46 protein-coding genes and 1 pseudogene (1 of these 47 running past the window's edge) are annotated in these 57,671 nt (G+C 66.0%); 24 read left to right on the plus strand and 23 right to left on the minus strand.

The features are described 5' to 3' along the window. Nucleotides 1–341 (plus strand): annotated as a pseudogene (locus EYW47_RS00005) (hypothetical protein); the annotation flags it as partial. A 430-nt stretch (nt 342–771) separates the two neighbouring features. Continuing rightward, on the plus strand, nt 772–1,200 hold the full coding sequence (locus EYW47_RS00010; RefSeq protein ID WP_133192845.1) for a DUF3293 domain-containing protein: 429 nt from the start codon (nt 772–774) through the stop codon (nt 1,198–1,200). Nucleotides 1,201–1,249: 49 nt separating this feature from the next. On the opposite strand, the gene otnI is transcribed toward EYW47_RS00010, so the two are convergent. From otnI to EYW47_RS40655, 3 genes are all read right to left on the minus strand, one after another. Beyond that, nucleotides 1,250–2,044, minus strand: a complete 795-nt coding sequence (otnI, locus tag EYW47_RS00015; protein WP_133192846.1) for a 2-oxo-tetronate isomerase — start codon at nt 2,042–2,044, stop codon at nt 1,250–1,252. A 90-nt stretch (nt 2,045–2,134) separates the two neighbouring features. Beyond that, nucleotides 2,135–3,016, minus strand: coding sequence for a LysR family transcriptional regulator (locus EYW47_RS00020; RefSeq protein ID WP_133192847.1), 882 nt, complete (start codon nt 3,014–3,016; stop codon nt 2,135–2,137). 37 nt (nt 3,017–3,053) lie between these two features. After that, the gene (locus EYW47_RS40655) at nt 3,054–3,401 is read right to left on the minus strand and encodes a hypothetical protein (RefSeq protein WP_165976452.1); all 348 of its coding nucleotides are present in this window, start codon (nt 3,399–3,401) and stop codon (nt 3,054–3,056) included. A gap of 105 nt (nt 3,402–3,506) precedes the next feature. Between EYW47_RS40655 and EYW47_RS00030 the strand changes: the two genes are divergently transcribed. Both EYW47_RS00030 and EYW47_RS00035 read left to right on the plus strand, forming a co-directional pair. After that, nucleotides 3,507–4,724 (plus strand): amidohydrolase family protein, encoded by a 1,218-nt coding sequence (locus EYW47_RS00030; protein ID WP_133192848.1) that lies wholly within the window; start codon nt 3,507–3,509, stop codon nt 4,722–4,724. A gap of 43 nt (nt 4,725–4,767) precedes the next feature. Continuing rightward, on the plus strand, nt 4,768–6,219 hold the full coding sequence (locus EYW47_RS00035) for an amidohydrolase family protein (protein ID WP_133192849.1): 1,452 nt from the start codon (nt 4,768–4,770) through the stop codon (nt 6,217–6,219). Here EYW47_RS00035 and EYW47_RS00040 read toward each other — a convergent pair. Together EYW47_RS00040 and EYW47_RS00045 are read right to left on the minus strand one after the other, a co-directional pair. Further along, complete coding sequence (locus EYW47_RS00040) at nt 6,216–7,064, minus strand: bifunctional allantoicase/(S)-ureidoglycine aminohydrolase (RefSeq protein ID WP_133192850.1); 849 nt, start codon at nt 7,062–7,064, stop codon at nt 6,216–6,218. The genes EYW47_RS00035 and EYW47_RS00040 overlap by 4 nt on opposite strands. An 87-nt stretch (nt 7,065–7,151) precedes the next feature. After that, nucleotides 7,152–8,369: an amidohydrolase family protein gene (locus EYW47_RS00045; protein WP_133192851.1), complete on the minus strand. Its 1,218-nt coding sequence runs from the start codon at nt 8,367–8,369 to the stop codon at nt 7,152–7,154. Between the two features lie 381 nt (nt 8,370–8,750). On the opposite strand from EYW47_RS00045, the gene EYW47_RS00050 reads away from it, so the two are divergent. After that, nucleotides 8,751–9,290: a helix-turn-helix domain-containing protein gene (locus EYW47_RS00050; protein WP_133192852.1), complete on the plus strand. Its 540-nt coding sequence runs from the start codon at nt 8,751–8,753 to the stop codon at nt 9,288–9,290. Continuing rightward, nucleotides 9,287–10,621, plus strand: coding sequence for a type II toxin-antitoxin system HipA family toxin (locus tag EYW47_RS00055; protein WP_377785219.1), 1,335 nt, complete (start codon nt 9,287–9,289; stop codon nt 10,619–10,621). Before EYW47_RS00050 ends, EYW47_RS00055 begins: the two co-directional genes overlap by 4 nt. Nucleotides 10,622–10,725: 104 nt before the next feature. Here EYW47_RS00055 and cyoD read toward each other — a convergent pair whose 3' ends face one another. Genes cyoD through cyoA form a run of 4 tightly spaced genes read right to left on the minus strand, consistent with a single transcriptional unit; the run spans nt 10,726 to nt 14,719 of the window. After that, the gene (gene cyoD / locus EYW47_RS00060) at nt 10,726–11,112 is read right to left on the minus strand and encodes a cytochrome o ubiquinol oxidase subunit IV (protein WP_276322919.1); all 387 of its coding nucleotides are present in this window, start codon (nt 11,110–11,112) and stop codon (nt 10,726–10,728) included. Continuing rightward, a complete protein-coding gene (gene cyoC / locus EYW47_RS00065; protein WP_133192854.1) occupies nt 11,109–11,720 on the minus strand; it encodes a cytochrome o ubiquinol oxidase subunit III in 612 nt (203 codons plus the stop codon). Before cyoC ends, cyoD begins: the two co-directional genes overlap by 4 nt. A 2-nt stretch (nt 11,721–11,722) precedes the next feature. Continuing rightward, a complete protein-coding gene (cyoB, locus tag EYW47_RS00070; RefSeq protein WP_133192855.1) occupies nt 11,723–13,741 on the minus strand; it encodes a cytochrome o ubiquinol oxidase subunit I in 2,019 nt (672 codons plus the stop codon). 6 nt (nt 13,742–13,747) lie between these two features. Further along, nucleotides 13,748–14,719 carry a ubiquinol oxidase subunit II gene (cyoA, locus tag EYW47_RS00075; RefSeq protein ID WP_240763468.1) on the minus strand — a complete coding sequence of 324 codons (972 nt, stop codon included), beginning with the start codon at nt 14,717–14,719 and terminating at the stop codon, nt 13,748–13,750. A 282-nt stretch (nt 14,720–15,001) separates the two neighbouring features. On the opposite strand from cyoA, the gene EYW47_RS00080 reads away from it, so the two are divergent. From EYW47_RS00080 to EYW47_RS00090, 3 genes are all read left to right on the plus strand, one after another. Then, nucleotides 15,002–16,426, plus strand: a complete 1,425-nt coding sequence (locus EYW47_RS00080; RefSeq protein ID WP_133192857.1) for an aminotransferase-like domain-containing protein — start codon at nt 15,002–15,004, stop codon at nt 16,424–16,426. A gap of 269 nt (nt 16,427–16,695) precedes the next feature. Further along, a complete protein-coding gene (locus EYW47_RS00085) occupies nt 16,696–17,592 on the plus strand; it encodes a fructose bisphosphate aldolase (RefSeq protein WP_133192858.1) in 897 nt (298 codons plus the stop codon). A 126-nt stretch (nt 17,593–17,718) separates the two neighbouring features. After that, nucleotides 17,719–18,489, plus strand: coding sequence for a transglycosylase SLT domain-containing protein (locus EYW47_RS00090; RefSeq protein WP_133192859.1), 771 nt, complete (start codon nt 17,719–17,721; stop codon nt 18,487–18,489). Nucleotides 18,490–18,600: 111 nt separating this feature from the next. Here the strand turns inward: EYW47_RS00090 and EYW47_RS00095 are convergent, their stop codons facing one another. After that, complete coding sequence (locus EYW47_RS00095) at nt 18,601–19,617, minus strand: ProQ/FINO family protein (protein WP_133192860.1); 1,017 nt, start codon at nt 19,615–19,617, stop codon at nt 18,601–18,603. Between the two features lie 298 nt (nt 19,618–19,915). On the opposite strand from EYW47_RS00095, the gene EYW47_RS00100 reads away from it, so the two are divergent. Then, nucleotides 19,916–20,701, plus strand: a complete 786-nt coding sequence (locus EYW47_RS00100) for an SDR family oxidoreductase (protein ID WP_133193579.1) — start codon at nt 19,916–19,918, stop codon at nt 20,699–20,701. Between the two features lie 54 nt (nt 20,702–20,755). On the opposite strand, the gene EYW47_RS00105 is transcribed toward EYW47_RS00100, so the two are convergent. Beyond that, a complete protein-coding gene (locus tag EYW47_RS00105) occupies nt 20,756–21,844 on the minus strand; it encodes an OpgC domain-containing protein (protein WP_133192861.1) in 1,089 nt (362 codons plus the stop codon). A gap of 474 nt (nt 21,845–22,318) precedes the next feature. Here EYW47_RS00105 and EYW47_RS00110 point away from each other — a divergent pair, with 474 nt between their 5' ends. From EYW47_RS00110 to EYW47_RS00140, 7 genes are all read left to right on the plus strand, one after another. Then, nucleotides 22,319–24,709: a bifunctional salicylyl-CoA 5-hydroxylase/oxidoreductase gene (locus EYW47_RS00110; protein WP_133192862.1), complete on the plus strand. Its 2,391-nt coding sequence runs from the start codon at nt 22,319–22,321 to the stop codon at nt 24,707–24,709. Further along, nucleotides 24,706–25,491, plus strand: coding sequence for an SDR family NAD(P)-dependent oxidoreductase (locus tag EYW47_RS00115; RefSeq protein WP_205709998.1), 786 nt, complete (start codon nt 24,706–24,708; stop codon nt 25,489–25,491). Before EYW47_RS00110 ends, EYW47_RS00115 begins: the two co-directional genes overlap by 4 nt. After that, the gene (locus EYW47_RS00120; RefSeq protein ID WP_133192864.1) at nt 25,488–26,048 is read left to right on the plus strand and encodes a MarR family winged helix-turn-helix transcriptional regulator; all 561 of its coding nucleotides are present in this window, start codon (nt 25,488–25,490) and stop codon (nt 26,046–26,048) included. The genes EYW47_RS00115 and EYW47_RS00120 overlap by 4 nt, the downstream gene beginning before the upstream one ends. 56 nt (nt 26,049–26,104) lie before the next feature. Then, nucleotides 26,105–26,962, plus strand: a complete 858-nt coding sequence (locus EYW47_RS00125) for an enoyl-CoA hydratase family protein (RefSeq protein ID WP_133192865.1) — start codon at nt 26,105–26,107, stop codon at nt 26,960–26,962. 16 nt (nt 26,963–26,978) lie between these two features. Beyond that, the gene (locus EYW47_RS00130) at nt 26,979–28,178 is read left to right on the plus strand and encodes an acyl-CoA dehydrogenase family protein (protein WP_240763516.1); all 1,200 of its coding nucleotides are present in this window, start codon (nt 26,979–26,981) and stop codon (nt 28,176–28,178) included. Nucleotides 28,179–28,242: 64 nt separating this feature from the next. Further along, nucleotides 28,243–28,659, plus strand: a complete 417-nt coding sequence (locus EYW47_RS00135; RefSeq protein ID WP_133192867.1) for a RidA family protein — start codon at nt 28,243–28,245, stop codon at nt 28,657–28,659. Between the two features lie 94 nt (nt 28,660–28,753). Next, the gene (locus EYW47_RS00140) at nt 28,754–30,391 is read left to right on the plus strand and encodes an AMP-binding protein (RefSeq protein WP_133192868.1); all 1,638 of its coding nucleotides are present in this window, start codon (nt 28,754–28,756) and stop codon (nt 30,389–30,391) included. 13 nt (nt 30,392–30,404) lie between these two features. On the opposite strand, the gene EYW47_RS00145 is transcribed toward EYW47_RS00140, so the two are convergent. The 5 genes from EYW47_RS00145 to EYW47_RS00165 form a co-directional block, all read right to left on the minus strand. Next, on the minus strand, nt 30,405–30,704 hold the full coding sequence (locus tag EYW47_RS00145; protein ID WP_133192869.1) for a type II toxin-antitoxin system RelE/ParE family toxin: 300 nt from the start codon (nt 30,702–30,704) through the stop codon (nt 30,405–30,407). Further along, nucleotides 30,694–30,939 (minus strand): type II toxin-antitoxin system ParD family antitoxin, encoded by a 246-nt coding sequence (locus tag EYW47_RS00150; protein WP_133192870.1) that lies wholly within the window; start codon nt 30,937–30,939, stop codon nt 30,694–30,696. Before EYW47_RS00150 ends, EYW47_RS00145 begins: the two co-directional genes overlap by 11 nt. 328 nt (nt 30,940–31,267) lie before the next feature. Next, the gene (locus tag EYW47_RS00155) at nt 31,268–31,585 is read right to left on the minus strand and encodes a hypothetical protein (protein WP_133192871.1); all 318 of its coding nucleotides are present in this window, start codon (nt 31,583–31,585) and stop codon (nt 31,268–31,270) included. 174 nt (nt 31,586–31,759) lie between these two features. Further along, nucleotides 31,760–33,625 carry a putative bifunctional diguanylate cyclase/phosphodiesterase gene (locus EYW47_RS00160; RefSeq protein ID WP_240763469.1) on the minus strand — a complete coding sequence of 622 codons (1,866 nt, stop codon included), beginning with the start codon at nt 33,623–33,625 and terminating at the stop codon, nt 31,760–31,762. 232 nt (nt 33,626–33,857) lie between these two features. Beyond that, on the minus strand, nt 33,858–35,261 hold the full coding sequence (locus EYW47_RS00165; protein ID WP_133192873.1) for a GGDEF domain-containing protein: 1,404 nt from the start codon (nt 35,259–35,261) through the stop codon (nt 33,858–33,860). A 237-nt stretch (nt 35,262–35,498) separates the two neighbouring features. On the opposite strand from EYW47_RS00165, the gene EYW47_RS00170 reads away from it, so the two are divergent. Together EYW47_RS00170 and EYW47_RS00175 are read left to right on the plus strand one after the other, a co-directional pair. Further along, entirely contained in the window at nt 35,499–37,316 is a 1,818-nt protein-coding gene (locus tag EYW47_RS00170; RefSeq protein ID WP_240763470.1) for a tetratricopeptide repeat protein, read from the plus strand. 92 nt (nt 37,317–37,408) lie between these two features. Then, a complete protein-coding gene (locus EYW47_RS00175) occupies nt 37,409–38,041 on the plus strand; it encodes a 2OG-Fe(II) oxygenase family protein (protein WP_133192874.1) in 633 nt (210 codons plus the stop codon). Nucleotides 38,042–38,287: 246 nt separating this feature from the next. On the opposite strand, the gene EYW47_RS00180 is transcribed toward EYW47_RS00175, so the two are convergent. Beyond that, the gene (locus EYW47_RS00180) at nt 38,288–43,480 is read right to left on the minus strand and encodes an ESPR-type extended signal peptide-containing protein (protein WP_133192875.1); all 5,193 of its coding nucleotides are present in this window, start codon (nt 43,478–43,480) and stop codon (nt 38,288–38,290) included. A gap of 468 nt (nt 43,481–43,948) precedes the next feature. On the opposite strand from EYW47_RS00180, the gene EYW47_RS00185 reads away from it, so the two are divergent. The 3 genes from EYW47_RS00185 to EYW47_RS00195 are packed head-to-tail and all read left to right on the plus strand — an operon-like array spanning nt 43,949 to nt 47,471. Beyond that, complete coding sequence (locus tag EYW47_RS00185; RefSeq protein ID WP_133192876.1) at nt 43,949–45,106, plus strand: DUF2827 domain-containing protein; 1,158 nt, start codon at nt 43,949–43,951, stop codon at nt 45,104–45,106. Continuing rightward, entirely contained in the window at nt 45,103–46,305 is a 1,203-nt protein-coding gene (locus EYW47_RS00190; protein WP_133192877.1) for a DUF2827 domain-containing protein, read from the plus strand. Before EYW47_RS00185 ends, EYW47_RS00190 begins: the two co-directional genes overlap by 4 nt. Then, the gene (locus EYW47_RS00195; protein WP_133192878.1) at nt 46,302–47,471 is read left to right on the plus strand and encodes a DUF2827 domain-containing protein; all 1,170 of its coding nucleotides are present in this window, start codon (nt 46,302–46,304) and stop codon (nt 47,469–47,471) included. The genes EYW47_RS00190 and EYW47_RS00195 overlap by 4 nt, the downstream gene beginning before the upstream one ends. A gap of 82 nt (nt 47,472–47,553) precedes the next feature. On the opposite strand, the gene EYW47_RS00200 is transcribed toward EYW47_RS00195, so the two are convergent. Together EYW47_RS00200 and ydiK are read right to left on the minus strand one after the other, a co-directional pair. Then, nucleotides 47,554–50,226: an ATP-dependent Clp protease ATP-binding subunit gene (locus EYW47_RS00200; protein ID WP_133192879.1), complete on the minus strand. Its 2,673-nt coding sequence runs from the start codon at nt 50,224–50,226 to the stop codon at nt 47,554–47,556. A 383-nt stretch (nt 50,227–50,609) separates the two neighbouring features. Continuing rightward, complete coding sequence (gene ydiK, locus EYW47_RS00205) at nt 50,610–51,674, minus strand: AI-2E family transporter YdiK (RefSeq protein ID WP_240763471.1); 1,065 nt, start codon at nt 51,672–51,674, stop codon at nt 50,610–50,612. A 234-nt stretch (nt 51,675–51,908) separates the two neighbouring features. Between ydiK and surE the strand changes: the two genes are divergently transcribed. Then, nucleotides 51,909–52,697, plus strand: a complete 789-nt coding sequence (gene surE, locus EYW47_RS00210) for a 5'/3'-nucleotidase SurE (RefSeq protein WP_133192881.1) — start codon at nt 51,909–51,911, stop codon at nt 52,695–52,697. A 53-nt stretch (nt 52,698–52,750) separates the two neighbouring features. On the opposite strand, the gene EYW47_RS00215 is transcribed toward surE, so the two are convergent. Continuing rightward, nucleotides 52,751–53,530 carry a cyclase family protein gene (locus tag EYW47_RS00215; RefSeq protein WP_133192882.1) on the minus strand — a complete coding sequence of 260 codons (780 nt, stop codon included), beginning with the start codon at nt 53,528–53,530 and terminating at the stop codon, nt 52,751–52,753. A gap of 208 nt (nt 53,531–53,738) precedes the next feature. Here EYW47_RS00215 and EYW47_RS00220 point away from each other — a divergent pair, with 208 nt between their 5' ends. Beyond that, complete coding sequence (locus EYW47_RS00220; RefSeq protein WP_133192883.1) at nt 53,739–54,188, plus strand: MarR family winged helix-turn-helix transcriptional regulator; 450 nt, start codon at nt 53,739–53,741, stop codon at nt 54,186–54,188. 40 nt (nt 54,189–54,228) lie between these two features. Here the strand turns inward: EYW47_RS00220 and EYW47_RS00225 are convergent, their stop codons facing one another. The 3 genes in view from EYW47_RS00225 to EYW47_RS00235 are tightly spaced (at most 31 nt apart) and all read right to left on the minus strand, a layout consistent with a single transcriptional unit that may run on beyond the window. Further along, a complete protein-coding gene (locus tag EYW47_RS00225) occupies nt 54,229–54,681 on the minus strand; it encodes an acyl-CoA thioesterase (protein ID WP_133192884.1) in 453 nt (150 codons plus the stop codon). A 31-nt stretch (nt 54,682–54,712) separates the two neighbouring features. Continuing rightward, nucleotides 54,713–56,224, minus strand: a complete 1,512-nt coding sequence (locus tag EYW47_RS00230; RefSeq protein WP_133192885.1) for an indolepyruvate oxidoreductase subunit beta family protein — start codon at nt 56,222–56,224, stop codon at nt 54,713–54,715. 31 nt (nt 56,225–56,255) lie between these two features. Continuing rightward, nucleotides 56,256–57,671, minus strand: partial view of a thiamine pyrophosphate-dependent enzyme gene (locus EYW47_RS00235; RefSeq protein WP_133192886.1) — the 3' portion only. Its footprint extends 843 nt past the window's final position; only the last 1,416 of its 2,259 coding nucleotides appear in the window; its start codon lies off the right edge, out of view; its stop codon occupies nt 56,256–56,258.

Below are 57,671 nucleotides of genomic sequence, written 5' to 3' on the forward strand. Positions count from 1 at the left end.
TGCTGGCACCGGGCTGGATACACGGATGTCTCGGTCTGTGGTTCCGGTTGCGCCACTATGCGTGGGCACGCCGCATGAAGCCGGCACTGCTGGCGTTCATGGTCCTGCTGCCGCTGCTGTCCGCTGCGGGCTTTATCCGGATGATGCGAGCGGTCGAGGGGAGGGGCCTTGTGCTTCGACACGTCGATCCCGTGCTCATGGCCCATCAACCTGCGCTCGACGCCTGGCGCCACAATCTCCTCACCCTGTATTTCGCCCTGGTTGCCAGTGCGTGGATGCTGGGCCAGTTGCGCAACGGCCTTGAACGTCGAAGGCTGCGAAGAAGCTCACTGAGTTCCTGAGGAGTTGGAATTGCACGCGAGAGCCCCCGCTCGGGGCACCTTTCCAAAAAAGCGTCTATGGTTGAGTGATTATTCGGTCAATATGGATGCAGAAGCTACGGCGCGCCCTTTGAGCGAGTATGTGCACAAACATTTGCCAGGCGAACAGGATCATGTCCAGACGTGAATACCTTCGAGGCCAGCGATGCCGTGTTTGCCAACGTTGATTTGACATAATGTAAATTATCAACCGATAATTTGTTACGGCTTTTTTGAAATGTCCGATTCTGGCTCATTAGAGATGTCCGATTCCTGCCCTGGTTGAGGCGCACGCTCGCGTGAGGCGTCGACCAGGGGCGAACCATGAACGGACGTGAGCTGATCACGGCACCCGGCGCGCATTCTTGAGCGCCTTCCCAGGCAAGGTGGATCGCAAAAGACGGAGGTTTTTTTGTTTTCAGACTCGAACATTGCGCGCGACACGATCCAGGCGTACCTCGAGACACACTACGAGGTACTGGGCGAGATGCCGGCAACGCTGCAGATCGGTCAATTCAATCCGGCGCTTGCCACGCTGCATGACGCCCGCCACGTTGCCTGTAGCGCGTTCGTCACCGCCTGCAATCCGCTCAGCCGGCGCCTCGACCCTCAAGCCAATGCCGCCCGGCAAGAAGCGCTCGCGCACGAACTCGCGGCGCTCGGCCTCACCTGCATCGAGGGCGTCGGAAAACATCCGTCGAATCAGTGGCCCGGCGAAGCCAGCTTTCTCGTGTTGGGCGTGACGCTCGACGCCGCCAGGGCGTTAGGTGAAAAGCACGGGCAGAACGCGATCGTCTGGTGCGGCGCCGATGCCGTGCCGCACCTGATTCTCTTGCGTTAATCCGCGCGTTAATCCACGCGCTTTGCATGCCGTCTCGAGGGAAAGTCGATCACTGCGCCTGCGGCGTTTGCAGATACGGACGCAGCCAGCCCAGCCCGTCGGAAGTGGCCGCCTTCGGGCGGTATTCGCAGCCGATCCAGCCGTCATAGCCAAGCGAATCGATCAGCGCGAACAGGTACGGATAGTTGAGTTCGCCCAGATCCGGCTCGTGCCGCTCCGGCACGCCGGCAATCTGGATATGGCCAATGCCGGCGATGTCGCGTTTGAGCTTCATTGCGAGGTCGCCTTCGACAATCTGGCAGTGGTAGCAGTCGAACTGCACGCGCAGGTTCGGCGCGCCCACCTCGCGGCAGATGGCCTGGGCGTCGTCCTGGCGGCTGAGGAAGTAGCCGGGCATGTCGCGCTGATTGATCGGCTCGATCAGGATCTGGATGCCGTCGCCGCGCGCGGCTTCGGCCGCCCACGCGAGATTGCGTAAATAAGTCTCGCGGTGCCTCGCGCGATCGCCACCGGCGCCGATCAGGCCCGCCATCACGTGCAGCTTGTCGTTGCCGATCGTGCGCGCGTAGTCGAGCGCGGTCTCGATCGAGCGGCGGAACTCGTCCTCGCGCCCAGGCAGCGAAGCCATGCCGCGTTCGCCCGCGGCCCAGTCGCCGGGCGGCGCATTGAAGAGTGCCTGCACGAGGCCGTTGCCGTCCAGGCGCGAGCGAATCTCGGCGGCCGGGTGCTCATAGGGAAAGAGGTACTCGACTGCGCGAAAGCCGTCACGAGCGGCAGCAGCGAAGCGGTCGAGGAACGGGTGCTCGTTGTACATCATGCTGAGATTCGCAGCGAAGCGCGGCATGGCATCAGCTCCGGTTAGAGATCAAAAACTGCGCGGCGCGGCACATGCGTGCGCGGCGCAGGCAACCGTGAAAGGGCAAACGTCAGGCCATCAGCGCCGCGGCTTGCCGATCATCCGCGACATCGCCCGTGCCAGTTCCTTCACGACCGTGTCGGCGGTCGGCCGGTGCAGCAGCGCGATATCCATGGTCTCGACCGAAGGCAGCCCGCTCTTTTGCGTGAGCACGACGTGGTCGGCCGTGACCGAGCGCGCCGGCAGCAGGCTGATGCCGAGCCCGTCGGCCACGGCTGCCTGGATGCCGCTCAGGCTCGAGCTGATAAAGCTCAGGCGCCAGCGGCGCCCTAGCCCTTCGATCGCGTTCGTCATGTCGTCGCGATACAACCCGCGCGGCGGGAACGCGACCAGCGGTATCGGGTCGAGCTGAAACGAGGGATTCTTCGCGCTGTCGATCCAGCGCAGTTGCTCCGGCCAGCTGGCCACCGCCTCGCGGCTGTTGCGCCGGTGCTTCACGAGTGCGAGGTCGAGGTCGCCGCGGTCGTAGCTGCTGGCGATGTCGCGGCTCAGGCCACTTGTGACTTCGAGCTTCACCTGCGGATGCTTGCGATTGAACGCCGCGAGCATATGGGTCGTCGGCCCGCCGACGAAGTCCTCCGGCACGCCCAGGCGCACCGTCAAGCCCACTGCCGCCCCCGCCAACGATTCGATCATTTCGTCGTTGAGCGCCAGCATCCGCCGCGCGTAGGCCAGCAGCGTCTCGCCCGCATCGGTCGGACGCACGTCGCGGGCGCCGCGCTCGAGCAGCTTGTGCCCCGCCATGTCCTCCAGACGCTTCACTTTCTGGCTCACCGTCGATTGCGTCGAATGCAGCCGCGACGACGCCGCCGTGAACGTGCCGCAATCCGCCACCATGACGATCGCTTTGAGCAGGTCCAGATCGAACAGCGGTCGATGCCCTCTTATGGTGTTTTTCATCGGACCATTTGATTTTCGAATGAGATACCGCCTTCTATCACGCGGCACCGTGGCTGGCAATCGCGTGCCGCCCTGCCTCGCATTCGCAGCGCACCGCCGCCGCCGCGCAACGCCTGCAGGGCATCCCGGTCGCATTCGATTTTTCACTGAATTGCATTCGAACATTTAATTTTCGAATGGCGAGCGCAATCGCTAATATTGAAACGTTTCGATCCGGCCGAACGCCGGGATCAGTACAGACATATTTCCTGAAGCGCCCGTTCGGCACGCGTGAAGCCGCGTTCGGCGGCATCTTCGCGGGCGCGATCGTGCTCGCGCTGGCAAACTGGCGAGGCATGACGCCCGCCTCGGTTTTCCCGGGCGCGCCGCTCGCTTTCACTTCCATTAACACGGGCCTCGTTGCGCTGTTCGCCAATGCGCTGGTGTTCGTCCTCATCAGCGCCGCGCAACGCGCACTGCGAGGCTCCATGGCCACTACCGTGGAATCGGCATGACTTCTGCTAACCGCCCTCTCCTGCTTTCCAATGTTCGCTTGGCCGATGCTCATCATGGCCACGATCGCCAGCTGGTGTCCGTCTCGGTCGTCGGCGCACGCATCGAGGCGATCGGCCCGAACGTAGCGGCGCCGCCCGATGCCATCGTTGAAGACGGCGGCGGCGCGCTGCTGCTGCCCGGCTTCGTCGAAGGGCACACGCACCTCGACAAGACGCTCTGGGGCCGCGACTGGTACGTGAACGAAGTCGGCCCGAATCTCACCGACCGCATTGCGAACGAACGCGAATTTCGCAAAAGCACGGGGTACGATGCGGGCGAGCAATCGCTTGCGCTCTCTCGCGCGTTCCTGGCAGCCGGCACGACGCGCTTGCGCACGCACGTCGACGTCGACACCGATGCGGGCCTGCGCTACCTCGAAGGCGTGCTCGACACGCGCGACACGCTGGCCGACGTGCTCGACATGCAGATCGTCGCCTTTCCGCAGTCGGGCATGCTGATCCGTCCCGGCACCGACGAGCTGCTCGGCAACGCGCTCGCCGCCGGCGCCGACGTGCTCGGCGCGCTCGATCCCGCCTTGATCGACGGCGATCCGGTGGGGTCGCTCGACGCCACCTTCGCGCTGGCCGAGCGTTACGGCAAACCCATCGACATCCACCTGCACGAGCCGGGCGAGATTGGTGCGTTCACGCTGAAGCTGCTGCTCGATCGCGTCGAGGCTCTGGGCATGCAGGGACGTGTCGTGGTGAGCCACGCTTTCTGCCTTGGTGCGCTGCCTGAACCCACGGCGCTGCTCGAACGCGTTGCGCGCCTGCGCGTGGCGCTGCTGACGAGCGCACCGCCCTCGCGCCCCGTGCCGCCGCTCAAGCGCTGCCGCGAGCTGGGCATCACGATCCTCGGCGGCAACGACGGCATACGCGATACGTGGACGCCCTACGGCGTGCCGGACATGCTCGAGCGCGCGATGCTGATCGGCATGCGCTACGACCTGCGGCGCGACGACGATCTGGCGGTCGCGTTCGATTGCGTGAGCGCGGCGGCCGCGAGCGGCTGCGGCTTCGCCGATTACGGCCTGCAGCCCGGCGCGCGCGCCGACCTCGTGCTGGTGGACGCCCAGACGGTCGCGCACGCGGTGGTCGCGCGGCCGGCGCGCAAGCTGGTGATGGCGAACGGGCGCATCGTCGCGCGTGACGGCGTGCTCACTAACGGCGTGTAATGTGCCGGCTGACTCATGAAAAAGCCCACGAACGAGAGTTGACATGGACAATCGGGAACGCGTAGATGTGCTGATCGCGCACGGCTGCGTGATAACGCTCGACCCGGCGCGCCGCGTGATCGACGACGGCGCGGTGGCGGTCAAGGGTGATCGCATCGTCGCGGTCGGCGCGACCGCCGAGCTCAGCGCAAAGTATTCTGCAGAACGCACGATCGACGCGCGCCGCAAGGCCGTGCTGCCGGGCTTCATCGACGCGCACGCGCACGCGGGCCACGCGATGCTGCGCACCATCGGCGGCGCGGACGGCGACGCGTGGACGGATGCCTGCGAGGCCATCTACACGCAGGCATCGGACGAGGAATTCTGGGAGGTGGAATCGCATCTCGCGGCGCTCGAACGCCTGAAGGCCGGCGTGACGACGGGCGTCTCGCTGCTCGGCGGCGGCGATTCGATCATGCGCGTGGACGATCCCGTCTACGCGCGGCGCCATTGCGATGCCGTGGTGAAGACAGGCACGCGCTCGATGGTTGCGGTCGGCCCTTCGCGGCCACCCTCGCCGCGCGCCTATACCCGGCACGGCTCAAACGGCAGCACGACGCGCGAAGTCGATTTCGATCAGATGTACGAAGTGTGCAAAGCGATCGTCGACACTTGCCACGGCGATGCAAACGGGCGCATCCACATCGCGCTGACCCTACCCGTCTTTGCGCCTCAGCATTACCCGGCGCAGGCGCAATGGGAAGACGTGGCGCGCAACGAGGCGGCACGCTACATGGCGCTGGCGCAGGCACACGCTCTGAGCTTCACGCAGGACGGCCATCGCGCCGGCACGCTGGCGTTCGCGCACCGCGAGCTGGGGCTCATGAATGCGAAGTCGTTCATGTCCCACGCCATCGACCTTACCGAAGCGGACATTGCCGCGTGCGTGGAATCGGGAGCCTCGATCGTGCATAACCCGAGCGCGATCATGTCGATCATCGGACGCTGCCCCGTGCCGGAGCTGATCGATGCGGGCGTCACGGTGGCGATTGGCTCGGACGCCGCCGCGCCCGACCGCGGCTACGACATGTTCCGCCACATGTGGCAGTGCATGCACTACCACCGCCGGCACTTCCGCGATCCGGACGTGCTGCCGCATGGCAAGGTGCTGGAGATGATCACGATCGACGCCGCGAAGGCGTTGTCGCTCGATGAGGAAATCGGTTCGCTCGAGGTGGGCAAGCTGGCCGACATCATTCTCGTCGACCTTTTCAAGCCGCATCTGATGCCGATGAACATGCCTGTCTATCGCGTCACGTGCTTCGCGAATGCCGCGGACGTGTGCATGACGATGGTGGGCGGCCGGATCCTGATGGAGGATTACCGCGTGCTGTCGGTGGACGAAGGGGAGATTCTGGAACGGGTAGAGGCCGCTGCGGAGCGCATGCTCGAGCGCAGCGGCCTGCGTCACCTGCTGGAAATGCCGGCGACGCTGTGGCGGGGCAGCCGCTATTAAGCCTTGCGCGTCGGCTGCTGGCCGAGCGTGAGCTTCACCGTGCGGTTCACGTCCTTGTACAGCAGGTAGCGGAAGCGCGACGGGCCGCCCGCATAGCAGGCTTGCGGGCAGAACGCGCGCAGCCACATGAAGTCGCCGGCTTCGACTTCCACCCAGTCCTGGTTCAGGCGGTAGACGGCCTTGCCTTCGAGCACATAGAGGCCGTGCTCCATCACGTGCGTTTCCGCGAACGGGATCACGCCGCCCGGCTCGAACGTGACGATGTTCACGTGCATGTCGTGGCGCATGTCGCTCATGTCGACGAAGCGCGTCGTCACCCAGCGGCCTTCGGTGCCGGGCATCGGGATCGGCTCGATGTCGCGCTCGTTCGTGACGAAGGCTTCGGGCATCGGCACGCCGTCGACGGCTTCGTAGTGCTTGCGCAGCCAGTGGAAGCTTGCGACGTTGCCGCTGCGGTTGTGCAGCGTCCAGTTCGTGCGCGGCGGAATGAATGCGTAGCCGCCCGGCACGAGCTTGTGCTCGACGCCGTTGAGCTTGAGCTCGAGCTCGCCGTCGACCACGAAGATCACGCCTTCAGCGAGATCGTCGAGTTCGGGACGATCGCTGCCGCCGCCAGGGCTCACTTCCATGATGTACTGCGAGAACGTCTCGGCGAAACCGGTCAGCGGACGTGCGAGCACCCACAGGCGGGTCTTGTCCCAGAACGGCAGGTAGCTCGTGACGATGTCGCGAATCACGCCCTTCGGAATGACCGCGTACGCTTCGGTGAACATCGCGCGATCGGTCAGCAACTCGGTCTGGGCCGGATGGCCGCCTTTCGGCGCATAGTAAGGACTGGATGACATGCTTGACGCTCCGTGAGGATTTGATGTCACAACTTCAAAGGCGAGGCCGCGCGCGGACAAACGCGCGCGCGAAGGCGCTCGGGATAGTTAGCCGCGCTGGCCGGATGCGGCCTGCGTGGGTTCGAAGCTCATGCGGGCGATGTCACCCCAGAATTGCCCGCGCCGGACGATGACACGTTCGGCGGGCGCGGCCGCAACCGCAGCCGCTGCGTTCGGCGCCTTGAGGATCACGAACGACGCCTCGTTGCCCGGCTTCAGGCCGTAGTCGCGCTTGCCGATCACGGCCGCGCCGGCTTCGGTCGCCATGTCCAGCGCGACCAGCAACTCCTCGTCGGTATAGAAGCCGGAGCGGTAGCCGAGCAGCATGGCGCGCTGCAGCATGTCGCCGTTGCCGTACGGCCACCAGGCGTCCTGAATGTTGTCGTTGCCGCTGAACACGCGCACGCCGGCCGCGCGCAGCTGGAGAATCGGCGGAAAGGCGCGGTCGCCGGGGGCATTCGTCATGATCGACACGCCGGCCGCGGCAAGCGCGTCGGCGATGCGCGCCACCGCGTCCGGACCGACGTCGCCGAGCGCATAGGCATGGCTCACCGACACCCTGCCCTGCAGGCCGGCTGCCAGAGTGCGTGCCGCGATGCGGTGCAGTTGCTCGATGCCTTGCTCGCCGGGTTCGTGCAGATGAATGTCGATCTTCACGCCGCGCTTTTGTGCAATGCCGAAGACGATATCGAGCTGGCCCTCGGCGTCGCCGTCGAGCGTGGTCGGGTCGATGCCGCCCACGACGTCGGCGCCTTCGCGCGCGGCCGCGTCGAGCACCTCGGCGGTGCCCGGGCACGACACGACCCCGGCCTGCGGAAAGGCAACAAGCTCGATGTCCATGATGCCGCGCCATTTTTCGCGCGCTTCCATCACGGCGTGAAGGTGGGTCAGGCCGGTCGTGGCGTCCACGTCGACGTGGCTGCGCATGGCCATGGTGCCGAACGATGCCACCTGGCGGATCAGCGCATCGGCGCGCGCGGCAATGGGCGCCGCGCCGGCCAGCGCGGCTTTTTCGTCGGCGAGGCGCTCGCGCAGCGTTGCCGCGACGCGATGGGGGCGCCAGCGGTCGCCGACGAAGCTCTTGTCAAGGTGGATGTGGCCGTCGACGAAGCCCGGCAGCACGAGGTGCCCCTTGAGGTCGACGACTTCGGCGCCGCCGGTCTCGGGGCGCTGCGTGCCAAGGGTGACCAGGCGTCCGTCGCGTACGGTGAGATTCAGGGACTGGCCGTCAGCGCCCACGGCGTTGACGAATACGCGATCGAACATGACTGTGTCTCGGCAAATCACGACCCACTCAACGCGTTCCGATCTGCGTTGCGCTCGCTGCGCAGCGTGGGCCTATGGGAGGATAGATGTCAACACCATATCGGACGTCGGCGTTATCGGCAAATTAAATGTTGGAATGTCCATCATTTATTTTTCAAATAGCTTGCCGCCAGGGCAGATACCTCGCCAGCGAATCCCGACATGCCGCATCGACAGCCTGATGGCGGTAATCCACATAAACAGCCTGAGAGCTGTAATCCGCATATACAATCCATAGGCTGTATTTTGCATTTACAGCTTTAAGGTTGTATTTTGCATTTACAGCCTATAGACTGTGAGTCGCCCCTTCCCTTCGCCACGTCACCGCAGCAGGAGCCTCGCGTGGACTACTCGCTCAAGACCGTCAGCCAGCTGCGCCCCATGCTGCTGGGATTCCGCAAGCAAGCCGGTCTCACCCAGGAAAAGGTGGCGCAGCGCCTCGGTATTTCCCAGCAAAGCTATGCCGCCTTCGAAGCGCACCCCGAGTCCGCAAGCGTCGACCGGCTCTTTCGCGTTCTGCGCTTGTTCGCGGTCGAAATGCGCCTGTCCTGGGCGGCTTCCCTCCCTATGAGGGCTGAGCGCGGCAACCGGGCCAAAAGTGCCGCGGCCCCGGCTGGCCCTGCGAAGAGCAAAGCCCCGGAAAGCCGCCCCCTTGAGGGCAAGGCACGCGGCGCTCCGGCTAACCCGCCCAGGCGCAAGGCGGCGGCCGTGCCTGCCACGCGCAGCGCCGCCGCGAAAAAGCGTGCGGCGCCCAAGCCGGCACCCGCAGCGGCACCCACAGCAGCTCCCACGCGCGCCGCAAAACGCGTCACCCCCTCCGCCGCCGGCAAGAGCACGGCGCCAAAGACCCGCGCGAAGCCGCGCAAGCGGGAGGACTGGTGATGGCGCGCGCCCGCCAGACGAACCGTCTCGACTTGTGGATGAACGGCCTGCCCGTTGGCTACTGGGAGATTGCGCGCGGCGTGGAACGCCTTGCGTATTTCGAAAGCTGGATGGAAGACGAGCAAGGCCGGCCGCTGTCGCTTTCGCTGCCCTTCACGCCCGGCAATCAGCCGTTGCGCGGCGCCGTCGTCACCGATTACTTCGACAACCTGCTACCCGACAGCGAGCGCATCCGGCGCCGCATCGCGGCCCGCTACCGCACGGGCGGCACCACGCCGTTCGAGCTTCTCGCCGTGCTCGGGCGCGACTGCGTGGGCGCGCTGCAACTGCTGCCGGCCGGCGAGGAGCCAGCGGGACTCGAAAGCATCGAAGGCAAGCCGCTGTCCGAAGCCGCCATTGCGCGGCTCTTGCGCGACACCACCTCCGCCCCGCCGTTTGCCGAGCATGAAAGCGTGGACGACCTGCGCCTCTCGATTGCCGGCGCGCAGGAAAAAACCGCCCTGCTCTGGCACGGCGGCCGCTGGCTGCTGCCCGTGGGCAGCACGCCCACCACGCACATTCTGAAGCTGCCGCTCGGCCTCGTCGGCAACATGCGTGCCGACATGCGCACCTCGGTCGAGAACGAATGGCTCTGCGCGAAGATCGTCGCCGCTTTCGGTCTGCCGATCGCGCCCTGCGAGATCGCCCATTTCGAAGACACCAAGGTGCTCGCGGTGGAGCGCTTCGACCGGCGCATTGCGCGCAACGGCCGCTGGATCGTGCGCCTGCCGCAGGAGGACCTGTGCCAGGCAACGGGTACGCCGGGCCTGCACAAGTATGAAGCCGACGGCGGCCCCGGCATCGAAAGCGTCATGGCCGTGCTCGGGGGCTCCTCGCGCCAGGCAGACGACCGGCGCCATTTTTTCATGGCACAACTGATTTTCTGGCTGCTTGCCGCAACCGATGGCCACGCCAAGAACTTCAGCATCGCGCATCATCCCGGCAGCCGGTACGCCGCCACACCGCTCTACGACGTGCTCTCGGCGCATCCGATCATCGGGCGCGGGCGCAATCAGCTTCCCGCGCAGCGCGCGAGCCTCGCGATGGCCGTGCGCGGACGCAACGCGCACTACCGCATCGCGCAGATCCTGCCGCGCCACTGGATCGCCCAGGGGCAGCGCGTGGGCTTTGCCGTCGAGCAGGTCGAGGCCATGATGGCATCGGTGGCTGGGGACACCGAACGCGTGATCGGTGAAGTCGCCGAGCAGCTTCCCGGCGACTTTCCGCTCGACGTGGCCGAGACGATCTTCGCGGGCATGCGCAGGCAGGCAAGGGTTCTGTCGGCGGCTTGAGTGGCTGCTGTCTGGCTGCTGTGTGACTGCTCGGGCCGATGCCGGCAACGCGCGCGCCGTGCGTTGCCGGTCGGCCTGGCGCGGCCGGGCCAGGGTGCGCGGGATCAGTCGCGCGCCATTGCGCGTTCGATGCTCATCTGCGTGGGCATCATGTTGACGTTCGCGTTGTGCATGACCCACAGCGAAAGCCCGACGATCACCGCTATCAGGAACGCCGTGCACACGAAGATGCCGGTGTTCGCGAGCTGGCTGCGCGAGGCGCCGATATGCAGGAAATACACGAGCTGCACGACGAGCTGAGCGACGCACAGCGCGACGATGGCCGCAAGCCCGGCTTCGGGCGGCACCGCATGCAGCATCACCACGCCGAACGACGCGAGCGTGAGCACGAGCGACAGTATCGTGCCGATCATGTAGCTCTTGAGACTGCCGTGCGTATTGTCGTGGCTATCGTCGTGGCTGCCCGAATGCGTAAGGTTGGTCTGGCTCACAGCATGCCTCGCAGATAAACAAAGGTGAAAACACAGATCCACACGAGATCCAGGAAGTGCCAGAACAGACTCAGGCACGCGAGACGGCGGCGGATCGCGCCGATGAGGCCGAATTTCCAGGTCTGATGCATCATGATCGCGATCCACAGCAAGCCGGCTGTGACGTGCAGGCCGTGGGTGCCGACCAGCGTGAAGTACGCCGAAAGATACGCGCTCGTATGCGGGCCCGCGCCATCGGCAATGAGCTTTGCGAACTCGTTCACCTCCATGCCGACGAAGCCCGCGCCGAACGCGAAGGTAATCGCGAGCCACACGATCACCTGCGCTTGGCGCTGCGTGTGGAGACCCAGCATCGCCATGCCGAACGTGACGCTGCTCGCGAGCAGCAGCAGCGTTTCGCCCAGCACGTAGGGCAGCTCGAAGAGTTGCCTGGCGCCCGGGCCCCCTGCCGTTGCATTCGCGAGCACGCCGAAAGTGGCGAAGAGCGTCGCGAAGATGAGGCAATCGCTCATCAGGTAGATCCAGAACCCCAAGGTGGTTTTGGTGCCGTCGTCGTGACCGTGATCGTGGCCGTGCCCATGGGCGTGAGTGGTAGCAGCGTGAGCCATGGTCAAGCCATCTCCTTGAGTTGTTCAACTTGCCCGGGTTGTTCGAAGCGTGCGATACCAAGCTGCCTGAAGCGCGCGTTCTCGATGCGCGCCACCTCCGCGGCCGACACCCAGTAATCGACGTCCTGGTCGTAGCTGCGCACGATGAACGTGCCGATCATGCCGACGAGCCCCACCGCCGCGAACAGCCACATGTGCCACACGGCGGCAAAGCCGAACAGCAGGCTGAACGCGGCGATGATGAAGCCCGCGCCCGTGTTGCGCGGCATATGGATGTCCTCGTAGGCGCGCGGCTGCACGTACGCGCGGCCCGCTTCCTTGTTGTCCCAGTGCTGCTCCATCGAGGTGATCTCCGGCAGCACGGCGAAGTTATAGAACGGCGCGGGCGAGGCCGTCGACCATTCGAGGCTGCGGCCGTCCCAAGGGTCGCCGGTGAGGTCGCGGCTCGCATCGCGCTCGCGAATGCTCACGTAAAGCTGCACGATAAAGGCGAGGATGCCGAGTCCCACGAACACCGCGCCCACGAGCGCCACCACGAGCCACGGATGCCAGCCGGGCACCGCGTAGTGATTCATGCGGCGCGTCATGCCCTCGAAGCCGAGGATATAGAGCGGCGTGAACGCGAGCCAATAGCCGATCAGCCAGCACCAGAACGACACCTTGCCCCAGAACTCATTGAGCGTGAAGCCGAACACCTTCGGGAACCAGAAGCTCACACCCGCAAGACAGCCGAACACCACGCCGCCGATGATCACGTTATGGAAGTGCGCGACAAGGAACAGCGAGTTGTGCAGCACGAAGTCCGCGCCCGGCACGGCGAGCAGCACGCCGGTCATGCCGCCCACGGCGAAGGTCACCATGAAGCCGATGGTCCAGAGCGTCGCGCTGTGATAGCGGATGCGGCCGCGGTACATCGTGAAGAGCCAGTTGAACAGCTTCACGCCGGTCGGGATCGAGATGATCGTGGTCATGATGCCGAAGAACGCATTGACGTTCGCGCCCGAGCCCATCGTGAAGAAGTGATGCAGCCACACGAAGAACGAGAGAATGCCGATCGAGGACGTCGCGTAGACCATCGACTTGTAGCCGAACAGCGGCTTGCCCGAGAACGTCGCGATGATCTCCGAGAACGCGCCGAACGCGGGCAGGATCAGGATGTAGACCTCGGGGTGGCCCCACACCCAGATCAGGTTGATGTACATCATCGCGTTGCCGCCGAGCTCGTTCGTGAAGAAGTGCATGTCGAGATAGCGGTCCATCGTGAGCAGCGCGAGCGTGCCGGTGAGCACCGGGAACACCGCGACGATCAGGATGTTGGTGATGAGCGCGGTCCACACGAACACCGGCATCTTCATGAGGTCCATCCCGGGCGCGCGCATGCGCAGGATGGTCACGATGAAGTTGATGCCCGAGAGCGTGGTGCCGAGTCCCGAGAGCTGCAAGGACCATATGTAGTAGTCCATACCGACAGTCGGGCTGTAGCCGAGCTCCGAGAGCGGCGGATACGCGACCCAGCCCGTCGCGGCGAAGTCGCCGACGAACATGGAAACCATCACCAGCACTGCGCCCACCACCGAGAGCCAGTAGGAGAGCGAGTTCACGAACGGGTACGCCACGTCGCGCGCGCCGATCTGCAGCGGCACGACCACGTTCATGAGCCCGAGAATGAGCGGCGTGGCCACGAAGAAGATCATGATGACGCCGTGCGCCGTGAAGATCTGGTCGTAGTGATGCGGCGGCAGATAGCCCGCCGCGTCGTTGAAGGCAACGGCCTGCTGCACGCGCATCATGATCGCATCGGCAAAGCCGCGCAGCAGCATGACGACCGCGAGCACGATATACATGATGCCGATGCGCTTGTGGTCCACCGAGGTGATCCACTCGCGCCACAGGTAGCCCCACTTCCCCGCGAGCGTGATCGCGGCGAGCAAGGCAAGGCCGCCGAGCGCCACGACGGCGCCCGTGCCCATGATGATCGGCTCGTGCCAGGGAACGGCATCGAGCGTGAGTTTTCCGAACATGTGTGTTTACTCCGCTGCCAGGGTGGCCGAGGGGGTCGTTTTCACCGTATGCACTGCGCTGACCGAACCGGCCGACGTGGCGGACACGAGGCCATTGGGACGATCGAGGGGGAGCGCCGGGTTGTTCACGCCCGCACCCGTGCCGCAGATAGGATTGCCGTGAACGTCGCGCATGTACTGGCCGACTACGCCATCGAAAAGGCCCTGCGCGACGTTCGAATAGAAGGTGACGGGCGTCTTCTCGCCCGGCTGCGCGAGCCGCGCGTAGGCGCCGCGGCTCAGCACCGCGGGCGAGGCTTTCGCACGCGCGATCCAGGCGTCGAAATCGGCGCGGCTGGTGGCGAGCGTGTCGAAATGCATGTCCGAGAAGCCCGGCCCGCTGAATGCCGCCGAGCGGCCCGCATAGGTGCCGGGATGGTTCGCGATCAGATGCAGTTGTGTCTGCATGCCCGACATCGCATAGACCTGGCTGCCAAGCTGGGGGATGAAGAACGAGTTCATCAGCGAGTCGGCGGTCAGGCGGAACGACACGGGCGTGTCGACCGGAATCGCGAGCTGGTTCACCGAGGCGACGCCGTAATCCGGGTAGATGAAGAGCCACTTCCAGTTCAGCGCGACCACGTCCACGCGGATGGGCTTTTGCTGCGATTCGATCGGCCGGTACGGATCGAGCGCGTGCGTCGTGCGCCAGATCAGCGCGCCGAGCGTGAGCACGATCACGCAGGGGATCGACCACACCACGACTTCGATCGCGGTCGAATGCGACCACTTCGGCGCGTAGGTCGCGCGCGTGTTGGTCGCGCGATAGCGCCACGCGAACCAGAGCGTGAGCGCGATCACGGGGATCACTACGAGCAGCATGAGGCCGAGCGCGATCAGGATGAGGTTCTTCTCCTGCATGCCGATGTCGCCTTTCGGGTCGAGCAGCACGGAGCTGCAGCCGCCGAGCAGCGCGAGAGCGGCCGCGAGCGCAAGCATCGCGCAGGTGCGGAGGGTGCGTGGTGGGGATGAGCGCGGGCGCTCAGGTTGTGGAAGCGGCGGGCCGGCTTCGACGGCCGGTCCTCTTCGTGTGTGGGAGGTGCGCATGTCGGGTTCCATGGTTGACTTGTCGCGCAAACCCATCCATACGATGCTCACATCGCTCTCACGGCGGCGGGCAGACGCCGCCGCCCAGATAGCCATACATAGCCTTTATGTATGGATTTACGCGCTTCGTGTCCGCATGCTAGAGTAAGACATCATGCATACATCCGCGACAAAATGACGCGAAACGATCCCATCGATCCAGACATCACGGCGCCAGAGTGGGCCGAGACATGGGCTTCAGCGCTACAAGGCGGCAGCGGGCCGCGCTATCTGCGGCTTGTCGACTTCATCGAGCGCGCGGTGGCCGAAGGCATGCTGGCGCCGGGCGAGCGTGTGCCCGCTCAGCGCGCGCTCGCGGCGCTCCTCGGCGTGGACCTCACGACCGTGACGCGCGGCTTCAACGAGGCGCGGCGGCGCGCGCTGATCGAGGCGCGCGGACCGCTCGGCACCTTCATCGCGGCTCCGCGCGCGGAGCTCGAGCGGCGCGTGGACCTGAGCATGAACATCCCGCCGCCGCCGGCCGGCATCGACACCGACGCGTTGCTGCGCGAAGGCCTCTCGCGCCTCTTGCTGCGCAGCGACGCCGACTTGCTGATGACCTATCACATCGGCGGCGGCAGCGCGGCCGATTGCGCGACGGGCGCGAAATGGCTCGAGCCGATGCTCGGCAAGATCGACCCCGCGCAGGTGGCCGTGTGCCCCGGCGCGCAGGCGGCGCTGGCCGCGCTGATCCTTGCGTTCACGGGGCCGGGCGAGGTCGTGCTGAGCGAGCCGCTCGTCTATCCGGGGCTGCCGCACGCGGTCGCGCAACTGGGGCGCCGCCTCGAAACCGTGGCGACGGACGCCGAAGGCATGCTGCCCGACGCGCTCGAAGCCGCGTGCGACCTGCATGGCGCGCGCCTCTTGTACCTGAACCCCACGCTGCAGAACCCCACCGCCGCGACCATGCCGGAAACGCGCCGCCGCGCGATTCTCGAGGTAGCGGCGCGCTGCGGCCTGCGCATTGTCGAAGACGATCCTTACTGGCGCTTCGCGCCCGAGGCGCCGCCGCCGCTTGCGCGCCTCGCGCCGGCGCAGGTCTGCTACGTCTGCACACTCTCGAAAACGCTCTCGCCGGGCCTGCGCACGGCATTCCTGACGTTGCCCGATGCCGCGTCGCGCGCGCGCGTGCTGGCTGCGCTGCGCAGCTTCTCGCTCATGGCCGCTCCGCTCACGAATGCGCTGGCCCTGCAGTGGATCGAAGACGGCACGGCCGCGCGGATCTTCGAAGGCGTGCGTGCCGAGGCGCAGGCACGTCAGCGCATGGCGGCGCAGATGCTCGGGCCGGCGGCCTGCGAGAACGCGGGCATTCATCTCTGGTACGCGCTGCCGAGCTACTGGCAGGCACGCGAACTCGCGGCGGCCGCGAGCACCGAAGGCCTTGCTGTAGCGCCGTCCACGGCGTTCGAGCAAGGCTTGGGCACGACCGGGAATACGGCAAATGCGATCCGCATCTCGTTGGGCGCGACCGCCGAGCGCACGCGTCTGCAGGCCGCGCTGCGGCGCCTTTCCGCGTTGCTCGCTAGCGACCGGTCGGCAACCGCGCAAGTGCTCGTCTAGATTTCGCCGTCGCGCGCGAGCCGTGTTTCTGCGCGCCTCGCGGCTGTGCTGCTCGTGCGGCTTGCGCACGCGGGGGCTGGCATCTCGCTTGCTTCTCCTTCAGCCGGACGCGCTGTGCGCACGACAGACGGTTGCCGCACACACTGGCCGAGACGCTGTCACGCTGCGCCAGTACACTCACCGGATCGGATGCGGCCCGAAGCGGGTCACGCTGCCGGGTCCCACGTCACCGCGCCGCGCGCCGGCGCCTTTATTCGGGAGGTTTGAAAATGGCCAACGACACCATGCTGCAGCAGATGCGCGAGAAGCCGGGGTTCATTGCCGCGCTCGACCAGAGCGGCGGCTCGACGCCTGGCGCGCTGCGGCAATACGGCATCCCGGAGAGCGAATATAGCGGCGAAGCCGAGATGTTCCGGCTCATGCATGAGATGCGCGTGCGTATCATCAGCGCGCCGGCCTTCACGGGCGCGAAGGTGATCGGTGCGATTCTCTTCGAGCAGACCATGGACGGCCAGGCGCACGGCAAGCCGGTGCCCGCGTTCCTTTGGGAAGAGCGCGGCGTGGTGCCCTTCCTCAAGGTCGACAAGGGTCTCGAAGCCGAGGCGGACGGCGTGCGCCTCATGAAGCCGATGCCGGGCCTCGACGCGCTGCTTGAGCGCGCCGTGAAAGCCGGCGTCTTCGGCACCAAGATGCGTTCGGTGATCGAGCACGCATCGCCTTCGGGCATCGCGGCTATCGCGAAGCAGCAGTTCGAGGTGGGCGAGCGGATCGGCGCGCGCGGCCTCGTGCCGATTCTCGAACCCGAGGTGTCGATCAAGGCGCCGGACAAGGCACCGGCCGAAGCGCTGCTGCGCGACGCCCTGCTCGAGGGGCTCGACGCCCTGCCCGCTTCGAGCAACGTCATGATCAAGCTGACGATTCCCGACACGCCCGACTTCTACAAGCCGCTCATCGATCACCCGCGCGTCGTGCGCGTGGTCGCGCTCTCGGGCGGCTATACGCGCGCCGACGCCTGCCAGCGGCTGGCGGCCAATCACGGGATGATCGCGAGCTTCTCGCGCGCGCTCATCAACGACCTCACGAGGCAGATGAGCGATACGCAATTCGATGCCGCGCTCGCGGCGAGCATCGACGAAATCTACAAGGCTTCCGTCGAGAAAGTCTGAGCAAGCGCAGAGCGAAGCGCGTTGAGATGCACAGCCGGGCCATGTCCCGGCTGTCTTTTTTCGTGGCCGGATATACTGTGCGCCTTTCATTCGCTCACCTGTTGTTTGCTCATGAAAGGACCGGCCATGAGGCGGTTACTCTGCCTGCTCGTCATGCTGCCCGGCCTCGTGCAATACGCGGCGGCCCAGCAGCCCCCCGAAGACGACAAGAAGCTCCCCACCTACCTGAGCCAGAAATTCGGACTGGCAAAGGACAAGGCTGCCCAGATTTCGCAGGCCGTGACCACGGCTGCCGAGAAATACTCGCTGCCGCCTGCCGTGCTCCTCGCCATCATCTCGATCGAATCGCGCTTTCGCGAAAAGGCGCACGGCGCGAACCATGCGACCGGGCTCATGCAGGTCGTGCCCTCGGCACACCGTAATCTGCTGCGCGACGGGAAGGATCTCACGGACCCCGAAGTCAATATCGATGTGGGCTCATCGATTCTCTACGGCTACAAGCGCGCGGCCGGCGGCGATCTCGACGCGGCGATGAAGAACTACGGCGGTTCGAAGGCCTATGCGGAGAAGATCCGCATGCGTGCCGCGGAATTCAGCCGCGTGCTGGACACGGCGAGCGCGCCGCAAGCCGGCGCCGCCGCAGCGGATGCGCCGGCAACCTTTAGTGGTGCTTTCTCGGCCGGCATGGCCGGCAACATCGCGGCAAGCGACGTGTCCGCGGCTTCCACAACGGCGTCGCCAGCCGGCACGGCGCCGGCAGCGCGAACTTCCGCGCAATCCCTGCAATCCGCATCATCGTTCTCGACAGCGAGCGCCTCGGGCGCCTCCGGCATCGACGCGTCGTCCATGCGCGGCGCGCTGGAGTCGCGCAGCAACGCCCGCTCGCGCGAACGCTGAGACGCGGCGCGACGGTCGCTGCGCGCACAGGCCGGCCTTGTGTCGCACGCCCGGCCGACGCGATTCGGCGCCGGGCCGGACGCGCCGGCCCTGCCGATGCGCCGCTCTGCCTTACGCGGCGGGGGCCTCGCCGTCGTTGCCAGACGCCTCGCCGGCTGCCTCAGGGGCTTGCTCCGGCGCCGGCTGGGCCGGCTGTTGCGGCGCGGCCGCAGCATGCTCCACGGACTGCGTTGCGGCAGCGGCATCCTGCGCGGGCGCATCGGTAACCGCGGGGGCGGCGGCCGGCTCGGACGCCGGTGCTGCCTGCGCTGCCGGTGCGGCTTCCTGCGGCTTGGCGCGCGCCTCGGCCTTCGCCTTCTGGTGCGCGAGCGCCGCCTTGGCGCGGCCGACGTGCGAGGGCTCGATGCCCGGACCTTCCGAAACGCTGCCGTCCAGCTCGTAGCGCGAGCCGCCCTCGGCCACGCGCTCGTGATAGCGCGGATGATTCACGTGGCGCTTGAGCACGGCGACGATCAGCGTGCGCTCGTAGTCGGGATGGCGCGCGACGAGGTCCTCGACTACGCCGATCTTCAGCGGCAAACGCTCGCGGAACGCCGGATAGTGCTTCGCGAAGACGTTCCAGGCCGTATTGAGCTGGCGATTGCGCTCGATGCGCGCCTTTTCGGCCTCGCTCAGATTGGCCATCGACGGCTGCGCGCGTGCCGGACGCTGGCGCTGCGCGCCGCGCTCGCCGTCACGCGGGCCGCGCGAAGGGCGCGGCTGCTGGCCGCGGGCGTCGCGGCGCTTCTCACCCGCCTCGCCGGCTTCGCCTGCTGGCTTGCCCTGCCCCTCTGCACGCTGCTGGGGACGTGCGCGCGAACGCGCCTCGTCCGCGCCGCCGGGGCGAGGCCCATTGGACCCTTTAGGCCCCTTGTGGCCGGGCGCGCCTTGAGCGCGCCGCTGGCCCTGAGCGCCCTTCTGCGGCCCGGTCTTTGCGCCCGCCTTGGTTCCTTTGGGCGCATGCCGGCCTTGCGGCGTCTGCGCCTGTTCTTCGGGAGGCTGCTCGGTACCCAGGCCCATGCTCTTCTTGATTTCCAGAAGCCCGTCTTTGAAGCTCAGGGTACGGCGTTGTTGCGATGCGGCTTTCACGTCCAGATCTCTTCCTTATTGGATCGGACGCTATGATACAGAATTCGCGCAGCGTGTTTTTATCCCGGCGCGCGACGCAGCTGTTTCGGGGCAGGCCGCGCAAGCATCGGGCGTGGCGTAATTCGCCGGCGTGAGGCCCCGAATACGTCTTGCACGAGGGCCCTGGCGGCCACGGAATGCCCCCAGCCGTCCCGCTGGCGCCCCGCTTTCATCGGCGCGCCGGGGCGCTACTGTTCCCCGTTTTTCATCGGCCGACGTTCGCGCCAACGCGAGCATCGTGCGCTTTTTCTTCCAGACCATGACTGCTCCCACCGTTACGCCTTCCCCGATTCGCGCCATCGTGACCGGCCATTCCCGCGGACTCGGCGCCGCCCTCGCAGAACTGCTGCTGGAGCGCCAGATCGACGTGCTTGGCCTCGGCCGCAGCGCGCACCCGACGCTTGCCGCGCGCGAGCGTCCGCCGTCCGCCACGCAATTCAAGGAAACCGAGCTCGATCTCGCCGATCCCGCCGCGCTCGAGCGCTGGCTCGCGAGCGGCGCGCTGCGCCAGTTCGCGCACGGCGCGCAGTGCGTGCTGCTGTTCAACAATGCGGGCACGGTCGAGCCAATCGCGCCGCTCGGCGCGCAGGACGCGGGCGCCATCGCTCGCGCGATCACGCTCAACGTCGCGGCGCCGATGATGCTTGCCAACGCACTGGCTTCGAGCGAGGCATCGGATGAAGCGCAGGACCGCCGCATCGTGCACATTTCGAGCGGCGCGGCGCGCAGCGCCTACGCGGGCTGGAGCGTGTATTGCGCGACCAAGGCCGCGCTCGACCATCACGCACGTGCCGTGGCGCAAGACGCGCGACCCAACGTGCGCATCTGCAGCGTGGCGCCGGGCGTGGTGGACACCGGCATGCAGGCCACCATACGCGCCACGGGCGCCGACAAGTTTCCGCTGCGCGAGCGCTTCGAGCAGTTGAAGGAAAGCGGCCAGCTAGCCTCGCCGGAACACGCGGCGCGGCAACTGATCGACTACGCGCTGAGCGACGCGTTCGGCGCAACGCCAACGGCCGACGTGCGCGAACTCGCAAAGGGTTGACGAAAAGCGTCGCGGGCTCGCGCCAATGCTCGCCGCTGCGAGCACGCTGCCGCCTTAGGTGAGCGCAACGCGCGGCCGCTCCCCTTTCCATCGCCGCGCACCGCCGGCCAGCACCAGCAGCGCGCCGATCGCGAGCAGGTCGCCCGCGAGCCGGGCGGGCAAGTAGCCGTTCGCATGCGTGGCACGCATCAGCGTATCGATCGTATTCGAGGCGAGCGCGCCGCCCACGAAACACACGAGCCCCTGCTGACCCACCGTCACGACGCCCGGCAGGCGCGTGGCGAGCCAGCCAATCCAGCCGAGCCGCACCGCCTGCGCGGCAAGCCAGGCCACTGCGGCAAAGCTCACGATGCGCAGGCTCGCAAGGTTCTGCTTCATGTATCCCGGCTGCGGATCGACTTCAATGAAGAGCCGCACGATCGCGAACGAAGCAACGAGCGCGCACGCGAGCACCGTCAACGTGCGGCCGAGCCGCGAAACCTGGAAGGCCTCCGGCACCGGATAGAGCCGGCACAGCAGGCCGAGCATGAACATGGCCTGCCAGGCGAGCGGATTGAACGGCCAGTTCGAGCCCGGCGCGGTCGGCAAATAGTCCACGAGCCAGCAGCCCCCGAGCCAGATGCCGAAGCTGCCGAGCAGCACGACGTCGGGAGAACGTCGCGCGAGCGGCATGACCACGGGAAGCGCGAGCACGAGAATCACATAGAGCGGCAAGACGCCCGCCAGGTAGGGCTGGTCGCGAAAGACCGCGATATTGCCGAGCATCGCGAACGGATGCGCCACGAAGCGCAGAAAGCCCGAATCCGCGACGAGCGGCGAATCCACGCGCAGCGCCACGGCAGCCGCACCGGAAAGCAGCATCAGCGCCGCCGTGCACAGATAGGCGGCGTAAATTTCCCGCCCGCGCCGCCAGAAGCGCTGATTGGCGGCATAGGCGCCCTTCTTCGCGGCGATCGCGAGCCAGCTCGCCGCCGACACATAGCCGCTCATGAACACGAACACTTCGGCCGAATCGCAATACGCAAAGGTGTGCAGCATGCCGTGCGAAAGCACACTGGAAGGAATGTGATCGAGGGCGATGGCAATCAGCGCGAAACCGCGGAAAAAGTCGATTTCGATCGATCGCTTCGGTGTCTGACTCATCAATCAATACTCCCCTTCGGGTCGGGTTCCAGGGTTGGCGTAATGAAAAAAGACTCGGCTTCCAATGGCCGAATCGCCGGTGCGTCGAGGCTGTGGACCTGTGGTCAGGCTTTCATCAGGATTGCTGATCATGTACGCGACATTGCATGGCGTCGCCGATAGAAAGCCCCTCGTAATGACCCGACGCTTTCGACGTTACACCAAGCGAATTCAATGCCAGCTCGCAATACCACGCCCTTCACTGCCATCCCTTCCAGCATCGCACACTCCGCTACACGCCCGCAATTTCACCCTCAGGCGGAAAGTTGCGCGTAAGGATCGCTTGCGCGGCCCCGCTGGATTGACGCGCGCAGCACAGGCAGGTTCCCTTCTTCGGCCGCCTTCGCCAGGGCTTTCCCGGCTCGCCGGTAAATTACTTGACACCTAAAGTAATTGGACCTACATTGACCCTACGGACTGAACAAGGGAGCGAGCATGCGCATTGTCTGCATCGGTGGCGGGCCAGCCGGACTGTACTTCGGCCTGTTGATGAAGCGGCGTCACCCGGACTACGAAATCACGGTGATCGAACGGAACCGCCCATACGACACGTTCGGCTGGGGCGTGGTGTTCTCGGACCAGACGCTCGGCAACCTGCGCGCGGCGGATCCTGAGAGCGCGAGCGAGATCCTCGACGCGTTCAACCACTGGGACGACATCGAAATCCATTTCCGCGAGCGCTCGATTCGCTCGTCGGGCCACGGCTTCTGCGGCATCGGCCGCAAGCGTCTGTTGAACATCCTGCAGGCGCGCTGCGAGCAGCTTGGCGTGAAGCTCGTGTTCGAGACCCAGATGAGCGACGACGACGTGCAGAACGCCGACCTCATCATCGCTGCCGACGGCCTGAACAGCCCGACGCGCCAGAAGTACGCGGCCACCTATCAGCCCGACGTCGACCTGCGCGATTGCCGCTTCGTGTGGCTCGGCACCTCGAAGCTGTTCGACGCCTTCACGTTCGCATTCGAGCAAACCGAATTCGGCTGGTTCCAGGCGCACGCCTACCGCTTCGACGACAACACCTCGACGTTCATCGTCGAAACGCCCGAGCACGTCTGGCGCGCGGCGGGCCTCGACGAAATGAGCAAGGAAGACAGCATCGCGTTCTGCGAGAAGCTGTTCGCGCGCTATCTCGACGGCCATGCGCTGCGCTCGAATGCGGCGCATCTGCGCGGCTCGTCGCAGTGGATTCGCTTCCCGCGCGTCGTGAACCGCGAGTGGGTGCACTGGAAGACCGGCGCGGACGGCAGAGAAACGCCGGTCGTGCTGATGGGCGACGCGGCCCATACCGCGCACTTCTCGATCGGCTCGGGCACCAAGCTCGCGCTCGAAGACGCCATCGAGCTCGCCAACAGCATGGACACGCATCCGGGCAATCTGCGCGCCGCGCTCCATCACTACACGAGCGTGCGCAGCGTCGACGTGCTGCGCATCCAGAACGCCGCGCGCAATTCGACGGAATGGTTCGAGCACGTGGACCGCTATGCGAAGTTCGAGCCCGAGCAGTTCGCCTATTCGCTGCTCACGCGCTCGCAGCGCATCTCGCACGAAAACCTGCGCGAGCGCGACGCGCATTATCTCGGCGGCTTCGAGTCGTGGCTCGCGCAGCGCGCGGGCTCGGATGCGGTCGCAGGGTCGGCCACGGCAACCGGCCAGCGCGCCGCACCGCCGATGTTCACGCCCTACACGGTGCGCGGCGTCACGCTCAAGAACCGTGTGATTGTCTCGCCGATGGCGCAGTATTCCGCGCGCGACGGCGTGGCCGGCGACTACCACCTGATGCATCTGGGCGCGCGCGCAATGGGCGGCGCGGCGCTCGTGATGACCGAGATGACCTGCGTGTCGCCCGAGGCGCGCATCACGCCCGCCTGCCCCGGCATGTACACGCCCGAGCACTTGCAGGCGTGGCGGCGCATTGTCGACTTCGTGCATGCGAACTCCGATGCGAAGATCGGCATCCAGCTCGGCCATTCGGGCGCCAAGGGCTCGACGCGCGTGGCATGGGAAGGCATCGACCAGCCGCTCGACGACGGCAACTGGCCACTCGTTTCCGCTTCGCCGCAGCAATATCTGCGTGGCGTGAGCCAGTGGTCGCATGCGGCGAGCGCCGACGAGCTGCGCGAGATCGAGGCGCAGTTCGTGCGCTCCACGCAGATGGCCGTCGAGGCCGGCTTCGACTGGCTCGAGCTGCACTGCGCGCACGGCTATCTGCTCTCGAGCTTCCTCTCGCCGCTCACGAACCAGCGCACCGACGAATATGGCGGCTCGCTCGAAAACCGTCTGCGTTTCCCGCTGCAGGTATTCAACGCGATCCGCGCCGTGTGGCCCGAGGACAAGCCCATCTCCGTGCGGATTTCCGCGCATGACTGGGTCGAAGGCGGCATCACGCCCGACGACGCCGTGCAGATCGCGTGCGCCTTCAAGGCGGCGGGCGCGGACATGATCGACGTTTCGTCGGGTCAGGTGAGCAAGGACGAAAAGCCCGTGTATGGCCGCATGTTCCAGACGCCGTTCGCGGACCGCATCCGCAACGAAGCCGGCATCGCGACGATCGCGGTCGGCGCGATCTCCGAGGCCGATCACGTGAACGGCATCATCGCGGCGGGCCGCGCCGACCTGTGCGCCGTGGCGCGTCCGCACCTCGCGAATCCGGCGTGGACGCTCAACGAAGCCGCGAAGATCGGCTACTTCGATGTGAAGTGGCCGAACCAGTACACGGCCGCCAAGACCCAGCTCGAGCGCAACATCGAGCGCGAGCGCGCGGCGGCAGCCGCCGCCGCGGGTCTCTCGCCGCTCGAACGGGCGCAGCGCGCCGAAGGCACGGTGTGAGCATGAGCGACGATACGCTGAAGGATCGCCACGCTGTCGTGACCGGCGGCGGCAGCGGCATCGGCGCGGCGGCGGCCGCCGCGCTGCTGCGCGCGGGCGCGCGCGTCACGCTGATGGGCCGCGACGCGGCGAAGCTCGAAGTTCAACGCACGACGCTCGGCGGCGGCGAAAACATCGCCTGCGTGAGCGTCGACGTGACCGACGAAGACGCCGTGAGCGCCGCGTTCGCCCGTGCCGCCGACGGCCTCGGCGCCATCGACATCCTCGTGAACAACGCGGGCCAGGCCACTGCCGCGCCCTTTGCGCAGACCGATCTCGCACTCTGGAAGCGCATGCTCGACGTAAACCTCACGGGCGTGTTCCTGTGCACGCGCGCCGTGCTGCCGGCGATGCTCGCGCGCAAGAGCGGGCGCATCGTCAACGTGGCGAGCACCGCGGGCCAGGTCGGCTATCCGTATGTGGCCGCGTATTGCGCCTCGAAGCACGGCGTGATCGGCATGACGCGCGCGCTCGCGCTCGAAGTGGCCACGCAGGGCATCACGGTGAACGCGGTGTGCCCCGGCTATACGGAGACCGAACTGTTGCAGGCTTCGCTCGACCAGATCACGCGCAAGACCTCGCGCAGCGAGGCCGAGGCGCGCAGCCTGCTCGTGCGCCACAACCCGCAGCAGCGCTTCGTCCAGCCGGAGGAAGTCGCCAACGCGGTGCTGTGGCTGTGCGCGCCCGGATCGTCCGCGATCACCGGGCAATCGATATCCGTTTCCGGTGGAGAAATCACATGACCTCGCCCGTGCCGAAACACAAGGAGCGCAAGGCGCCTGCCACGAAGTCGGCGCGCAAGGGCGAAGCGAACCCCGCGGAGAACGTCGTCGACATGGAAATGAGCACCGGCGCCGATAGCCACATGGGCCTGCGCCTGTGGCTGCGCCTGCTCACCACGACGAACCTCGTGCAAGCCGAGCTGCGCCGGCGCCTACGCACCGAATTCGACACCACGCTGCCCCGCTTCGACTTGATGGCGCAGCTCGAGCGTCATCCCGAAGGGCTGCGGATGACCGAGCTTTCGCGCCGCCTCATGGTCACGGGCGGCAACGTCACCGGCATCACCGACCAGTTGCAGAAAGAAGGCCTCGTCGTGCGCGACGCCGACCCCGAGGACCGCCGCTCGATCGCCGTGCGCCTCACGCCCGAGGGCCGCGCCGCGTTCGACCGCATGGCGGCCGCGCACGAGCAGTGGGTGGTGGAGATGTTCGGCGGCCTCTCGCTCGACGAAAAGTCGAAGATGCACGAGCGCCTCGGCAAGCTCAAGCAACATCTGCGCGACGGCCTGGAAGGCTGACGCGCACGGACCAGCAAACCAGCAGCACGAAGCAGATACCAGGAAGGAGACACACCTTGACGACAGAACGCTCCAGCGCAGACGCGCTCTTCGCGGGCAACCGCGTGACGCTGGCCAGCTACGAGGCAAAGCACTTCGGCTGGTCGGTCGAGGGCCGCGTGGCGACGATCACGCTCAACCGCCCCGAGCGCAAGAATCCGCTCACGTTCGAATCGTATGCGGAGCTGCGCGACCTGTTTCGTCAACTCGCCTACGCCACCGACGTGAAGACCGTCGTGCTGCATGGCGCGGGCGAGAACTTCTGCTCGGGCGGCGACGTGCACGACATCATCGCGCCGCTCATCGACCTGCCGATGCCGGAGCTGCTGATGTTCACGCGCATGACCGGCGACCTCGTGAAGGCGATGCGCCATTGCCCGCAGCCGATCATCGCGGCCGTGGACGGCGTGTGCGCGGGCGCGGGCGCGATTCTCGCGATGGCCTCCGACATGCGCTATGCCACCGCGCGCAGCAAGCTCGCGTTCCTTTTCACGCGCGTGGGCCTCGCGGGCTGCGACATGGGCGCGTGCGCAATCCTGCCGCGCATCATCGGCCAGGGCCGCGCGGCCGAGCTGCTCTACACGGGCCGCTCCGCAAGCGGTGAGGAAGGCCATGCGTGGGGCTTCTACAACCGCCTGTGCGAACCGGAGGCGCTGCTCGCCGAGGCGCAGAAGCTCGCGGCCGATCTCGCAGCGGGCCCGACCTTCGCGCACGGCATCACGAAGACGATGCTGCATCAGGAATGGACCATGAGCATCGACGAAGCGATCGAATCGGAAGCGCAGGCCCAGGCGATCTGCATGGCAACGCGCGACTTCGGCCGCGCCTATGAAGCCTTCGCGGCGAAGACGCGCCCGGTTTTCAAGGGGGACTAAGCAAGTGAATACGCAATTGAGCGCAGCGGCTGAGAACACGCTGCACGGCGCGCTCGCGTGGCCGTTCTTCGAAGAACGCCACCGCGCGCTTGCCACCGACGTCGAGGCGTGGGCGCGCGAGCATCTCGCGCACGTCCCGCACGACAATGTGGACGACACCTGCCGCGCGCTCGTGCGCAAGCTCGGCGCGGCGGGCTGGCTGCGCTATGGCGTGGGCGGCACCGCCTACGGCGGCCACGGCGACACCATCGACACGCGCGCCGTGTGCCTGCTGCGCGAGACGCTCGCGAAGCATTCGGGCCTCGCCGACTTCGCGCTGGCGATGCAGGGCCTCGGCTCGGGCGCGATCTCGCTCGCGGGCAACGACGCGCAGAAGTCGCGCTACCTGCCGCGCGTCGCACAGGGCGAAGCGATCGCCGCCTTCGCGCTCTCCGAGCCGAACGCCGGCTCCGACGTCGCCGCGATGGCGCTGGCCGCACGCGCCGACGGCGAGGACTACGTGCTCGACGGCGAGAAGACGTGGATCTCGAATGGCGGCATCGCCGACTTCTATGTGGTCTTCGCGCGCACCGGCGAAGCGCCGGGCGCGCGCGGCATCAGCGCGTTCGTCGTGGACGCCGACACGCCGGGGCTCGACATTGCCGAGCGCATCGACGTGATCGCGCCGCATCCGCTCGCGCGCCTGCGCTTCACCGGCGCGCGCGTGAAGCGGAGCCAGATGCTGGGCACGCCGGGCGAAGGCTTCAAGATCGCCATGCGCACGCTCGACATCTTCCGCACCTCGGTGGCCGCCGCGTCGCTCGGCTTCGCGCGCCGCGCCATGGCCGAAGGCCTCGCGCGCGCCGCGTCGCGCCGGATGTTCAACCAGACGCTCGGCGATTTTCAACTGACGCAGGCGAAGCTCGCACAGATGGCGCTCACCATCGACAGCAGCGCCCTGCTCGTCTATCGCGCCGCCTGGCTGCGCGACCAGGGCGTGAGCGTTACGCGCGAAGCGGCCATGGCGAAGTGGCATGCGAGCGAGGGCGCGCAACAGGTGATCGACGCGGCCGTGCAGCTCTGGGGCGGCATGGGCGTGCAAAGCGGCAACATCGTGGAATCGCTCTATCGCGAGATCCGCTCGCTGCGCATCTACGAGGGCGCGACTGAGGTTCAGCAACTGATCGTCGGACGCGACCTGCTCAAGGCGTACCACGCGGAACATCCCGCGGCTTGAACATGGTTCGCCGCACCGACCAATGCACGTAAAACCAGGCACGCAAACCGGACACGAGACAATCATGAAACAAGCCCTTCTTCCCGCAGGCTGGGTCAAGCCGCGCGGTTATGCCAACGGCGTCGCCGCCGTGGGCACCCAGGTCTACATCGCCGGCCAGATCGGCTGGGACGAGAACGCGCGCTTCACGAGCCGCGAGTTCGGCGCGCAGGCCGTGCAGGCGCTGCGCAACATCGTGGCCGTGCTCGAAGCGGCGGGCGGCAAGCCCGAGCATCTGGTGCGCCTGACATGGTATGTCACCGATAAAAAGGAGTACATGGCATCGCTCAAGGAGGTCGGCGCGGCGTTTCGCGAGCTGATCGGCGACTACGACATCGCCATGAGCGCCATCCAGGTGGTGGCGCTCATGGAGGACGACGCGAAGGTGGAGATCGAGGCAACGGCCGTGATTCCCGACGACGCCCGCTTGTCGAACCAATAAGCGAGCCAATAAGCGACCCCATAAGCGACGCATAGGCCGCGCACGCAGCAACAGCACACCACAAGAGACTGTTCACAGCCAAGCCGGAGACACCATGCAACCGACCGCTCACGTCGATACCTTCGCACGCGATCACCTGCCGCCCGAGGCGCAGTGGCCCGTGCTGCTGCTCGACAATCCCGACGTCGCCTACCCGGCGCGTCTGAACTGCGCGGCCGAGTTGCTGGACCGCGCCATCGAGGCCGGGCACGGCGAGCGCCCGGCCATCTGGTCCGAAGTCGACGGCAAGCCGCAGGCGACCACCTATGCGCAATTGCGCACGCTCGTGGACCGCAGCGCCCATGTGCTGGTGGAAGACATGGGGCTGAAGCCCGGCAATCGCGTGCTGCTGCGCGGCCCCAATACGCTGCAGATGGCGGTCGCGCTGCTCGCCTCGCTGAAGGCGGGGCTCGTGGTCGTGCCGACCATGCCGCTGTTGCGCGCGAAGGAGCTCAAGCAGATCGCCGACAAGGCGCGCGTGAGCGCGGCGCTGTGCGACGTGCGCCTCGCCGACGAGCTCGCACGCTGCATGAATCCCGACGACGAATTCTTCTGCGCGGACCTCGCGCAGGTGTGCTACTTCCACGACGACGCACCCGGGAGCCTGGAGAGTCGCGCTGCGGCCAAGCCCGCTGAATTCACCGCGTGCGACACGGCGAGCGACGACGTTTGCCTGATTGCCTTCACGAGCGGCACGACGGGCACGCCCAAGGGCTGCATGCAGTTCCATCGCGACGTGATCGCGATGTGCGACCTGTTCCCCCGCCACGTGCTCAAACCCACGGCCGACGACGTGTTTTGCGGCACGCCGCCGCTCGCGTTCACGTTCGGGCTGGGCGGCCTGCTCTGCTTCCCGCTGCGCGTGGGCGCCTCCACGGTGCTGATCGAAAAGCTCACGCCCGCGCTGCTGCTGCAGACCATCGAGCGTTTTCGCGCGACGACGGTGTTCACGGCGCCCACTTTCTACCGGCAGATGGCACCGCTCGCAAAGGACGTCGACATTTCAAGCCTGCGCAAGACGGTATCGGCCGGCGAGGCGCTGCCGCAGGGCACGCGCGACCTGTGGCGCGACGCGACGGGCATCGAGATGATCGACGGCATCGGCGGCACCGAGCTGATCCACATTTTCATTTCCTCGGCGGGCGGCGACGTGCGGCCCGGCTCGATCGGCCGCGCGGTGCCGGGCTATGTCGTGCAGGCGCTCGACGACGCGATGCAGCCGGTGCCGCCCGGCGTCACCGGCAACCTCGCGGTGCGCGGACCGACGGGCTGCCGCTATCTGGCCGACGAGCGGCAGATGAAGTTCGTGCGCGACGGCTGGAACCTGCCCGGCGACGCCGTCACCATCGACGCCGACGGCTATGTGTTCTATCAGGCGCGCGCCGACGACATGATCGTCTCGTCGGGCTACAACATTGCCGGGCCGGAGATCGAGATCGTGCTGATGCAGCACCCTGCGGTGGCGGAATGCGGCGTGACAGGCGTGCCCGACGAATTGCGCGGACAGGTGGTGAAGGCTTTTGTCGTGCTGCGCCCCGGTTTCGAGGGCAATGACGCCATGGTGGCCGAGCTGCAGAGCTTCGTGAAGAACGCGGTGGCGGCTTATAAGTATCCGCGCCTGGTCGCGTTTATCGACGCGCTGCCGAGAACCGAGACCGGCAAGCTCAAGCGCTCGGCGTTGAAGACGATGTGATGGAGCTGGAATGCTACAGGTGGCGCTCGACATCCATCCGTTGGTGGAGTATCCGGATAACGTCGAGCGTTTGGGCCGCTTCGCGGTAGAAGATGACATGTGAACCGGCCGCATAGCGCCAGTAGCCATCCCGCACGGTGCAAATGCGGCCAACCTTGGTACCGCACGCTAGCGCTTCAATCGTTGAAATCAGATCTCGGTGGTAACTGTCGGCCTGATCCATCGACCACTGGCTGAAGGTGTAATGCCAGATCTCCTCCAGGTCGGATTCGGCCAGCGGCGTCAGCCGGACCTGCCGCCCCTTAGCTGCCATATGTGGTCCGCATGCGGGCCAGGAAAGCTTCACTGTCGAACGGCTTGGGGTCGCCCGAACCCTCGCCGGCCTTCAGGGCTTCCTGCAACGCCCGGACTTGCGTCTCGTGAGACTCCAGCAGTCGCAGACCTGCGCGCACGACGTCGCTCGCGGAGCCATAGCGCCCGGAGATGACCTGAGCGTCGACAAACTCGGCGAAATGGTCGCCCAGAGAAATGGATGTGTTGCGCGGCATGACTTTCTCCTCTTCAGCCGCCTCATCATATACCAAACTTTGGTATTCGAAGAACTCTCAGGGGACGTTGTCCGATTCCCGCCAATGAAATCTCGCTTTCTTGCTCGCTGGTTTGCTCCCGCAGTGCGCCGAGCTGCCGAGCGCCCCTTAAAGCTGTGTCGGCGCTCTTGCGTCGATCACATACACCAAAGGCAGCTGAAACCAAGGTTTTTGATAAGTAATGCAACGTAAACCGTTAGAAAATTAATCATCAACCTCCACATGTTTGACATTATTAATATAATGTTGAGATTTAGAGTGCGGATGGCGACGCAAATCGCCCAACCGTTCAGTCCCTGGGATGTTTCATGTGTTCCGAGTCGATGGCCGCATGCCATTCCTCGCTCGCCTCGTCCGGCTCGATCACGTCATCGACCGATGCCCTCGCGCGCTCAGCGCTCGCCCTTGCTTCGTCTTCCTCGACGTCAGCATCCTCGTCAATGACTTCGGGGGGCCGCATCATGTCCCTGAGCATCGCGCGCAGCTCGGGCGTGTCCCATGGAAGGTGATGCTGCATTTGCACCTTGATGTAGTGCCTCACTTCCGCATCCTGCTCAGCAGTCAGTGGCAATCCCCGAAACGTACTTTCCGGGCCGAGGTCAGTCATGGCTTTCTCCTCTAGCTGGCACTTGCTTTGTGCCAGTGTAATCCCGGCGTAAAGACGCTGCGCGCTTCCTGAGCGGCTTCACCAAGTGCCCCTTGATTCCATCACCGGAATCCGCAGGCGATCCACTTTCATCAGGATTTCGAAGCGCTTTTTAAAACGGCCAATGACGCGTCTTCACCGTCCCGGCGATCCAGCGATGCGGCCCTCGCGCAGCAGCCTGCCCGCTTCCGCGGCGCCCACCGGGCGGCTGAAATGGAAGCCTTGTGCTCTCGTCGCCCGATTGGTGCCTGCGAGCAGCAGACGCTGTTGCTCGGTCTCCACGCCCTGTGCAATCACGCCAATGCCAGCCTCGCGTGCCACGTCGACAATACCCCGGATCGTCGCCGCGCCCGGGGCATCGCCGGTCAGGCGCTGGGTGACCGATCGGGCGACTTTCAGATGATTCACCTGCCAGGTCCGGGCATAGTCGTAAGTCGCGAATTCGCTGCCAAAGCCGTCGATGGCGATCTTCACGCCGAGCTTGCGCAGCGCGCGGAGCACGTCGTTGCGCGCCCACGCGAGCCGGGTCAGGGTTGCCTCGGTCACGTCGAACTCCAGATCGGACGGGGCCAGCCGCCATTTCGCGAGGGTTCCGGCCACGTCGCGGACCAAAACCTCCCCGTTCAGGAGTTCGCACCAGGACAGGTTGACTGCGATCATCAGCGGGGCAATCCCTTCGTCGCGCCATGCCCGCATCTGGCGGCACGCTTCATCCAGCACCCAGTGGCCGAGCGCCGCCATGTTGCCGGTGTGCTCGGCGAGCTGCATGAATGCGTCCGGCCCGAGCAGGCCGCGTGTCGGGTGATGCCAGCGCACCAGCGCTTCCATGCCAATGATGTTCCCCGACGACAACTCCACCTCGGGTTGGTACTGGAGTTCCAGCTCGCCGCGATCCGTCGCGCCGCAAAGGTCTTGAGCCAACCTTGTCGTTTCGCGCACGGCCTGATCGAGCCTGCCCGAGGGGAAGCAATACCGGTTGCCGCCCCCTCGCCGGGCGCGCTGGAGCGCCAGGTCGACCTGCCTGAGCAGTTCCTGCGCGCTGCCGCTGCCCCGGACGCCGGGACACACGCCGATGCTGGTGGTCATCCGGACTTCGTTGCCACCGATGCACCAGGGCGCCGCCAGTGCCGTCCCGATCCTCTGCGCCAGCATGCCAGCGTCGAGTGCCTCGGCCGCTTCGGTCTGCAGCACGGCAAACTCGTCGCCGCTGAGCCGGGCCACGAGGTCGCGTTCGCCCACGCAGACCCTCAGGCGCTTCGCGACTTCCTGCAGCAACCGGTCGCCGAGCGGCTGCCCGAGCGTGTCGTTGACCGATCCGAAATGATCGAGGCCCAAATGAAGGACTGCAAACGGAAGCGCGCCGCGCTCAGCGGCCGCGAAAGCATGGCGCACCCGGTGCGTGAAGGCCGACGCGTTTGCCAGTCCGGTGAGTGCATCGGTGCCCGTGAGCCGCGCGATCTTTTCCTCCGCTGCCCGCATTGCGGTCAGGTCGAGGATGATCCCTTCCACTTCAATGAGCCGTCCGTCTGCGTCACGCACGGCCGTGAACCGGTTCTCGACCCAGCGGCAGTTGCCGTCTCCCGTGCGCAGGCGAAACTCGACGCATGCCTGCGTGACGCGTTTGTCCAGCACGCGTGCCATGGCCGTCTCGACTCGCGGCCAGTCGCGCGGGTCGACAAGCACTGGCAGCCCTGCAGGCGAAGCCATCAGTGCGTCACGGTCATGGCCGAATTGGGTGATGTCGTGCGAGATCTCGAGGAGCGGCAGTGTGGGCTCTCCACGCAGGCGGTAAAACACGACCGGACCGTTTGCCGCGATGCTGTTCGCTTCGTCGAGCGCATCGGTGCGCTCCTCAACGGCGCTGATGCCGGCAGCGACGGCGGCTTTCGAGCCATGTCCGGGGTCGGGCAGCCCCTTCGTGGTTGTTGCTGTCGCGGTGCGCCCGACGCGTTGCGTGCGTCGCCGCGACGGCCAGTGCGGCACGTTGTGAGCCGAAACCATGATCACCCCCTCTGAATGACGAGGCGGGGTCGGCAACGCCGCCCGGGCAGCGTTGCACGGGACTTTCGAGCGCGCGGGACATGTCCGTCTCGTCAGACGATACCAGTATAGTTGGCTCTGGCCTGCCGGCGAGCCGCGCATTGTGAATCTCGCGCGGCCCGTAATCCACGTTTATCGTGAGCTCACGGCATGGCTGCCGGCGCTGCGGGCAAGACTGATCCGGCACCGATCCCTATGCGATGACGACCCGGTTGCGCCCCAGATGCTTCGCGCTGTACAGCCGCTCGTCCGCCACGCGCAAGATCGTGTCGATCGTGTTGCCGTCGCGGCCGAACTGCGAGCCGCCGACGCTGACGGTCACCTCGCCCGGCTTCCCGCTGCCGGCGTTGAACGCACTGCCGGCGATCGACGAGCGGATGCGCTCGCCAATCGCAAGGGCCGCGTCGAGACCCGCCTGCGGCAGCAGCACCATGAATTCCTCGCCCCCCACGCGCGCGACGCCGTCATAGGGGCGAATCGCATCGAGACACTTGTGCACGAATTCGCGCAGCACCTCGTCGCCGGCCAGGTGCCCATACGCGTCGTTGATGGCCTTGAAATTGTCGAGGTCGAGCGCCAGCAGGGAAAACGTCGCGCCGCCGTGCCTCACGCGTCCGATTTCGGCTTCCACACGCTCGAGGAACTGGCGCCGGTTGGCCGCGCCAGTGAGCGGATCGGTGGCGGCCAGGTGCTTGAGCTTCTCATTGGTGCGCTGCAGTTCCTGCAGCGCGCTTTCGGTACGCGCCGTGGCCTCGGCAAGCCGCGCCATCAGTTCTTCCTGGCTATAGATGTTCGAAAACGAGCGCGTGGTGTGAAACGCCTGCACCACACCATAACTGAGCAGAAAGAAGCCCGCGGCGAAGATCGCATGAGCGAGCCACCACATGTGGTTCCACGGCCGCCCGAGGATGAAGGCGAGCGAGGCCAGCGCGAACGACGTGATCGAAATGCCGTAGATGACCATCAGCGGCGTACGGATGCGCCGCAGCATCAGCGCCGCGACGTTCAGCGCGGAGAGCACCATCGCGCCCCCTTCCATCGAGAGACGAACCGCGAGGCTGCCGGCGAACGGGGAATACGCCACCCAGGCGACCGCCAGGTCCGCAACCAGGAACACCGCGATCCACGCGAGCCAGCCGCGCGGTTCGGAACGCTTCGCGGTGCTATCGGGCGGGTGGTTATACGTCAGCAGCCCCGCCAACAGCAAAGCCGACATCGCGAAGCGCGACGCGGGACCATAAAGCAGGAACAGCCACATGTTGTGATGCGCCATGCCGGTGAAGATGCCGTGCAGCGCATAGATGAGCACGAAGCCTAGAAAGCCTAACGTCAGCCAGCGTAGCAGTGGCTCGCCGGAGGACCGGTAGCACTGCCATGTTACGTAGGCGACGAACAGCCCTTCGAGCGTTGCGGCCGCGATCGCGATCTCGTGAAACAGATGATCTTCGAATTTGAGCGCGGGATTCTGGAAGAAGTACAGATAGGCAATCAGGTAAGCGGGCAACAGTGCAAAGCCGATCAGCAGGAAGCGGGCGTAGACCCTGGTGACGAAACTGACCAGCGCCTGCGGCTCGCGCGCAGCAATGGTGGCATTCATCCGCGATCTCCCTTTGGTGTTCACTACCGTTTCGCCGATGGTCCTGACTTGCAGGCCGCGAACCTGAACCAGGTCCGCCCCGCTGCCCGCGTCGCAAGGCACCATCGAATCGGGGGCCCTCTAATAACCGGTCAATCCTCAGGCAATTAAAAAGTATAGGCGCAGCATTTCATCTGACAAGGCAAGCTGCCGCGCCCCAAAATGGCTCAACGCCATTCGATAGAATAGGTACACACGATGGCACGCCAGCATTCCAGGCGAAGCAATGCGCTGCGCAATGCTGTCTCAGTCATCGTGCAGGCCTGGCTGGAAATGAGTGCGCCCAAGATTCTGTGCGGCATCGCGTTAGCGGCGCTGTCCATGGCATGCGCCGCTGCGGGGGGAGCCGGTGCGTGTGTGCCGTCGTTCTCCGCGGTCGACGTCAAGGCTGGACTCGAAGTGCGGACCCGCTGCACGCTCTCCGCACCCGCGTTAGCGCGCGCCACTGAGCGCCTGAACCGCGCTGTGACAAGCGACGGGCTCTCCGCCGCGCAACGCGTTGCGCTGGCGAGCGCGGCCAACGTGATGCTGCACGCGGTCTTCTCGCAGACCGACCAGGACCAACCCGCAAACGACGCCACATTCATCAACTTCGAATCGATCCTCGAAAGCCTCGCATCGCAGATCAGGACGCACGCCGATATCGACCCCGCAAGCGAAGCTTCGAAATGGAGCGCGCGCTATCAAGATTTGCTGCACAGGTTGTCGGTCACGCGCAGCACGAATCCCACCGAACTGCAGCTCGACGAAGCCGCGAAGCGCCTCGATCTCGATAGAGCATCGGCGCTGCTGATGCGGCTTGCAGGTGTTGCACCGGGCACCGCCCAGCTATCCGCGGCGCGCAACTACGAAGCGGCGAGCATCGAACTGCTCCGCTTCATGCCATGGAACGCGCTGCCCTACCTGGAAAAGGCCCATGCGCTGCAACCCGACGATATGGACATCGCCACTGCATTCGCCGACACACTGCTCGTGCAGCACGAACCCGAGCGCGCGGAGCCGCTGTATCGCGCGTTGCTGATTCAGTATCGGACGCTTGCGCAACAGAAGCCCGCCGAGTGGCAGCCCGCCATCGCGCGTACGCTCGACAAGCTTGGCAGCCTGTATCTGCTGCAGAAGCAGCCGAAGGAAGCCGAAGCCGCATGGCTGCGCGCGCTCGAAATCTACTGGGCGCTTGCGCATGTGAATCCTTCTGCCTACGGTCCCGCAGTGGCCAACACGCTTGACAGCCTCGCAACCTTGTACCGCGATACACAACGTCTGCAGGACGCGGCAGACGCGTGGCGCGAGGCTCTCGGCCTCGACCGCGCGCTGGCCCAGCGTGACCCGGCCACGTACCGGCCCGCGGTCGCGACGACGCTCAACGACCTCGGCATCCTCTACAGCGCGACACAGCGCACGCGCGACGCGGAACTCGCGTATCTCGAAGCGCTCGGCATCCAGCGCGCCCTCGCACACGAGAACCCCGCCGCGTGGCGTCCGGCGCTCGCGCGCACGCTGAACAACCTCGGAAACCTCTACAGTGCAAGCGAGCGGCTGCCGCAAGCCGAGCATGCTTACCTGGAAGCCCTGAAGATCCGTCAACTGCTCGCGCGCGAAAGCCCCGCGCTCTACCAGCCCGATCTGGCGCGTACGCTGGGCAATCTGGGCGTGCTGTACCGTCTCGAACGGCAGCCGGCCAGGGCATTGCAGGCAGATCAACAAGCGCTGCAGATCACTCACGCCCTCGCGCGCAACGCGCCTGCCACATACCAGCCTGACGAGGCGCGGATACTGAACAATCTGGGCGTGCTCTACAGCCTCACGGGCAGGCCGCGCGAAGCGGAAGAAGCGTGGCGCCGTGCGCTGGATCTGTACCGCAAACTCGCACACGACGATCCGCTCACCTGGCGGCAGGATGAAGCGCGTACCTTGCGCAATCTCGGCACGCTGCTCAGCCACACACAACGTTCGGCCGAAGCCGACGAATTGCATCGCGAGGCCGACGAGCTGCTCGATTCGACTCAGGCGCAATAGACCGCGATACAAGCAGCGAGAACCACGCGCTTACCGGTTGCGCGCCTATAGTGATGGATGAGCATCCCGACTAGCGCGTTGCGCAACCGGCAATGGAAGCCTCCGCCCCGGATATCGTCCGACTTTTTCCGACTTTCGTATGGTGTCGTCGCCTCGAACAGGAGTGCTACGAATCGCTTGACCGGGAGCTGATGGCGTATGTCGACATGCTGGTGCGCAGCGGCGGCGGCACCCGTACCGGCGCCGCATGGCAATCGGGTCACCAGCAACATAAAGAGCCAGAGTTTGCCGTGCTGACCACGCACATCGAACGGGCTGCACGCGACGTACTGACGTTTCTCAAAGTCGCCGACGCTCCGTTTCACCTCACCGGATGCTGGGTCAACGTACTCGATCCGGGCGGGGCACACGCGATGCACTGCCATCCCAACAATTTCCTGAGCGGCGTGTATTACCTGCGCACCCAGGCCGGTGCCGACACGATCCGTTTCCATGATCCGCGCCCACAGACGACGGTGATTCGTCCACCCGTCACGGAGCTGACGGCTTACAACACCGATCAGGTGGTATTGCCAGTCAGCGAAGGCACGTTGCTCGTGTTTCCGGCCTGGCTAGCGCATTCGGTGCCGGCCAATACGAGCGCGCAAGCACGTGTGAGCGTCAGCTTCAACATCATGTTCGACGACTACGACACCACCATGAGTCCGCCACTCTGGGGCAACTGAAACTGGGTGCCGCTGAGCGCGAGCCTTCGCCCGAAAAATCGGCGCGATCGCACCGGTGTGCACGGTCTTGACCCCTTTAGCACTGCAAGTGCTTACAGGAACGCCGCCGGCCGGGCGCGAGATGCAGCACTTCTTCGCGCGCCGTACGCCGGCGGTTTAGCAGCGCATAAAAAGGCCTGAGTAAACGACGACGGGCGGCCGTTTCCGGCCGCCCGTCGTCCCCTGCACTACTGACTTACTGCTGACTTACCACTTCCAGCCCACCCCGGCGTTCACGCCGACATCATGGCCCGTGGTCGAGACACCGGCGCCGTAGCCCCAGCGTCCGCTGCCCGACAAGCCCTTGAAGTTCACCGCGACCGCGCTGTAGCCCTGGTACGAGCCGAAGCCGACGCCGATCGTCTTCTCGCCTGCATTGAGCGACGGCAGGTACGTGCCGCTCATCGCCATTGCGAGTGCCGTGCCGGCGTAGGCCTGGCGTGCGACGTTGTTCACGTTGCTCTGCAGGTTGCCGAGCTGCGAGACGGTTGCCGCATCGGTCGGGGCCACGCCCGGCGCGATGTTGGTGAGGCGTCGCTCGCCGCCGGCCGTGCCGAACGAGACGGTGTTGTCTTCCGTCGCGACCGAGTTCTGGCCGATGGCGATCGAGTTGGCGCCCGACGCAGCCGCACCGTTGCCGATGGCGACCGAACCCGCACCGGAAGCACGCGAGTTCACGCCGATCGCCACTGCCGGCGCGCCCGAGGCAACCGCGTTGGCGCCGATCGCCACCGAGTTCGCGTTCGTCGTCGTGGCACGGTAGCCCATGGCCGTCGTGTTGTCGCCGGTTGCGTTGGCGCTCGAGCCGTAAGCCGTCGCGCCTTCGCCGTTGGCGGTCACGCACAGGCCCGAGCCCGTTGCGTCCACACCGTTCACCGAGGAGCAGCTTTGCACGGCCGCGTTCTGGATCGCACCGCCCGTGGCGCCGCGCGTCTGCACGGTGCCGTCGTTGTTCATGCCGCCGGCCAGCGTGCCCATGAAGGCATTACCCGATGCGTTCGCGGAGTCGATCATCTCCACCACAGGCGCGATCGAGGTCGACAGCGAGCTGACCGTCGAGGTGACCGTCGAGAGACCGGTCGACAGCGAGGAAATGCCCGTCGAGGTCGACGCGGACAGATCGTTCATCGTCGTCGACAGCGAGTCGACGCCGCCGGAACTGGTCGCGGCCGCAGTCGAGAGGCTCTGCAGGCTGCTATTGGTCGTGTCGATGCTCGTGGACAGCGAATTGAAACCGGCCGCGGTGGTCGTCGACAGCGAATTCAGGTTGCTATTGGTCGTGTCGATGCCGGTCGAGAGCGAGGCGACGCTCGACGAAGTGGACGTCGACAGCGAATTCAGGTTGCTGTTGGTCGTGTCCAGACCGGTCGACAGCGAGTCCACGCCCGTCGAGAGCGAAGCGACGCTCGACGAGGTCGACGACGACAGCGACTCCACGCCAGTCGAAAGCGAGGCGACGCTCGACGAGGTCGACGTCGACAACGAATTCAGGTTGCTGTTGGTCGTGTCGATGCCGGTCGAGAGCGAGGCGACGCTCGACGAGGTCGACGACGACAGCGACTCCACGCCGGTCGACAGCGAAGCGACGCTTGACGAGGTCGACGTCGACAGCGAATTCAGATTGCTGTTGGTCGTATCGATGCCGGTCGAGAGCGACGCGACGCTCGACGAGGTCGACGTCGACAGCGAATTCAGGTTGCTGTTGGTCGTGTCGATGCCGGTCGAGAGCGAGGCGATGCCCGTGGAGGCCGAGGTCGACAGCGAGACCACGACGGTCGAGAGCGAAACCACGCCGGTCGAGAGCGAAATGATGCCCGTGGACAGTGAGCTCACGCTGGTCGAGGTCAGCGTGGACAGCGACGAGAGACCCGTCGACAGATCCACGTAGCCCGTGGACGTCGAAGTCGAGAGCGAGTCGAGCATGCTGTCGGTGGTCGACAGGCCGGTCGACAGCGACGAAAGACCCGTGGAAGTCACCGTCGAGAGCGAGCTCAGACCCGTGGAGGTCGAGGTCGAGAGCGTGTCGATGCTCGTCGAGAGCGAGCTTGCGCTCGTCGAGGCCGAGGTGGACAACGAATCGACGCCGGTCGACAGGCTCGCCAAGTTGCTATCGGTGGTCGAGAGACCGGTCGAGAGCGAGGACAGACCCGTGGAGGTCGAAGTCGAGAGCGTGTCGATGCTCGTCGAGAGCGAGCTTGCGCTCGTCGAGGTCGAGGTGGACAACGAATCGATGCCGGTCGAGAGCGAGGACAGGCCCGTGGAGGTCACGGTCGACAGCGAGCTCAGGCCCGTCGAAGCGGAAGTCGAGAGCGTGTCGATGCTCGTCGAGAGCGAGCTTGCGCTCGTCGAAGCCGAGGTGGACACGGAATCGATGCCTGTCGACAGCGAGCTCAGACCCGTGGAGGTCGAGGTCGACAGCGTATCGATGCCGGTCGACAGCGAGGACAGGCCCGTGGAGGTCACGGTCGACAGCGAGCTCAGACCCGTGGAAGCCGAAGTCGACAGCGTGTCGATGCTCGTCGAGAGCGAGCTTGCGCTCGTCGAGGCCGAGGTGGACAACGAATCGACGCCGGTCGACAGCGAGCTCAGACCCGTGGAGGTCGAGGTCGACAGCGTGTCGATGGAGGTCGAGAGCGAGCTGACGCCCGTCGAGGCCGAGGTCGACAGCGAATCGATGCCGGTCGAGAGCGACGACAGACCCGTGGAGGTCACCGTCGACAGCGAGCTCAGACCCGTGGACGTGACGGTCGAGAGCGAGCTCAGACCCGTGGAAGCCGACGTCGAGAGATTGTCGATGGAGGTCGAGAGCGAGCTGACGCCCGTCGAGGCCGAGGTCGACAGCGAATCGACGCCGGTCGAGAGCGAGGACAGACCCGTGGAGGTCACGGTCGAGAGCGAGCTCAGACCCGTGGAAGCCGAAGTCGACAGATTGTCGATCGAGGTCGAAAGCGAGCTGACGCCCGTCGAGGCGGAGGTCGACAGCGAATCGACGCCGGTCGACAGCGACGACAGACCCGTGGAGGTCACGGTCGAGAGCGAGCTCAGACCCGTGGAAGCCGAAGTCGACAGCGTGTCGATGCTCGTCGAAAGCGAGCTTGCGCTCGTCGAGGCCGAGGTGGACAGCGTATTGACGCCCGTCGAGAGGCTTGCCAGGTTGCTGTCGGTGGTCGACAGACCCGTCGAAAGCGAGCTCAGACCCGTCGATGCCGACGTCGAGAGATTGTCGATGGCGGTCGAGAGCGAGCTGACGCCCGTCGAGGCCGAGGTCGACAGCGAGCTCAGACCCGTGGAGGTCGAGGTCGACAGCGTATCGACGCCGGTCGAGAGCGACGACAGACCCGTGGAGGTCACCGTCGAGAGCGAGGAGAGACCCGTCGAAGCGGACGTCGACAGTGTGTCGATGCTTGTCGAGAGCGAGCTCACGCCCGTCGAAGCCGAGGTCGAGAGGCTGTCGATGCCGGTCGAGAGCGAGCTTGCGGTCGTCGAGGTCGAGGTCGAGAGCGAGCTCAAACCGGTCGAGGTCGTGGTGGACAGCGAACCGATGCTGGTCGAAGACGACGCGGACAGATCAGCCAGGGCCGTCGACAGCGAGTCCATGTTGCCGTTGCTGTTGGCAGTCGCGGTCGAAAGGCTGTTGAGGCTGCTGTTGGTCGTCGAAAGACTCGTGGACAGCGTATCGACGCTCGTCGAGAGCGAGGACATGCCCGTGGACGTGACCGTCGAGAGCGAGGAGAGACCCGTCGACGACGAGATGGACAGGCTGTTGAGGTTGCTGTCGGTGGTCGAAAGACCGGTCGAGAGCGACGACAGGCCCGTGGACGTCACCGTCGAAAGCGAGGAGAGACCCGTCGACGACGAGATGGACAGGCTGTTGAGGTTGCTGTCGGTGGTCGAAAGACCGGTCGAGAGCGACGACAGGCCCGTGGACGTCACCGTCGAAAGCGAGGAGAGACCCGTCGAAGACGAGATGGACAGGCTGTCGAGATTGCTGTTGGTCGTCGAGAGACCGGTCGACAGCGACGACAGGCCCGTCGAGGCCGAAGTCGAGAGCGAGCTGATGCTCGTCGATAGGCTCGAGTCGCTCGTGCTCAGCTGGGCGACCGTCACGGCGTCCTGCTGTGCCGAGCCGTCCGCGACGTTGGTGATGCGGCGCTGCGCGCTCGTGCTGCCAACCGAGACTTCGGCCGCCGGCGCGGCCTTGCCGGTCGCGTAGCCGGTGCCCGTCGGGGCGGCTGCGCCGGTCGTGCTGTTGGAGCCGATCGACACGCTGTCCGCGTAGGCGGCATTCGCATTGGGGCCGATCGCTACGGCATTCGCCGCGCTGGCCACCGTGGTGCTGCCGAGGGCGATCGCACCGCTGGCCGTGGCGGACGTGGTGAGGCCGAGCGCGATCGCGCCGTTGCCCGTCGCCTTGTTGGCGCTGCCGAGCGCGACTGCGCCGTCGCCCGTTGCGCTCTGTGCGCGGCCAATGGCCACGGCACCGCCCGCGGCGGTCGTGCTGTTCGCCGTCGTGGCACCCGAGCCGATCGCGACGTTCTGGCCCATCGCGCCCGCCACCGAGCTGTCGCCCTGTGCGATGCCATATGCGCCTTGTGCAACGGCAAGGTAGCCGAGCGCCACACCCGAGGTGCCGGCCGCCGTCGACTGGGCGCCGATCGCGATCGAGCTCGTGCCGGTTGCGTTCGCTAGCGAGCCGATGGCGATCGTGTCGGTGTTCGACGCGGTCGCGCCAATACCCGATGCGAACGAGCCTTGCCCGCTCGCCACCGAATAGATGCCGAATGCCACGGCGCCCGCGCCGCTCGCATTTGCGCCCCAACCGCTCGCAAATGCACCGAAGCCGTTTGCCTTTGTATCGCAACCCAGCGCGATCGTGTTCAAGCCCCACGACTGGGTCTGGGTCACTCCGTTGCCGGACTGCGTGACGTTGCCACGGTTGATACTCGAGAAGCCGGTATAGCCGGAGGTCTGGCCCGGGCCAACGTTGAACGGACCGTCATAGTTGGTCGCCGAGGTCTGTACGCCGAAGCCGTAAATGCCCCCCGTATACTTGGAGTCACCGTTGCCGTAGACGCCGGCGTAGCTCATGTTCGTCAGGCGGTTACAGTCGCCGTCGCCCATCATCGCCATCGAGTTCGCGGAAGCGCTGCCGCCCTGGCCGCCGGAGCTGGCGGCCCGCACGCTGGTTCCGGAAGCGTTGTTGGTCATACCGGTATCGGTAATCACGAACGAGGCAAATGCGGAAGCCGGCGCGAGCGCCGCCACCAACGAAGCGCCCGCCGCGACCGCGGCAAGCACGCACTTCGACTTGGTGCGCTTGCCGCGTGCCTTGTCCAGTTCGGATACAGCAACCCAGGCGCCCAGCGCCTCATTCCATACACAACGATATGCCTTGTTCATACCACCCTTAGGTCGGACTCATGAGCCTCAACCGGCTCTTTGATTTCGGTTTTTTAACCGGCCACACGTTTCCGATCTTGTGTTCGGAAATCGAATGCGCGAAGCATTCCATCCGGCGCCAACCCGCTCTATAGAATTCCTTCTATTCCTTTTGGACGTGCACTCGTATTCGGAATTGTCTTAGCCGGTCAACCCGCCATTGGCCGACCCCATAAGCATTTTCAAGGCTCGGAACACCCTACTTTTAAATTCGTTTAAATCGGCCCCAGTAATTGACGTCGATAAACAATTGCCCCGGTTTTCGAATTGCGCCTTCATCCCGGGCAGCGAATAATCCCGCTTCCGCCATCGCGCGGAATAATTCGAGATATTCGAATTATTCCGATATCTCCGTTTTCACCGCCGGCGCACACTGCCTCACATCGCACGTCCCAGCAATCCCCCGCGCCAATAGACGGAAAACACATCATGAGAATCGGCATCTCGGTGCTCAGCCACGAAGGCCAGAACATCTGGCAGAACGGGCTCGGCCAGAACGTCATCTTCATTGCCCAAGCTTTCCAGCGGCTCCCGTTCGTCGAGTCCGTCGTGCTCATCGACGTCGGCAGCGAACGGCGTCTGCCGCAACAGGTCGACACCATCGCGCCGGGTCTCGCTATCGTCACGCAGCACGAAGCCACGGACGCCGTCGACGTGGTCATCGAGATGGCCGGCGCGCTCGACAATGCGTGGCTCGATCTGATGCGTGCGCGTGGCCGCAAGGTGGTCTATTACTGCTGCGGCCAACCCTACGTGGGGCTCGTGGAGCCTGCCGTGTTCAACAAGCCCGTGCATACCTCACGCCCCGACCGCTGCGACGAAATCTGGGTCGTATCCAAGGACCGCCTGCACATTCCGATGATGCGTACGCTGCATCGCTGCCCCGTGCATGTCGTGCCTTACGTCTGGCATCCCGGCTTTCTGCAGGCGCGCATTGCCGAGGTCGCCCGCCACGGTCTGCAGTACGGCTACACAACCGGGCGCGGCCGCAGCGAGCGCGAAGCCGCCGGCGGCGCGCTGCGCGTGGCGATCTTCGAGCCGAATATCTCGGTGGTGAAATGCTCGAGCATCCCGATGCTCGCCTGCGACGAGGCCTATCGCGCCGACCGCGCGAGCGTCGCCGCCATGCACGTGCTCAACACGTTGCACATGAAAGATCACCTGACGATGCTGCATCTCGCGAATTCGCTCGATCTCGTGCGCGAGCACCGCGCCACCTTTCATGGCCGGCACGACATCGTCGGCTTCATGGCGCAGCACGCGGACGCCGTGCTCGCGCACCAATGGGACAACGACCAGAACTACAGCTATCTCGACGCGCTGTACGGCGACTACCCGCTCGTGCACAACTCGCCGTGGCTCGCCGGCTTTGGCGCGGGCTACTACTACGCGGGCTTCGATGCGCACGAAGGCGGCCAGCAGTTGATTGCCGCCGCGCGCACCCACGACGCCGGGCTCGATGCGTATCGCACCCGCACGCGCGCCGTCTTCGACGCTGTCGATCCGTATAACGAAGCCAATCTGAAAGGCTACGCGGAGCGCCTGCTAGCGCTGGCCGAACACACGCTCAACCGGAGGTCCGCATGAGCACGCCCGAAACCGTCCAGTCGCCCGCGCAACACCCATCTGCGCAGCGCCGCCGCGCCGCATCGGCGCCTCACGGCCTCAAGGTCGGCGTGTCGCTCTACGTGCGCAAGGGCGAGCAGTCGCTGTGGGAAAACGGCATCTTCCAGAATTGTCTCTTTCTCGTGATGCTGCTGCGCAAGATCTCGGCGGTGGCCGAGGTCTACCTCGTGATCGGCGGCGGCGACGGCGACTTCGACGATGCGCGCCGCTTCATCAAGGACGCGCCCGCGCCGCTCATCGACATGGCCGACGCCGCCACGCGGCTCGATTTGATGATCGAGATGAGCGCGCAACTCGACCGCGCGTGGATCGCCAATTTCCGCGAGCGCGGCGGCAAGGTCGTCTCGATGCGCGTGGGCAACGACTACGTGATCGACGTCGAGCGCATGACCTTTAACCTGCCGCACGCGCTGCTCATCAGCGGCGCGCAGTACGACGAGATCTGGACCCTCGCCGAGTATGAGACCACCTGCATGCCGTACTATCGCAGCGCCATGCGCGCGCCGGTGCGCATCATGCCGCATCTGTGGAGCCCGCTCGTGCTCGAGAAGGCCGCCGAAGCGCTGCCCGAGGGCCAGCGCTTTGGCTACGAGCCGGGGCGCCGCCGCTGGCGCGCGGGCATCTTCGAGCCCAACATCTGCATGGTCAAGACGAGCCAGATTCCGATGCTGTGCTGCGAGTCCGCGCACCGCGAGAATCCCGATCTGCTCGAGCACGTCTGGGCCTACAACACGCTCAAGGCCAAGGAGCACGCGGGCTTTCGCAGCTTCGCGAATAGCCTCGACATCGTGCGTCACGGGCTTGCGTCGTTCGAAGGACGCTTTCCGTTCTATCAGGTCATGGCGCAGCACGTGGATGCGGTCGTCACGCATCAATGGGAAAACCCGCAGAATTACCTGTACTACGAAGCATTGCACGGTGGTTACCCGCTCGTGCACAACTCGCACCTGATCGGCAACTGTGGCTACCGCTACCACGACTTCGACTGCGAGGAAGGCGGACGTGCCTTGCTGCGCGCGTTCGCCACGCACGACGCCCACCTTGCCTCGTACCGGCGCGACGCACAGGCGTTCCTCGCCACGCTGCACCCCGAGTATGCCGACAACGTCTACGCCTACGGCGCAGCCATCGCAGCGCTGTTCGAAAAGGAAATGGCATGAACACCCGCACGTACAACGGCCCGAGCGAGGCGAAGGGCCTCAGAATCGGCATCACCATCGGACTGCACCAGCCCAACGAGACGCTCTGGAACAACGGCATCAAGCAAAACGCGGTGTTCCTCGCCGAAACGCTGCGGCACTGCCCGGGCGTGGCGAGCACCCTGCTCGTGAACACGACGGGCGTGCCGGTGACGGGCGACCTGCCATGGAATCTCGCACGCTGGCCAACGCATGCGTTCGACGAGGTGAAGAACGAACTCGACGTCGTGATCGAACTGGGTGGCCAGCTGGACGGCGAGCGCACCGCGTGGCTGAAGTCTCGCGGCGTACGGCTGGTCTCGTACTGCTGCGGATTCGAGTACATCCACGCAACGGAAGGAATCCTCTTCAACAAGCCGATGTGGAACGGCAACCTGTTCGTCAACCAGCGCTACGACGACATCTGGATCATCCCGCAGGTGGCGGGCAACAGTCAGTCCTACCTCGAGGTTCTGCGCCGCACGAGGGGACGTGTCGTGCCGTTCGTGTGGAGCCCGATCTTCCTCGAGGAGCGCACCCGCGCCCTGCCCGGCGGCGGCGTGTACGCGCCGCGTGCCGAAGGCCGCGCGCCGGCACGGCTCACGGTGATGGAGCCCAACATCAACATCGTGAAGTTCTGCCTCTACCCCGCGCTGATCGCGGAGCTCGCCTACCGCGCCCGGCCCGAAGCCATCGAGCTGCTTCAGGTGACCAACGCGCTGAAGCTCGCGCAGGAGAACCGCGACTTCATCGCGCTGATGAACCACCTCGACATCGTGCGCGAGCACAAGGCGGTGTTCCTCGGACGCTACGACACGCCGACTTTCCTTGCGCAGAACACCGACGTCGTGGTCTCGCACCAGCTCGAAAACCCGCTCAACTACTTTTATCTGGAGGCGTGCTGGCAGGGTTATCCGCTCGTGCACAACGCCACGCTGTGCCGCGAGCTCGGCTACTACTACGAGGGCAACGACGCCCACGAAGGCGCCCAGCGGCTCATCGAGGCGATCGATGCGCGTGGGCACGACGTGGCGGGCTGGCGCATGAGCCAGCGGCGCGCGATCGCCCGCTTCCTGCCGTTCAACGAGCCGGTGGTACAGACGTATCAGGCGCTGCTCGACGAGCTGATGGCGCGTCCCCTGCGATAGGGTCTGTCGCGCTCGCGACAGACCCCAGGCTGGCGAGCCGCGCGCGCTCGCGCAAGGGAAGGCGCACGAATGCGCCGCTCCCTCAGCCGCCCGCGGCCGCCGCCTCGAACACCATGGTGCGCGCCGCCGCGTCGTAGCGGCACACGACCTTCGCTCCCTCCTTCACCGCGCCCTTGAGCATCTCCTTCGCCAGCTCGTTTTCGAGCGTCTGCTGGATCTGGCGCTTGAGCTCGCGTGCGCCATATTCCGGCCGATAGCCCTCGGCGGAGAGGAAATCCACCACGCTCTCGTCGAAAGTCAGTTCGATATCCTGACTATGCGCCATGCGCTGCACTTGCTCCAGTTGCAGGCGCACGATCGCGCGCAGCTCGTCGTCGGTGAGCGGCTGGAACACGATGATGTCGTCGATGCGGTTCAGGAATTCGGGCCTGAAATGCTGGCGCAACTCGGCCAGCACCGCGCTTTGCATCGAGGCGTCGGCATTCGAGAGGAAGCCCGGGCCCGAGCGCTTCTGCCCCGACACCACGTCCGAGCCGAGATTGCTCGTCGCAATCACGATCGTATTGCTGAAGTCGACCACGCGCCCCTTGCCGTCCGTGAGCCGGCCATCGTCGAACACTTGCAGCAGCACGTTGTAGACGTCGGGATGGGCCTTTTCGATTTCGTCGAGCAGGATCACGCAGTAAGGACGGCGGCGCACGCGCTCGGTGAGCTGGCCGCCCTCGTCATAGCCGACGTAGCCGGGCGGCGAGCCGATCAGGCGCGACACGGCGTGGCGCTCCATGTACTCGCTCATGTCGATGCGCACGATGGCGTCCTCGTCGCCGAATACCACTTCGGCCAGCGCCTTCGCGAGCTCCGTCTTGCCCACACCCGTGGGGCCGAGAAACAGGAACACGGCGGTTGGCCGCCGGCCGCGCCGCAAGCCCGCACGCGAGCGGCGCACCGCATCGCTCACCGCGGTGATCGCCTGCTGCTGGCCGATCACGCGCTCGTGCAGGCGCTTTTCCATCTCCAGCAGGCGCGTGCGCTCTTCCGCAGTCAGTTGCGTGACCGGCACGCCCGTGAGCTTCGAGACGATCTCCGCGACCTGCTCGGTCGTCACGTCGGAGGTCACCGAGCCGAGGCGGCCTTTCCATTCGCCGGTGGCGTCGGCCAGCGCCTGCTCCTTCTCGGCGATGGGCTCGTCGAGCGCATGCGCGCGCTCGAAGTTCTTGCGCGTCGCCGCGTAGTCCTGCTCGCGCTTGAGCTGCGCGAGCTCGGCCTCGAGCTCGAGAATCTGCGCGGGACGCGAAGTCGCCGATAAATGCACGCGCGCCGCCGCCTGGTCGATGAGGTCGATCGCCTTGTCGGGCAGGAAGCGGCCCGTGATGTAGCGGTCCGAGAGCTCGGCGGCGGACACGAGCGCGTCGTCGCGAATGGTCACGTGATGATGCACTTCGAGCTTGTCGCGCAGGCCGCGCAGGATGTTGATGGTCTGGTCCACGCTCGGCTCGGACACGAACACGGGCTGGAAGCGCCGCTCGAGCGCGGCGTCCTTTTCGATGTACTTCTGGTACTCCGAAAGCGTGGTCGCGCCGATCAGGTTCAGCTCGCCGCGCGCCATCGCGGGCTTGAAGACGTTGGCGATGTCGAGCCCGCCCTCGCTGCCGCCCTGGCCCGCGCCCACGATCATGTGCACTTCGTCGATGAACAGCACGAGGCTGTCGCGCTGGGCGTTGATTTCCTCCATCACGCCCTTCACGCGCTCTTCGAATTCGCCGCGATACTTCGCGCCCGCAATCAGGCCGTTGACGTTGAGCTCGACGAGGCGCCGGCCGCGCAGCGACTCCGGCACGTCGCCGCCCAGCATGCGTTGCGCGAGGCCTTCGGCGATCGCGGTCTTGCCTACGCCCGGCTCGCCGATCAGCACCGGATTGTTCTTGCGGCGCCGTGCGAGCACCTCCACGACGGTCTCGATCTCGCTCGAGCGCCCGATCACGGGATCGAGCTTGCCTTCGCTCGCGAGTGCGGTGAGGTCGCGGCTGTACTGGTCGAGTTGCGGCGTGGGGCTCGGCGCCTTGGCGGCCGCATGCTCGCGCTGGTCGCCCTGCGCTTCCACGAGACGCTGCAACACCTTCTGCGGCGTGACGCCGAGGCGGCTCAGCAGATGACCCGCGAAACTGTCCTGCACCTGCGCGAGCCCGAACAGCAGATGCTCGGGCGCCACGTAGCTGTGGCCGAGCTCGCGGGAAACGAGAAATGCGCGATCGAGCGCGCTCTTCAGGCGTGGCGAAACGGCCACGCGGCCTTCCTCGCCCACGGCGGCCGGTTCGCGTTTTTGCGCGTTGGCGTCGATGAACGCCCGCACGTCGTCGGGCTCGATGCCGAGGCGCCGGAGCACAGCCGCAGCCACATCGTTGCCGGCGAGCTCGTAGAGCAGATGCTCCGTATCGATTTCGCGGCGGCCGAACTGCACGGCGCGCTCCGCTGCACGCTGGAGCAAATCGCGCGCCACGTCGCTGAAATAGCGCTCGACGATGGAGCCGTCGCCCGCCTCCATCGTGTGCGGCGCGCCGGGCACCCCCACCTCTGCGGATGGCTGCTGGGACGCGCGGAACAGCGCTTCGAGCGGGCTCAACGTGCGCTCATGGCGCGTGAGCTGGGCGTAGTGATAGTCGCAGACGTCGAGAAAGCGCCGCCGGCCGTCCTGCAACACGGCCACCCGCACGGTCGCGGGACGCACGCCGCATATGTCGCAGTTGAACTGAGCCATCTCCCCTCCTTGGTAGCCTTGTTAGCCACGTGCCGTGCGCGCGCACGGGTGCACCGGGGAGCCGGGACGACGTGTGCAGCGAGTCAGGCGCATGACAGCGTGAGTGAACGCGAAGATGCGAAGAACGCAAGGGCAAAGCGAAGTCCAACCGTCATCGTAACGTCGATTCGGCTGGCGTGCCGGTTGGCTGCTTGGGGGGCGAGTGGCGTGAGCGCTGCCGGACCTGGCGCGCCGGGGCGGCATGCCAGGTCAGACGAATCGGAACATGCGGGCAATGGGCGGCGGGGTTCTCGCGCGTCGCGCGCTTCCCGCCCGTGAAGGCCCGCGAACGGCTGCGGAAGGCCGGGCGAGAAGCGCGCTTAAGGAGGGGGTAACGCAGAAGTTCAGGCGGGCGTGGACGGCACCTGCTTCATCCACGCGCTCAGCAGCGCCGACGACACCGCCAGGATCACGGGGCCAATAAAGAGGCCCACGATGCCGAACGCGAACATGCCGCCCAGCACGCCGGAGAGTATCAGCAGCATCGAGAGATTCACGCCGCGCCGGATCAGTACTGGCCGCACCACGCTGTCGATCATCATGACCATGACCGACCACACCGCGAGCAGAATCGCCACGACGTGCGCGTCGTGCACGAACAGCCAGACGACGCCGCCGATCAGCGGCAGGCCCGGCCCGATTTGCGCGAGGCAGAGCATCAGCATCAAGGCGGTGAGCACGCCCGCGCCTGGCACGCCGGCCACCGCGAGGCCAATGCCGCCCAGCGCCGATTGCAGCACGGCCGTGACGACGATACCGAGCGCGACGGCGCGAATCGAGGCGCCCGCGAGCTTCACGGCTTCCGGGCCCTGGCTCGGGGAGATGCGCGCCGCGAAGCGCGTGACGTAAGTGGCCGCATGCTCGCCCTGGTTGTAGAGCACGCCCGTGATGATCACCGTGACGACCATGTGCATCACGAACACGCCCACCGATGCCGCGTGGCCGATGAGCCAGTGCGCCGCGATCGACACGTAGGGCTCGAGCTGCGCGAGCATCCCACCCGGACCCGCGTCCGAGAGCGTCTGCCACTCATTGGCCACGCGCGAGCCCACCACGGGCACGTCGTGAATCCAGCCGGGCGGCGGCGGCAAGGCGTACTCGGGCAGCTTGCGGATCAGATCCATGATTTCGCTGCCGTGCGCCGCGAGCGTCGAGATCGCTTCATAGAGCGGCAGGACGATCACGACCAGCAGGATCAGCAGCATGACGAGGGTGGCGAGCCAGCGCCGCTGGCCCACGCGCCGCTCGACGGCGAGCATCGCGGGCCACGTCGCGACGACGATCGTGGTCGCCCAGATCAGCCCTGGCAGGAACGGGCGCATGACGTAGAGGGAGCCGACCGTCAATGCGCAGAGAATCGCGACGACGAACAATACGCGAGCAATATCTGGCAGGTCTTGCGACTTCACGGGGTCTCCTCGCGGCAGGCAGGCCGCATCAACGCAACAGACTTGGAACTCGAGCGGCGCCCCCCGGGCCCGCACGCGCGGCCCGGGAGCGCGACGCCGCCGAGCCGCTAGTCTACCCGGATGGGCCATGATCCGTCGCGAAATAGCACTCAATCCGCTCGATCGCCGATAATGGCCGCTCCCCTCCCGCCCAACCGTCCAACCGCAAACCGCCACCCGCGAAAGAGACTCGCCATGTCCGCATCCGTTTCGAAATTGCCCTGCGTGCTCCTCACCAACGACGACGGCATCGACGCGCCCGGCCTCGCCGTGCTCGAAGCCGTCGCGGCCGAGCTCGCGCATGAAGTGTGGGTCGTCGCGCCCGAGCACGACCAGAGCGGCACCTCGCATTCGATCAGCCTGCACTCGCCGCTGCGCGTGAGCCGCCGCGGCGAGCGCCGCTTCGGCGTGCTCGGCACGCCCGGCGACTGCGTGGTGATGGCCGTGCGTCACCTGATGGGCGACGTCACGCCCACGCTCGTGCTCTCGGGCATCAATCGCGGCGCCAACCTGGGTGTGGAAACGATGTTTTCGGGCACGGTGGGCGCGGCCATGACGGGTCTCCTGCTCGGCCTGCCGTCGATCGCGCTCAGCCAGGCCTTCCGCGACCGCGAGCACGTGCGCTGGGATACGGCCCGTGCGCTCGCACCGGACGTGATCCGCCGCCTCGCCGCGGTTTCGCACGAGGCGCCGGTGTGTCTGAACGTGAATTTCCCGGATGTGGATGCCAGCGCCGCAGGACCGCTTACCGTCACGCGTCAGGGCGTGGGGCTCGTGCAGGGGATCGACGTCGTCCCGCAGATCGATCCGCGCGGCATGGAATATCACTGGCTGCGTTTCACGCGCGGCCCGCGCGAGAACGGGCCGGATTCGGAAACGGCCGTGGTCGGCTCGGGGCGCGTTGCGGTCACGCCGCTCAATTTCGACCGCACCGACGAGCGGACTTTCTCGGTGCTCGAGCAGGCGCTGGGCACGGACCGCTGATCGGGCGGCCGTGCGCGGCGCGCTCCAGGGCCGCTTATTGGCGTGTGCAGGCCCTAGTCCTGCACCAGCGCGAGCACGCGCAACGGACTGCCCGACCCGGCCTGAATCTTCAGCGGCGCCGACACGATCACCGCGCCCGTGGGCGGCAGCTGATCGAGGTTCTTCAGGCATTGCAGCCCATAACGGTTCGATCCATGCATGAGCGTGTGGCACGGATACGGCAGTGGCCAGGCGTAGGCCTGCCCCGCGTCGGTGTTGATGGTCTCGACACCGAAGCCGTGAACCTTGCGCTCATGAATGAGCCACTCGACGGCCTCCTGCGTCGGCCCCGGCGTGTGCGCGCCGTCTTCGCGCAGGTTCAGGAACTCGGCCGGTTCCGTGCGGTTGGACCAGTCCGAGCGCAGCAAGATCCATGCGCCGGCCGGAATGCGGCCGTGCCGCGCCTCCCACGCCTCCAGAAAGCCCACGGTCAGGAGCCAGTCGGGATTCGCGGCGACTTCGGCGCTCGCGTCCACCACCACGGCCGGCGCGATGAAATTTTTCACGTCGATGGTGTCCACGGCGTTCTGCGCATGGTCCTTGCCGGAAATCCAGTGCACCGGCGCATCGAAGTGGGTCCCGGTGTGCTCGCCACACGAGAAGTTGTTCCAGTACCAGCCCGGGCCCTGCTCGTCGTACTGGCTGATCTTCTCCATCTTGAACGCCCACACCTGGCCGAACTGCGGCGGCAATTGCAAGGCCGGAAATTCGGGCGACAGCGTTTGCGTGAGATCCACGACGCGCACACGGCCGCTCGCCAGATCGGTGGTCAGTTGCTCCAGACTGCTCGTCATCTTGCGCTCCTCGCTCAGGGCCTGTTCACACCAAAATTATCTTTAGGTCTAAATCAATTCAAAATCATGGTTAACCCCTTCGGGGACGTGGTATGTTTGCGTTCCGGCGCAGGCAGTCCGCGCTTCGCAGTGGCCGTCGATACTCGCTATCCGCGCTTGTCGTCCGAACTGACCGTCCGCCGTTGCCTTCTTTACGCACTTTCCCCGTATGAGCCTGTCTCCCACCAGCAGCTTTGTCGACAGTTACACCCCGGCGCTCCTCGCCCAGGTCAGCCAGTTGATCTCCGGCGAGTTCCACGTGATCGTGCAGGCCGCCGGCTTCGAGATCTCGGACTGGCGCGTGCTCTCCACGCTTTCCGATGGGAAAGCGGTGAGCATCGGGCGCCTCGCGCAAGTTTCCGTTACGAAACAACCGACCGTGACGCGCCTGCTCGACCGCATGGAGGCGCAAGGCTACGTCAAGCGCATTCCCAGCGAGACCGACCGGCGCGTCACGCTCGTGCGCATCACGCCGCAAGGACAGAAGCTCGTTTCCGAACTGATCGTGCAGGCGAAGCTGCACGAGGATCAGGTGCTCGCGCCGCTAGGCGCGCAAAAGGCCGAGGAATTGAAGGCCACGCTGCGCATGCTGATCGACCTGCATCGCCCGGCTGCCTGACACCGGGGCACGCCGCGCCGCCGCTCGCAGGCGGCACGGCTCAGCCCTGGCGTGCGCGCGCGGCGGCGTCCTCTGCGGCGCCTTCAATCGCGCGGCGCAAATCGTCTGGAATCGGCATGGCCTTATGCGTGTCGAGCGAGGTCGTCACGATCGTCTGCTGGGCGCTCATGCGCATGACGCCGTCCGTGCCCGTGCATGCCCACGCCAGCGTAAGCGATGCCTGGCCGATGCGCTCCACGTCGAGCGAGAGCCACACTTCGTCGCCCATCTTGCTGACCGCCTTGAAATCGACCTCCAGATGCACCGTGGGCATGCCCACGCGACGCGCACCGATCACGCCGTGATAGCCCTCGGGCAAAAGCGCGTCGATCCACGACTCGATGAGATCGTTGAACAGCACGAAGTACTGCGGGTAGAACACGATGCCGGCCGGATCGCATTCGGAAAAGTGAATCTTGTGCAGCCGGCTGAACACGGGCGCGTGCGTTTTCATTGCAATGTCTCCCTCCAGGTACGCGCGGCGATTATGCCAGCGCGTGCCGTGCGAGCGCGGCGCGCAGCTTGTGGCCGTGCTCGTCGGCGAGCGCCGCGTCGCGCAGATCGCGCAAGGTCGCGGGCGCGAGGCGCGCGCCCGCGCGCACCACGGCGCTCATGAGCGTCTGGTAATTCGCGAGCCCGCGGGCATGCGTGTCGCTGTAGCCCTTCACGAGACGCTGGCATTGCGCGACTTCGACGGCCAGCGCCGGATTGTGCTGCGCAGACTGCACGATCTGATGCAACCAGGCCTCGATGCGCGCGCTCTCCAGCTCGTAACGCAGCGTGCGCCGGCGCATGCCGCGCAGACGCGCGAGCCCATAGAGCAGCAGGTAGCCGCGCAGCGAGCTCGTCTTGACCACGCGCCCCGCTTTCGTATGGCGCTCGACGAGACGATGAATGACGTGCGGCCTGGCGAGCCAGCGGCCGATGCCGGCGGGCAGCGTCTCGCAGATTTCCTCGATGCGCGGATGCATGAATTCGTTGATGGCGAGCAGCTGGTCCGGCTGCGCGCGCACCTCGCCGCGCACGCGCTCGAAACGCGAGGCACGCGTCTTGAGGTCGGCCACGCGAATCGTGTCCTCGTACGACATCCACAGCGCGAGATGGCGCGCCGTCTCGCGCAGCAAGGCGCCGCGCGCCTCGGGCAGCGTGCGGCGCAGGTTCGCGAGCCGGTCGAGATAGAGCGCCGCATATTCGGGGTCCTGATAATCGATCAGCCTGCGCACGCCCTCGATGGCGAACGACTGGGCCTCGGCGGGCAGCTCCGCGCGCACGCGTTCGAGCAAACGGGCCACGGCCGGGTCGCGTGGCGCTGGCGCGGGTGCCTCGTCGCTTGATTTAGAAGGCTGTGCGTGGTCTTGCGCATCGCCGTCGTCGGCGTCTGCACGCGCGTAGCCCAGCTCGAAGGCGCGCAGGCTCGGCTTCACGCCCACGCCGCCGCGCTCGATCGTTTCCTCGAACTGCCGGCGGCTGAACGGCAACACGCCGGTGCCGGCAAGCGCGCCGAACAGCACCGCGCTGATCACACTGCCGCTCGCAACGGCTGCCTGCGCCATGTCGAAACGCACGAAGCGCTTCGCAGCCGCGCCCGCGTGGGCGATGAGCGCGCCGTCGTCCACCCGGCCGTCGCCCATCGCGGTCTTTTCGGCAATCGAGTACACGCGGTGCGTCGAGGCCACGAGCGTCGTGTGCCCCGGCGTGACGAGCCCGCGCTGCACGGCGCGGCCCGCCTCCATCAGCTCGGAGGCAAGCACCACGTCGACGTCGCCGGGCAGCGGCATCAAGGCGAGAATCGGCGTGCGCGGCTCGTCTTCGTCGCGCGCGAAGAGCTCGACGTAATAGATCGTCGCGCCGGTGCGTTGCGCGACGCCCGGCACCGAGGTGGTCTGCGCGTAATAGCCGTTGTGCTCGCCCAGGTCGACGACCCAGTCGGCCAGCACGCCGCCGCCCTCGCCGCCCATGGCGAGAATCGCAATCTTGATCGGTTGTGCTTTGTTCATGGTGTTGCCCGGGAGTCTCGAGGGTCGACGGTCAAAAGGCATAGCGCGCGCGGCGGCGCGCCTCGCGGCGCTGCAGCCAGCCGATCGCCACGTCGCGCACGCGCTGGCGCAGCTTGTCCATTTTCGAAGGATTGCTGATGATCTGCGCACGGTAGAACGACGGGCACAGCACCGCCGCGTGCGAGACCTCGCCGCACAGGCCGCAGCCGACGCAACTGTCGAGCACGCTCGCCACCGGATCGGTACGCAGCGGATCGGGGTTGGGCTTGATCGAGAGCGACGGGCAGCCCGAGAGGCGGATGCACGAATGATCGCCCGTGCAGGTGTCCGAATCCACGCCGAAGCGCTCGCGCACCACGCGCTCGCCCGCGGCGATCGCCAAGCGCCGCTTCGGCTTCTCGCGGCGCTCCTTGTTCAGCATGCACTCGCTCTGCGCGATCAGCACCTTCGGCCCTTTCGCGCCGGTGGTGAGCGCTTCCTTGAGCGTCGCCATCATCGTCTTGAGGTCGTAGGTGCGGCGCACCGTCTTCACCCACTTCACGCCCACGCCGCGCACCGCCTGCTCGATTTCGTGGCCCGTGCTGCGCGTGGGGTTCAGGGCCGTCGACGAAAGAATGTCTTGCCCGCCCGTGGCCGACGTATAGCTGTTGTCGACGACGATCGTGAGGTTGTCGCTCTTGTTGAAGACCGCGTTGGCAATGCCGCTCGTGAGGCCGTTGTGCCAGAAGCCGCCGTCGCCCATCACCGAAATGGCGCGCTTGTCCGCGCTCGCGTTGAGCGCCGATGCGCTCGCGCTGCCGAGGCCGTAGCCCATGGTCGTCGCGCCCAGGTTGAACGGCGGCAGGATCGAGAACAGATGGCAGCCAATGTCGGCGCTCACGTGGTGCGGGCCCAGCTCGCGCTCGACGAGCTTCATCGCCGTGAAGATCGGACGCTCCGGGCACCCCGTGCAAAAGCCCGGCGGGCGGGCGTGCACGCTGTCGTCGAGCGGCGGCACCGATGCGGCGGGTGCGCTTTCCACGCCTTCCACGCTTGCCACGCCGTGCTCACCCGCGCGCGCCGCCCCGGACGTCGAAGCGACCACTTCCGCACGCCCCGCCGGCTCACCGGCGGGCACCGCCTTCACCGGAATCACCTTGCGCGGCGCCGGTTGCGCCTCGAGCACGCCATAGCGCTCGAAGAACGCGCGCAGCCCCTTCATGACCGTCGCCGCGTTGTATTCGCCGGCGAGCGGCAACACGTCCTTGCCATGCAGCGCGGCGCCCACGCCGCGCTGACGCAAGATCGCGCTCGCGTTCTGCTCGACGAAGTTCGGCTGCCCTTCTTCGATCACGAGCACGGCGCGCTTGCCGGCACAGAATCGTTCCCACTCCGAATCGATGAGCGGATACGCCACGTTCATCACGTAAAGCGGAATCTGCGTTTCGCCATAGACGTCCGCGAGGCC

The organism is Paraburkholderia silviterrae (genome assembly GCF_004353915.1).
GTDB classification, from domain to species: Bacteria; Pseudomonadota; Gammaproteobacteria; order Burkholderiales; family Burkholderiaceae; genus Paraburkholderia; species Paraburkholderia silviterrae.

Bases quoted from the DNA above. Each gene is read 5' to 3' on its own strand.
- otnI (WP_133192846.1), bottom strand. From the start codon at position 2,044: ATGCCGCGCTTCGCTGCGAATCTCAGCATGATGTACAACGAGCACCCG.
- EYW47_RS00020 (WP_133192847.1), bottom strand. From the start codon at position 3,016: ATGAAAAACACCATAAGAGGGCATCGACCGCTGTTCGATCTGGACCTG.
- EYW47_RS40655 (WP_165976452.1), bottom strand. From the start codon at position 3,401: ATGGAAGTGAAAGCGAGCGGCGCGCCCGGGAAAACCGAGGCGGGCGTC.
- EYW47_RS00030 (WP_133192848.1), top strand. From the start codon at position 3,507: ATGACTTCTGCTAACCGCCCTCTCCTGCTTTCCAATGTTCGCTTGGCC.
- EYW47_RS00035 (WP_133192849.1), top strand. From the start codon at position 4,768: ATGGACAATCGGGAACGCGTAGATGTGCTGATCGCGCACGGCTGCGTG.
- EYW47_RS00040 (WP_133192850.1), bottom strand. From the start codon at position 7,064: ATGTCATCCAGTCCTTACTATGCGCCGAAAGGCGGCCATCCGGCCCAG.
- EYW47_RS00045 (WP_133192851.1), bottom strand. From the start codon at position 8,369: ATGTTCGATCGCGTATTCGTCAACGCCGTGGGCGCTGACGGCCAGTCC.
- cyoC (WP_133192854.1), bottom strand. From the start codon at position 11,720: ATGGCTCACGCTGCTACCACTCACGCCCATGGGCACGGCCACGATCAC.
- cyoB (WP_133192855.1), bottom strand. From the start codon at position 13,741: ATGTTCGGAAAACTCACGCTCGATGCCGTTCCCTGGCACGAGCCGATC.
- cyoA (WP_240763468.1), bottom strand. From the start codon at position 14,719: ATGCTTGCGCTCGCGGCCGCTCTCGCGCTGCTCGGCGGCTGCAGCTCC.
- EYW47_RS00080 (WP_133192857.1), top strand. From the start codon at position 15,002: ATGACGCGAAACGATCCCATCGATCCAGACATCACGGCGCCAGAGTGG.
- EYW47_RS00085 (WP_133192858.1), top strand. From the start codon at position 16,696: ATGGCCAACGACACCATGCTGCAGCAGATGCGCGAGAAGCCGGGGTTC.
- EYW47_RS00090 (WP_133192859.1), top strand. From the start codon at position 17,719: ATGAGGCGGTTACTCTGCCTGCTCGTCATGCTGCCCGGCCTCGTGCAA.
- EYW47_RS00100 (WP_133193579.1), top strand. From the start codon at position 19,916: ATGACTGCTCCCACCGTTACGCCTTCCCCGATTCGCGCCATCGTGACC.
- EYW47_RS00105 (WP_133192861.1), bottom strand. From the start codon at position 21,844: ATGAGTCAGACACCGAAGCGATCGATCGAAATCGACTTTTTCCGCGGT.
- EYW47_RS00110 (WP_133192862.1), top strand. From the start codon at position 22,319: ATGCGCATTGTCTGCATCGGTGGCGGGCCAGCCGGACTGTACTTCGGC.
- EYW47_RS00120 (WP_133192864.1), top strand. From the start codon at position 25,488: ATGACCTCGCCCGTGCCGAAACACAAGGAGCGCAAGGCGCCTGCCACG.
- EYW47_RS00135 (WP_133192867.1), top strand. From the start codon at position 28,243: ATGAAACAAGCCCTTCTTCCCGCAGGCTGGGTCAAGCCGCGCGGTTAT.
- EYW47_RS00140 (WP_133192868.1), top strand. From the start codon at position 28,754: ATGCAACCGACCGCTCACGTCGATACCTTCGCACGCGATCACCTGCCG.
- EYW47_RS00145 (WP_133192869.1), bottom strand. From the start codon at position 30,704: ATGGCAGCTAAGGGGCGGCAGGTCCGGCTGACGCCGCTGGCCGAATCC.
- EYW47_RS00150 (WP_133192870.1), bottom strand. From the start codon at position 30,939: ATGCCGCGCAACACATCCATTTCTCTGGGCGACCATTTCGCCGAGTTT.
- EYW47_RS00155 (WP_133192871.1), bottom strand. From the start codon at position 31,585: ATGACTGACCTCGGCCCGGAAAGTACGTTTCGGGGATTGCCACTGACT.
- EYW47_RS00160 (WP_240763469.1), bottom strand. From the start codon at position 33,625: ATGGTTTCGGCTCACAACGTGCCGCACTGGCCGTCGCGGCGACGCACG.
- EYW47_RS00165 (WP_133192873.1), bottom strand. From the start codon at position 35,261: ATGAATGCCACCATTGCTGCGCGCGAGCCGCAGGCGCTGGTCAGTTTC.
- EYW47_RS00170 (WP_240763470.1), top strand. From the start codon at position 35,499: ATGGCACGCCAGCATTCCAGGCGAAGCAATGCGCTGCGCAATGCTGTC.
- EYW47_RS00175 (WP_133192874.1), top strand. From the start codon at position 37,409: ATGGAAGCCTCCGCCCCGGATATCGTCCGACTTTTTCCGACTTTCGTA.
- EYW47_RS00180 (WP_133192875.1), bottom strand. From the start codon at position 43,480: ATGAACAAGGCATATCGTTGTGTATGGAATGAGGCGCTGGGCGCCTGG.
- EYW47_RS00185 (WP_133192876.1), top strand. From the start codon at position 43,949: ATGAGAATCGGCATCTCGGTGCTCAGCCACGAAGGCCAGAACATCTGG.
- EYW47_RS00190 (WP_133192877.1), top strand. From the start codon at position 45,103: ATGAGCACGCCCGAAACCGTCCAGTCGCCCGCGCAACACCCATCTGCG.
- EYW47_RS00195 (WP_133192878.1), top strand. From the start codon at position 46,302: ATGAACACCCGCACGTACAACGGCCCGAGCGAGGCGAAGGGCCTCAGA.
- EYW47_RS00200 (WP_133192879.1), bottom strand. From the start codon at position 50,226: ATGGCTCAGTTCAACTGCGACATATGCGGCGTGCGTCCCGCGACCGTG.
- surE (WP_133192881.1), top strand. From the start codon at position 51,909: ATGTCCGCATCCGTTTCGAAATTGCCCTGCGTGCTCCTCACCAACGAC.
- EYW47_RS00215 (WP_133192882.1), bottom strand. From the start codon at position 53,530: ATGACGAGCAGTCTGGAGCAACTGACCACCGATCTGGCGAGCGGCCGT.
- EYW47_RS00220 (WP_133192883.1), top strand. From the start codon at position 53,739: ATGAGCCTGTCTCCCACCAGCAGCTTTGTCGACAGTTACACCCCGGCG.
- EYW47_RS00225 (WP_133192884.1), bottom strand. From the start codon at position 54,681: ATGAAAACGCACGCGCCCGTGTTCAGCCGGCTGCACAAGATTCACTTT.
- EYW47_RS00230 (WP_133192885.1), bottom strand. From the start codon at position 56,224: ATGAACAAAGCACAACCGATCAAGATTGCGATTCTCGCCATGGGCGGC.